This is a genomic window from uncultured Brachybacterium sp. (genome assembly GCF_947500705.1).
In the GTDB taxonomy this organism is placed as follows: domain Bacteria; phylum Actinomycetota; class Actinomycetes; order Actinomycetales; family Dermabacteraceae; genus Brachybacterium.
In genome coordinates this window covers 1-56,790 of sequence record NZ_CANMSY010000003.1, presented here as the reverse complement: position 1 = coordinate 56,790, position 56,790 = coordinate 1, and the positions used below count along the sequence as shown (strand labels likewise).

Below are 56,790 nucleotides of genomic sequence, written 5' to 3'. Positions count from 1 at the left end.
GCAGGAGTATCGCGCCGACGACGAACGTACCGAGCAGACGCAGCTCACGTCGAGTGATGGAGAAGATGAGGAAGAGCAGCATCACGAGCGCGGCGCTGGTGGCGGCGAACTCGTACATGTTCGCCCACGGCACTCGCTGAGTCGCAGCGGCGCGCAACCCCACACCAGCGATATGCGCAAGCGTCCCGGCGCCCGCAACGAGGAACGCGAACTTCTGCGATGACATCGAGCGGGGCACATCACGGGGCGGCGCAGCGGTGGTGAGCACTGATCCACCCGGCGCCCGTGGAGGGATGCCCTCTGCTGGCGCGCCTCCCACGGATGCCACCACAGGATGCTTCGCTGAGGGTGCCTCAGTGTGCTCGCTGTTCAGACGTGCGTCGCTGCGTCATTGCGTGCTCGAGGCCAGATCTGCCGCGAAGCCGATCAGTGCGAGGACATAGAGCACGATTGCGACGACGATGGCCAGGTTCGAGATCTCGGCCAGCGGGTGATCAACCATCGTCGGTCTCCCGGTGTGTCAGGCGTGGTGTTCGGCGGTCGGCGGCAGGTATCCGGTCACCACAGGACCGCAATGGCCATGTTGAGCAGGGCCAGCCCGCCGACGGCATGAGCCAGACCGACGGGAACGTCCTCGTCCCGCTTGGCCTTCCGTCGGCCGATGATCGCGGCGACCACCACGGCGATCACGACAAGGAGCTTGACGCCGATCTTCAGGTGATTGACCGGTCCGCCATCTCCCATCTCGAGAAGGCCGACGAGCAGCACTCCGGAGATCAACTGCAGCCACGCACCGATGAGCTGCCAACGGAGCACGGTGGGAGCCCGAAAAGTGGCCAACCAGCCACCGATGAGCGCCGCCGCGCCGACGAAATGTGTCAGGAGGATGAGTGAGTGCAGGAGTTCCATGCCCGAACCCTACAAGGTCCCGACATGGTGTCGGGACCATCTCGACGTATGGTCGGCTCATGCCTCGTATCAGTCAGCCGACCGTCGCCGAGCACCGCGCCGCGCGCGAACGCGCTCTGCTGGACGCCGCCCACGACCTCCTCCTGGAGACCGGCGAGGCCCCGAGCCTGTCAGCAGTGGCGGAGCGGGCGGGACTGGCGCGCACCAGCACGTACCAGTACTTCGGCTCGAAGCAAGAGCTGCTCCAGGCAATGGTCCGGGACATCTATCCCCGCTGGGTCGAACGAGTGACCGGCGCGGTGGCGGCGGCGCCGACGGTTGCCGACAGCGTGCTGGCCTACGCCGAGGCGAACGTCGAACTCGTCGCCGAGGGCGCCCATGCGGTGGGCACGGCCCTGGCCGCCCTGGAGCCGAGCGAAGCGATCGATCAGCAGGCGGCGAGCATGCATCGCGACCTCCAGGAGCCCCTGATCCAGACCCTCACCGAACTCGGTGTGGAGTCCCCGGAGGCGATCGCGGAACTGGTCAACGCCGTGGTCCACGCTGCCACCCTGCAGCTCGAGGCCGGCCTCGACCTGGACCAGGTGCGAAACCTCCTCGCAACCATGCTCGGCCCCATGGTGCGCGAGCTCGGTGGTCGAGGAAGGTAAGACGGCCGCCTGCGGCGCAGGCGCCCCTCGGCAGTCATCGCCCTGATCGCCGTCCTCATGGTCCTGCTCTCCGGACTCTCCACCGGCCTGGTCAGCGGCGGAGTCTCCGGCCTGAAGTCGATGCCTGTCTCCTCATTCGCTTTCGATGAAGGCACCAAAGCGGACAACGCCTTCTCCCGATCGATCGTCGACGATGAGCAGATCGCGGCCTGGGAGAAGCATCCCGATGTCGCCACCGCCTCTCCGATGGGCGCATCCATCATGAACGCGGAGACCGACCAGGGCCTCCAGATCGACCTGTCCCTGTTCGGGATCGAACCGGACTCCTTCCTTGCGCCTGAGCTGTCCGCCGGAAGCGCACTCGGCGCCCCCGGAGGAATCATCATCTCCGAGACCTTGCGCGGCGAGAGCCTGGAGCTCGGCTCCGTCATCACCTTGGACCAGGTGGGCACCGAGCTCGAAGTCATCGGCTTCACCGATGGGCAGGCCACCTTCGGGCACGTCGACGTCGCCTACCTGCCCCTGGGCACCTGGCAGCTGATCGCCGCGGGTGAGGCTCCCGCCGGATCCGCGCCGACTGCGGAGCAGCTCGCAGCGCTCGACTTCGAGTACGCCTCCGGGGTCGCCATCGAGGCGGTCGACGGATCCCCGCTCGCCAAGGCGGACGCCGACGCCCTGGCAGCCGGCGACAGTGCCGCCGGGACGACCTCCGTGACACTTGAGCAGTCCTTCAACGCCTCACCGGGATACCAGGCCGAGACCCTCACGCTCAGCATGATCCAGTGGTTCCTCTACGCGATCGGGGCGCTCGTCGTCGGCGCCTTCTTCACCGTCTGGACCATCCAGCGAGGCCACGAGCTCGCGGTCCTGCGCGCCATGGGCGCGTCGGAATCGCTCGTGCCTCGGTCAACGCGCCCGGAGTCCTTCTCGTGGACGAGCCAACCGCCGCCCTGGACCGCCAGAGGAGTCAGGACATCGTCGAACTGCTCGCCGAGCAGTGCCACGAGAAGCAGATCGCGGGCGTCATGGTGACCCATGACCATGAGGTCCTGGCCCACTGCGACAGGATCCTGGAGATGGTCGACGGCACGCTCACGCCTATGCGTGAGTGAAGGCGCACGATCAAGACGTCCAAACCCGACACCACACCGGGGACAGGCGTTTCTCACCGATCGGCTGCCCGTGGGCAACACTGGATCCTCGTGCGGCGCGGCCTCCGGAGAGGAACCCAAGGGCAGCGACTCAGCGAGCTGTGGCCCGTACGGGCCCGAGATCGCCCTCCCGCTTTCCCACGATGCGAGGATGGAACCGTCGGGCACTCGCAGCCCGGAATCGCAGAGCAGAAGGAGCACACCGTGGAGTACGTGAAGCTCGGCAGCACCGGTCTGGACGTCTCGCGTCTGTCCCTGGGCACAATGGGGTTCGGCGACCGGGAGCGGTGGATCCACCAGTGGGTCCTGGATGAGGAGGAGTCGCGTCCGGTCATCAAGCACGCCCTGGACTCCGGCATCAACTTCTTCGATACCGCGAACGTCTATTCCCTGGGACGCAGCGAGGAGATCGTGGGCAAGGCGCTGGCCGACTACGCCAAGCGCGACGAGATCGTGCTGGCCACCAAGGTGCACGGCCGGATGCACGAGGGCCCGAACGGCGGCGGCCTCTCCCGCAAGGCGATCCTCTCCGAGGTGGAGAACAGCCTGCGCCGGCTCGGCACGGACTACATCGACCTCTACCTCATCCACCGCTGGGACTACACGGTCCCGATCGAGGAGACGATGCGGGCGCTGGATGATGTGGTGCGCTCCGGGAAGGTCCGCTACATCGGGGCCTCGGCGATGTTCGCCTGGCAGTTCCTGCAGGCGCAGCATGTCGCCGAGGTGAACGGGTGGACGAAGTTCGTCTCCATGCAGAACCACTACAACCTCCTCTACCGCGAGGAGGAACGGGAGATGATGCCGCTGCTGCGGGAGCTCGGCGTCGCCTCCACCCCGTACAGTCCGCTCGCCGCCGGGCGCCTCACCCGGGACTGGGATGCGGACACCGAGCGTGCCCGCACCGACACCACCGCGAAGTCGAAATACGACTCGACCGAGGAGACGGACCGACAGATCGTCGAGCAGGTCGCCCGGATCGCCGAGGACCGCGGTGTGGAGCGGGTGCATGTGGCGCTGGCCTGGCTGCTCGCGAAGGACCCGGTGGTCTCCCCGATCATCGGCGCCACGAAGACCGGGCACCTCGACGCCGCGCTCGGCGCGCTCGATCTCGAGCTCACGGCCGACGAGATCGCCGCGCTCGAGGCGCCGTACGTCCCCCACCAGGTCTCGGGCGCGCTGGCGCCGAGCGAGAGCGTCCCGGGACGGACCCCGGGCTCAGCAGCATCGCCGCGGCGCGAGAGCTGATCGACTCGTCACCGACTTCGAGCGCCACCCGCGGCAACATCGAGGTGACCGTCTCCGTCTCGGACGACTGACGCACGCCCCGGCGGCCGTCATGGAACCTTCGTGGCGGCCGCTCCCCGTCCCCACAGCAGCGCGGCGACCATGGTTCCCGCCAGTCCCGCCAGGAGGTCGGTGAGGGTGTCCGCCGGCGCGATATAGACGGTGGGGTCCACCCAGTGGTGGCCGGCCAGCTCCATCAGCTCCCACACCACCGCCAGCAGCGCCCCGGTGGTGATCACGCGCGCTGCCGTCGGCCGAGAACGGTGCAGCACGCGCGCCACCAGCACCGCCAGCAGACCGGTGAGCGCTGCGTGCACGGGCAGGTCCCACCACGGAAGCTTCTCGTACAGCAGCAGGAACGAGCTGATCGCCGCGACCAGGCACACCAGCGATGTCGCGATCTCCCATCGGGCAGGCAGGCCCGACCGCCACGCCACCACCTGCGCGAGCGCGACCAGCATCGACACCGCCACCTCGACCCACAAGCCGGTGATCGCGAAGCCAGCGGCCAGTGCCAGCCCCGACCACCGCACCGGCAGCATCGCCACCGATCGGGCGACACCCGCTGCGCGGCCGCTCATCTGCCGGGCCGCGCCGCGGTGACGGTGAGGGACCCGCGGCACCGTGCCACCCAGCGCTCCCACGGCCGCTCTCGACGCCAGTTGCGACGGAGGGTGAGCGCGGCCCGGCGCCAGCGCAGCAGCTGGCCGCGGTCCCGGGCCAGTGCCCGCGAGGACATGGTGACGCCCACCTCGCGCGAGACCTGCACCCTCTGGCCCGGCCGCACCTGGAAAGAGAGGTCCATGTCGTCGTGCACCTCCGCGCTGCGCGAGGCACCCTCCCGCGCCTCCTTCCACCAGGACCGCGGCATCGACATCGTGGTGCCGAACGCCGGGAAGTGACCCAGCGCCGCCGCCGTCAGCAGCAGATATCCGCCGACGTAGACGCCAGAGACGAGCCCCGCCCACGGACGAGGAAGGCGGAACAAACCCGGTCCGGTGACGATCACGGTGCCGGGGGCTGCGACGGTGTGCTCCTGCCGGTGCGCGGCGAGCCATCCCGGCGGGGGTCGACTGTCGGCATCGCAGCGGACGATCAGGTCACCCCGAGCGGCGTCGTACCCGAGCGCCGCCGCCCCGGCGATGCCCGGGACCGGGTACGGCAGGACGGTGCAGCCTGCGGCGCGGGCCACGGCGGCGCTGTCGTCGCGGGAGCCGTTGTCCACCACGATGATCTCCAGCGGCGGTTCCGTCTGCTGGGCGAGGGCGCTCAGCAGCCCGCGCAGCTCGCGCGCGTCGTCCCGGACGGGTACGACGACGGAACAGGTCGGTGTCAAGGTCTCCACACCTGCTCACGCTACCTATATCGAGGGGTCATCGGCGCCGCGCCCGGAGCAGGTGTCGTGTGGAATGGGCGACGTAGGAGCCGTCCCGGCGGATGATCTCGCCCATCGCGAGCAGCTGCTCCCGGTAGCGGTCCACGTCGAAGTCCGGCACCCACCACACGCATTTCCGCAGGATCCACACCACGGCCCCCACATCGAAGAACTCCATCCGCAGCCGCGCGGTGCGCAGCTCGGTGACCTCGAGTCCCGCGGCCTCCGCCGCGGCGGCCTCGTCCGCGGGGTGGCGGCTGCGGCGCTGAGCCTCGGTGGTGGGCCCGACGAAATGTTCGATCAGCGCGAAGGCCGAGGCGGGGCCGACGTGCTGGGCGAGGTACTCGCCACCCGGGGCCAGTACGCGAGCGATCTCCGGCCAGTCCGGCGCGACCGGGTGGCGAGAGGTGATCAGGTCCGCGGCGCTGTCGGGAAGGGGGATCGGGGCACCTGGCACGGTCTCATGCACCTCCACCCCGCGCGGGCCGAGCAGCGCCCGGGCCTGCGCCGCATTCGGCGGCCAGGACTCGGTGGCGTGCTGCTGTGCGGCGAGGCGCGGGCACTGCCCGAGCACCTCCCCGCCGCCGGTGTCGAGATCGATCGCGACCTCGGCGTCGGCCACCGCCTGTGCGAGCAGCCTGGCGTAACCCCAGTCCGGGCGTTCCTCGGTGGCGCGGCCGTCCAGCCAGCCGAAGCCCCAGCCGTCCACGTCCGCGACGGCGGCCTCGGCGATCAACCGTTCGGCGCGTCCCGCCTCGGCTCGGCGGGCATCGGCCAGGCGCAGGGACTCGCGCAGCTCCTCGCGTTCGGAGGCCGGCCAGGGACCCGACTCAGCCAGCGGGATCTCGGTGAGATGCCGGCGCTCTTTCGCGGGGATCGTCGTGATGAAGAGGTCCGGGTCCTGCGCGGCCAGCGCATAGAGGTGCGGGCCGTCGGCGTAGTACGGGTCGATCATCACCAGGTGCCCCGCGGCCGCGCGCATGATGTTCGAAGGATTCGCGTCCAACGGGCCGCACCAGGCGAGCTCGCGCCGTGCCTCGGCGTGGACCCGCCCCACCACGTCGGCGAGGTTCGAGAGGTCGCCCTCCGGCTGCGCGAACTCCCCGAGGAAGCCGGTCGCCTCCTCCTCCGGGACCGAGAACAGACGCTCCATGACCTGCAGATCCGCCCCTCCGGCGAGCCGCCGGTGCAGATGCAGGCGCGGCACCGCGCCGGTCATCGCCGCCTGCTCGTACAGGCGTGCGGTATACGGGCCGACGGGATCGAAGGGGCTGATCCGGGCCACGATGCCTCCGTCCGGTGAGACCAGTGCGAAGGCCCAGTCCCCGGCCCCGCAGTCGCTCCAGCCCGCATCGCGCAGCAGATTCTCGACCTCGGGGTACGGGGTGGAGCGGTCGACGGTTGCGAACGGGTTGAGCGGGTGAGGGGCGGGCATGGGCGGGACGCTACCGGGAGGCAGGACGGTCGGCGAGCACATTTCCGTGAAGCGTGCGGGTTGCTGCTTTGCCGACCACTGCGCGAGTGGCGGGGCTGCGAGAGTCAGTCACGCCTCTTCGCGAGCACCGTATGGATCCGGAGCACACTCTCGGCGAGCGACGACACTGCGGTATCGAGCAGGAGATCCGCGGGGATCTGGGGCACCTGGCGGGACCATTCGGCGTGGACCCGGCGCAGGAAGTCCTTGTTCCGAGACAACCTGCGGCTGGGGCCGGCCAGTGCTCGCTCGAGCGCGGTTTCGACGTCACAGGTCACCACGACAGTGAGCAGCTGCGTTCGCGCGGGAACGCTGTCTCGCACGAGGTCGCACCGTGATCGCGATGTTCCCCGTCGTGCCGCTAGGCTCCACGAGCAGCTGCGTGATCATAGTCGGCCCTCCGTGGCAGTCCCGCGGGCGGCGTGCTCGACAGGCTGGCGCAGGATCGTGCGCAGCCGGTCCGGCCGCGCTCGACGGGGGTCTCCCAGATAGATCTCGTGGTGCAGCCCGCGCAGGGCGAGGCCCCGCTCGGGGACCTGCTGATGGTGCAGCTGCTCGAGCACCGGCCCTTCGGCGTCGTAGGGGCCGACGTGGAGGGTCTGCAGGCACAGCCCCTCCTCGAAGGCCTCCCACCGCACACCCCCGTCGGACTCGACATGCTCCTGGTCGATCCACGGCGGGGTCATCAGCATCATCCGCCACTGCCAGCGGTTCTTGTCCCTCTCTGCGGTGAACGAGATCATGTCCCCGGCCCACCACAGCCCCTCCAGCGGCGGGACCACGTAGTCCCTGCCCAGCTCGCGCTTGCTGAGGAACTTCAGCCGGTAGGCGAGGGGGTAGAGCGCCTGCAGCGCCGCATCATAGGCCGGGGCCGCATTCGGATCCCCCGCGCCGTCGATCATCAGGAAGTGACGGCGGGGGATCTTGAGGAGCTCGAAGGTGCCGCGCCGGGCGCGGTAGTCCGGAAGCTGGGTCTTCACGTCGTACTTCGCCGGTGCGCTCATGGTCGACATTCTCGCTCCCCGGGCACGGCCCGGCCCGGCGCGGCCAGAGGTCGAGGGTGGCGTGTGCCCGAGCAGGGTTCAGCGCGACGGGCCGCGAGGAGTGCCCCCGAAGCCGACCGTGGCCAGGGAACACGTATCCTTGAGGAGGACGGGATCTACGCCGGCGCGAGCTGACGTGCCCGGCCGCCGTATCGATCCGGTGCCCCGCGGCACCACCGAGGGAGGGGACCGACGATGAGATGCCTGCTGTGCGTCGCGGGGGAGGCGTCATGAGCGCGCTGACCGCCGGACTCCTCATCCTCGCCGGGGCGCTGTTCTTCGCATCGATCATCGGCATCTACATCACCAACGTCACCGCGAAGCCCGGTGCGATCCCGCGCTGGGTGCTCGGACTGGGGCTGGCCACCCTCGTGGTCGGGGTCGCCGCGCTCGTGACCGCCCTATAGTGTTCAGCCGCCCAGCTCGAGCACCCGGATCGCGAGCTGCACCCGGTTGGTGACCTGCAGCTTGTGATAGAGCCTGCCCAGGTGGGTCTTCACGGTGGCGACCGACATGAACAGGCTCTCCCCGACCTCCTGATTCGCGAGCCCGCGCGCGACCAGGCGCGCCACCTCCCACTCGCGCTCGGTGATGCCGGCAGGCGTCGGGACGGTCGCGCGGCCGTCGGCCGCCTCGAACCCCCCGGCAGCGGAGGCGTCGCCAGCCGACCCACCGGAGGCGAGCCGCACCAGGCGCGTGAGCACCTCCGGCGAGAAGCGGGGCCGATCTCCTGCGGCATCGAGCACCGCCTGCACCACCTCCTCGGGCGGGGAATCCTTGAGCAGGAACGACACCGCACCGGCGCGCAGCGCCTCCAGCAGGAAGTCGTCGGTGTCGAAGGCGGTCAGCATGACCACTCGCGCCTGATTGCCCTCCGTCTGCAGGGCCCGCAGAGACTCGAGCCCGGTCATGCGGGGCATGCGGATGTCCATCAGCACCACGTCGGGAGCCAGGGAGCGGATCTGCTCGAGGGCAGCAGCGCCGTCGGCCGCCTCCCCGATCACCTCGATGCCGTGCGCGCCGTCGATCATCAGCCGTAGGCCGGCGCGCATCAGCGCCTCATCGTCGACCAGCAGCACCCGCACTCCGTTCTCGGCGGAATGATTCCGATCCTCTGCACTGTTCACCATGGCATCCATGCTTCCACCTCGAAGATTCCAGCAGCCGCGCCGTACCGCGCCTCCCCGCCCAGCAGTCGCGCCCGCTCCTGCACCCCGAGCAGCCCGTGGCCGGTCGAGGTCGCTGAGGTCACCGGCGCGGTGGGCAGCGGATTCCGGGCCTGCAGCACCACCCGCTGGTCGCTGCGGAGGAGGGTGACCTGCAGCGGAGCGCCCGGGGCATGCTTGGCGGCGTTCACCGTGACCTCGGTGAGGATTCGGGCCAGCGCTACCACCGTGCTGCGGTCGCAGGCCAGGAGATCCTCCGCGGTCAGGCCCTCCCAACGCAGCTCGACCTCCTGCCCCTCCTTCCGGCAGCGTTCGACGACGGCCTCCAGGGTCGGCGCGGAGGCCAGCGGCTGATCGCCGTCGGTGCTGCGCAGCCCGATCAGCACCGTGCGCAGCTCCCGGTTCGCCTGCTGCGCGGCATCCCGCACCGTTCCTGCGGAGCGGCGCAGCACCTCGGGGGAGAGGTCCTCGCGATAGGTCATGGCACCGGCATGCAGGGCGATCGTGGCGAGGTGGTGGGAGACGCTGTCATGCATGTCGCGGGCCAGCGCCGCCCGCTCCTCGGCACGCACCCGGGCGGCATCGGCCTCCCGCTCCCGCACCTGGGCCAAGGCTTCGCGCTCGGCGGCGGCGCGCTCCCGCTGGGCGGTCTCCCGCTCCCGCTCCGCCGAGGCCGCGCGTTCCTGCAGCGAGGCCAGGAGCTCGTGGCGGGTGCCCACCACGTGGCCGATCAGCAGCGGGATCAGCGTGAGCACCACCATCACCCCCACCGCGGAGAGCACGACGAGCTCCGGCTCAGCACCGCGGAGACGGCCATCAATGCTCAGCGTCGCCATCGAGGTGCCCGCGACCAGCAGGACCGCACCGATATCGAGCACCGTGCGGCGTCGCAGCCCGATCCGGTACAGGGCCAGCGCCGCGGCCGGCATCGACCAGACGCTGAGCCCGACAGCGGCGGCCAGCAGCAGATGGGCCGCGCTGTGCAGTCGTCCCGGCCGTAGGAAGCGGAGCGGGCCGATCGCCATCGTGGCGATGACTCCCACCAGGGCATCGAGGGCGAACAGCGCCACCAGGCCCCCGGGGGGCTGGTCGTCGAACTCCACCAGCACCGACCCGAAGCTGATCAGGAACAGCAGCAGCCCCAGCGCCGTGCCGAGGAGGCTCTGCGCCACCGCGATCGCCCACTGGTGCGGGCTGCGCACAGAGGGTGCGGCCGAGGCGCGGGTCACGGGGAGGGTCATGGAACCAGAGTAGAGAGCAGACGGCGGCCGACGGATCGCCCGGCCGGCTGATGCCTGTGTCCGTGGGGTCGGCCGATCGGCGGGGTCCCCTCCGAGCCGTGGGGCGGATGCGCAGCGGCCGACGGGACGGGCAGGATCGAGGCATGACCCGGCCCTCTCCACGTCCCCCTTCCCCGCCTCCCGCTGCCGCCGACATGCTCCGCAGCCCCGACGTGCTGCGCAGCCCCGGCGTGCTGCGCAGCCCCGACGTGCCGATGCCGGCCACATCCCCGCATGTCCCGAGCGGCCGCGACCACATGCTCTCGCAGCCCTACCACCGTGCCGCTCGCGCGATCCCGCACCGTCGCTACTGGTGGCGTCCGCTGGTCGCACTGGTGGTCTCCGCCGCCGTGTTCCTGGTGATGAACCTGCAGCTCTTGCTGGTGCTGGTGGTCGTGAGCCTGATCTGGCCGGCATTCACTCCCAGCGCCACCCTGATGGATCCGTTGAACCCGCTGGACCAGACCTTCGGCCTCGGCATGCTCGCGCTGCTGATCCCGGCGGTGCTGGTGGGAACCCTCGCAGGGTACGGGCGGGCGGGGATCGCCCTCTCGGTGCTGGGCCGGTTCCGCTGGGGCCTGCTGGGCCGCGCCGCGCTCGTGGTGGTCCCGGTGTACGTGCTGATCAACCTGGTCCTGAACCTGGTCCTGGAGCGCGAGGCGATCGTGGTGCCCCAGTTCAGCGCGAGCGTGATCCTCGCCTGGCTGGTGGCGATCGTGCTCGCCCCGCTGCAGAGCGCCGGGGAGGAGTTCGCCTTTCGGGCACTGCCGATGCAGGTCCTCGGCACCTGGCTGCGCTGGCCGCTGATCGGGATCCTGGTTCCCGTGCCTCTGTTCATGCTGGGCCACGGCTACAACTGGCTGGGCCAGATCGACATCGCCGTCTTCGCGATCGTGATGGGGCTGCTGGCCTGGAAGACCGGGGGCCTCGAGCTCCCGATCCTGCTGCACGCCGCGAACAACTGGACCCTGTTCGCGATCGCCCCGCTGATCCCCGGCTTCACCGAGCAGGGAGAGATCCGCCTGCTCGGCTTCGTGCTCGCGATGGCGCCGATGCTGCTGCTCTCGGCCGGGATCTGGTGGTGGTACTCACGGCGCGAGGGCCTCGGGCTGTGGGAGCCGCAGCGCGGCAGCGCCCAGACCCTTGCGGCCTAGAGCGGCTCTGCGCAGAGTGTCCCCGCTCAAACCCGAGCAGTGCGGATCCGCGCCCTGCTCAGACCCGTTCGCCGAGGGCCGCCATGACCTCGCGCCCGCGCTCTGTGTCCGGGAAGCGGTTCACGATCTCCTGGAGGGTCGTGGCGTCACCGCTGCTGCCGAAGGCCTCGCTGAACGGCTGCAGGCGCACGCCCTCGGCGAGGGAGCCGATCAGCAGCGGGTCGAAGCCCAGCTCGTCCACCAGCGCGGCCACGATCTCGGCCTCAGGGGTGGGGCCGGCGATCGCGATCGCTGCCCGGGGCGCGGCACGGCCGGCGAGGTCCTCGAGATCGTGATAGCCCATGTGGTTGAAGGCCTTCACCACCGTGGCACCGGACAGCAGATCCTGCACGAGCTCGCTGGTCGAGGCACCCGGATGGGAGAACTCCTCGAGGACCCCGTCGGTCTCCCACCAGTAGTTCATCGCATCCACCACGAGCTTTCCCTGCAGGGCGTCGGCCGGGATCGAGGCGTGCTTGCCCAGGGGCAGCGCGAGGATCACCAGATCCGCCCGCTCGGCGGCCTCCCGGCTGGTCACCGCCTGCGCGCCCGGGGCGAGGATCTCGGTGATCAGCTCGATCTTGGAGGGTTCGCCGGAGCCCGAGATCAGCACCTCGTATCCGGCGGCGGTAGCGAGGCGGGCCAGCACGGTGCCGATCTTGCCGGCGCCGAGGATCCCGAGGATGCGAGGGGTGGATGTGTTCACGCCCGTGCCAACGCCGGCGGCGGGCGCGAGCTTCCCGGGAGTGACCGGTCTCGCGCCTGGCGCTCGCCGCTCACCACCCGTCGCGATGTCAGGCGGGGCCGACATCCACCTGCCACAGGACACCGAAGCGGTCCTTGACCTGGCCGTAGTGATCGCCCCACGGGGCCAGCTCGAAGGGCATCTCCACCGTGGCGCCGGTGGCGGTGAGCTTCTCGAACAGCGCCCGCGCTTCGTCGACGGAGGCGGGCATGAGCATCAGCGAGTAGGCGGAACCGTCCAGCGGCTGGGGGCTCTCTCCGATGTCGTCGCCGCCGGCGAGGGTGACCAGGCCGCCCTGCAGCTGCGCATGGGCGACGGCCCCCGGCGGAGGAGTGAACGGCATGCCCTCCATGGGCATGTCCCCATAGGTCATGACGTCGAGGGTGCCGCCGAAGACCTCCTGGTAATAGGACATGGCCTCGGCGGCATTGCCGGGGAACGAGATATAGGGCGTGGAACTGGGCATGGTTCCTCCTCAGGGGCGGGGCCGCGATGCGAACCCTCGTGGGATCATCGTGCCACCGGGGGCCGACGGAGGGAACGGCTCGAGCGGCACTCAGCTCTCGCAGCTCTCGTGGTCGCCCTCACTGCGCCCTCAGACAGGGAGTTCTAGAGTGGTGGGGCCATGTGCCGACTCTTCGCCCTTCATTCCGACCGCCCCGTCACCGCCGATCTCTGGTTGCTCGATGCGCCCTACTCCCTGCTGAACCAGTCGCGCTTCAACGCCGACGGCACCGGCCTGGGATGGATCGACGAGGACGGACGGCCACGGGTCCGCAAGCGCCCCGTCGCCGCCTACGAGTCCGAGGCGTTCACAGACTTCGCGACCACGCTCCGCACCCGCACGATGCTCGCCCACCTGCGGCTCTCCTCCGGCACCGGGCACTGCGACGAGAACACCCATCCGTTCCTGCAGGACGGGATCATCTCCGCCCACAACGGGGTCCTGGAGGTCACCGCGGAGATGCGGCAGCGGGTCGCCGAGCTCGACGCCGCCCACCACGTCCAGGGCTCCACCGACAGTGAATGGATGTCCGCCCTGATCACCGGCGAGGTGGCCGCCCACGGCGATGACCTGCGCGCCGGGGTGACCGCCGCGCTGCGCTGGATCGCCCGCCATGTCCCCGTCTACTCTGTGAACGTCCTGGTCATGAACGGGGAGGAGCTCATCGCCGTGCGTCTGCCCGCGACCAATGAGCTGTGGATCCTCGAGCGCCCCGTCTCCGTGGACGCACAGGACGAGACCCTCGAGCAGTCCTCGGACTCGCTCGCCCTGCGTGCCCGCAGCGAGGACCCGCGCGGCGCGCGCTCCGTCGTCGTCGCGAGCGAACCCCTGGATGACGACCCCGCCTGGCGCCTCCTGGACTCCGGCGAGCTCGTGCACCTCACGGCCGACGGGCAGGTCCGCAGCGAACGCCCGTTCGGTCCGCTCGCCCGCGCGCTCAGCATCGAGGACCTCGGTCTGTCGGCCGCCGCCTCCCAGGCGCACGCCGCGCAGGCCCGCGCCCACGAGGACCGCCGTCGGAACCTCGTCGAGAAGTCCGCCCACCCCGCCACCACCACCAGCGCCGACACCGCGCGCCCCGCCCACACCGCCGGCGCCCACCCCGCGCGCCCCGACGAGAGTGCAGAAAAAGCCGCATGAACCACCTCGGGACCGAGCGTCCTCGCCCCTATCACCGGCTCGCGACGCTACGACCGGAATGGTCCGCCTGGGCGCGGCCGCTGCTTGCCGTCGCCGCGGCGTTCATCGCCTATGTGGTGCTGGTCTCCGTGGTGCTCGTGCTCATGATCCTGGTGCTCGCCCTCGCGCCCGGTGTGAACGTCGCCATCGGCGTGACCAGCGGCGATCCGACCAGCCCGCTCGATGCAGTGCTCGCGCTGCTGATGGGCGCCATGTGGCTTCCCGCCGGGATCGTGGGAGTGCGCGTCGGCGGCTGGCGACCTCTGAGCACGGCCTGGTCCGTCGCTGCCCGATTCCGTCGTGACCTGCTGAGCCCGCTCGGTGTGTGGGTGGCGGCAGGGGCGCTGGCGACGGTGGCGATCGCCGCGGTGGCCGGCCATCTCGCCAGCTCCGGAGAGTCGGCGGGTGCTGCGGCCAGCGGAGTCCCGCCGCTCCAGCTGCTGCTCGTGGTCGTGATCGTGCTGGTCCTGGCCCCCCTCCAGGCCCTGGGCCTCGAACTGGCACTGCGCGGCGTGATCCTCCAGGCCGTCGGCACCTGGCTGCGCAGCCCCGTTCTCCCCGTCGTGGTCGTCGCCGGGGTCTCGCTGATCGGCCGTCAGCTCACCCCGGCTGTGGTGATCCCGGCCCTCGCCCTGGCGCTCGCCGCTGCGGTGCTCGCCTGGAAGAGCGGCGGCCTCGAGCTGCCGATCCTCCTCACCCTCACCACCACCGTGGGGTCGCTGATCGTCTCCGCGCTCGCCGCGGGCACCGGCGCAGGGGCCGGTGCCTCTGCGCTCAGCGCCGCGGTGGCCGCCCCCGGGACCTCGGCTGCGGCGCTCGCCGACCACCGGGCGGTCGCCGGCCACGACGAGCTGGCCAGCGCGGGAGCGTTCACCGGCCTCGAAAACGCAGCCCTCGCCGGGGGAGCGGCCTCCGCCGTCGCCGTTCTGCTGCTCGCGGTGCTGATCGTCGTGATGATCAGCCGACGAGAGGGACTGCGCCTGCTCGAGCCCGTCGGCCGGGCCGCAGACGCCCCGGCTCCGGGACCCGTGCTGGTCTGACCCTGTGCTGGTGTGACCCTGTGCTGTTCTGACCCGGTGCTGATCTGACCCGTGCTGAACTGGTCCGTCACACCTGCGGGCCGCGTGACGTCGAGGGAGCAGGAGCCTTCGGCGGGATGGTCGGCGGCGCACAGGGAAGGATGGGCCCATGGAGCCCACGCAGCTGGACCAGAGGACTGCCGGCGCGAGGTCCGGCGCAGCCGATGCCCTCGCCACCACGGGATCAGGTGCGGTGGATGAACTGGCGCACCGATTCGAGCAGGAGCGGTCACGCCTGATCGCTCTCGCCACCTGGGTGCTCGGCGATGCGAGCGAGGCGCAGGACATCGTCCAGCAGGCATGGCTGCGCCTGGATCGCGCAGAATCGGGCGGGGATGGGGGTGCGGGCATCGACAACCTGCCCGCCTGGCTGACCACGGTGACCACCCGGCTGTGCCTGGATCGGCTGCGGCGACGCATCCCCGTGCCCGAGGAGGAGATCCAGGGCGAGGAGACCGCCCCCGACCCCGCCGAGGACGTGGCGCTCGCCGACACCGTCGGGATCGCCCTGCAGCTGGTTCTGGACCGGCTGAGCCCCAACGAACGGGTCGCCTTCGTCATGCACGACAGCTTCGGCTTCGAGTTCACCACGATCGCCGCGGCACTGGACACCACGCCGCAGGCGGCACGCAAGCTCGCCTCGCGCGCCCGCGCCAAAGTCGCTCAGCCCCGGCCCGAGGACGCACTCGCCGACTGGGAGGTGGTCGATGCCTTCATGACCGCCGCTCGCGAAGGTGACTTCACCCGGCTCGTGCAGCTCCTGGCGCCGGATGCCGTGGTGCGCGGTGACCAGCGGGCGATCGAGACCGGTACCCCCGCCGCGATCGATGGCCGCGAGGACGTGGCGAGCTTCTTCAACGGCTCCGCTCACGCCGCGCTCCCGGCCAGCATCGACGGGCGTGCGGGTTCGGCCTGGTACCACCGCGGCCAGGCGATGGTCCTGTTCGACTTCACGATCGTCGACGGGCAGGTCGCACGCATCGACTTCCGTGCCGACCCCGCGGTCCTCGGCCGCGTGGTGCGCCGCGATGGCGCTGATCCGCGGAGTACCCGGTAGAGCACGCGATGCTCACCACCGCTGAGCACCACCGCTGAGCACCACCGCTGAGCCGCGATGATCGAGACCACGGATCTCCGCGACCGGTCACATTCCCGGCGCGACGCACGTCAACACCATGAGAGCAGTATGGGCAGTCGGATCCACCGGCTGCCGTCGCCGGAGAAGAGGAGCACCCGATGAAGACCATGACCTGCCAGCAGCTCGGCGGACCCTGCGACCTCGCCCACCGCGGCGAGAGCGCGGACGACGTCATCAACGCCCAGGACAAGCACCTCAAGGAGGTCGTCAAGGCTGGCGACGAGGCCCACCAGGCGGCCCGCAAGGAGATGAAATTCCGCTGGCTGCATCCCAAGCAGTCCCTCGGTTGGTACAACGACATGAAGGCGGCGTTCGCCGCGCTGCCCGAGGACTGACCGGGCCTGACGCAAGAACGGGACTTCTTCGACCCACCGACGCCCGCAGGGCGCTCGCCGATTGAAGAAGTCCCGTTCTCGGGCCGTGTGACCCTCAGCTGCGGATCGCGTCGATCACCTTGATCCGGGTGGCGATCAGCGCAGGGAGCGCCCCGGCGAGGACGCCCACCAGGGTGGCCGCGCCCAGGCCCACCACCACCGCCTCCACGGGGAAGGGCGGCAGCTCCACCAGGCCGATGCCGGCGAAGTAGCGGGAGACGAACGGGGCTTTCACCAGGGCGATCGCGCCGGTCACCCCCACGGCGCCAGCGAGCACGGTGGCCACCACCGACTCCATCAGCACGCCCACGAAGATCCGCCCCCCGGTCGCGCCGTAGGAGCGTCGGATCCCGATCTCCCGCACCCGGAAGCGCACGGTGACCAGGGAGATGTTCACCAGGCCCAGGGCGCCGAGCAGCAGGATCACCAGGGCCACGCCGATGACCGCATAGGCGAGCACCTGGAAGCCCAGCTCCTCGGCGGACATCGAGCTCGGCTGGACGTCGAAGGATCCCGCCGCGGTGCTGCGCAGCGAGGCGCCCAGGCGCTCGCGGATCTCGTCGGCCTGCTCCGGCGGTACCCACAGGATGTAGTCGGAGACCACCGGGGCCTCGGTCCGGCCGGGCAGCGCGCCCATGCCGCCGGCGGCCACGAACGCCTGCAGTCCCCAGTCGGTCTCCGCGCTCGCGGGGAGCACACCGACCACGATCGCCTGGTCGGAGTCGGTCGCACCGGAGGGGCCATAGATCGTGACCGGCTCGGTCCCCAGGTCCGGGCGTCCCAGCTGCTCGTACATCGGCGCATTGACCACCAGCGCGGGGGCGAGGCGGCGGGCGTCGGAGTCTGCGAGCCAGCGACCGTCGGCCACGGTGGTGCGGTAGATGTTCGCGTAGGCGGGGTCCACCCCGGTCAGCTGCGCCGCCGTCACCCCTTGCGGGGTCTGCACGCGCAGCGAGTCGTAGATGCGGCGGGTGCGCTGGTCGATGCCGAGCCGTTCGATCTGCTCGAGCACCACCGCGTCCTGCTCCTCGGGAGTGACCTCGGCGGCGGAGCCCGCCGGGTAGATCGTCAGGGTCGTATCGCGTCCCGCCCACTTCTCGGTGGTCTGGGTGAGGGCGCTGGTGAGCATGCCGCCGCCGCCCATCACCGTGGTCAGGGCGAAGACGGAGAATGCCACACCGATCAGGGACAGCAGGATGCGGCCCTTGTTGACGCGCAGCTCGCCGTAGGCCTCGACGATCGAGGCGATCAGGCCGGTCATGCCACCGCCTCCCGTCCGGTGCGCAGGCCCGCGGTGGCCGACAGCGCCTCGCGGACACCGTCCCCGTCCGTCCCGTCTGTGCCGACGTCGTGCAGGGTGCCCTCGTTCAGCAGGAACGAGCGGCGGGACATCGCGGCGACCTGCAGATCGTGGGTGATGGTGACCAGCGCGGCGTCGGAGTCGCGCGCGATCTCGTCCAGCAGCGCCATCACCGCCTCGCCGGTGGTGACGTCGAGGGCGCCGGTGGGCTCGTCCGCCAGGATGAGCCGCGGCCCCCGTACCAAGGCGCGGGCCACGGCGACACGCTGCTGCTCGCCGCCGGAGAGACGGGAGGGCTGCTGCTGGGCGCGGTCGGCCAGGCCCACCCGGTCGAGCATCTCCAGGGCGAGCTTCTCGCGCCGCCAGAACTGGCCGGCGCTGCCGTACATCAGCGGCATCATCACGTTCTCCAGAGCGGTGCGCCGGTCCAGCAGGTTGAACTGCTGGAACACGAAGCCGATCGAGGCGCCGCGCAGCCGGGCGCGCCGGCGATCCCCGAGCCGGGAGACGTCCACTCCGTCGAACAGCAGCTCGCCGCCGCTCTGGTGGTCGATCAGGCCCAGCAGGTTCAGCAGAGTGGTCTTGCCGGAACCGGAACGACCGACGATCGCCACGTGGTCCCCGGCCTCGACCGTCAGGTCGATGCCGCGCAGGATGTGCAGCTCCTCCCGGCTGGGCAGGCGCACGGAACGGCGCAGATCGCGCAGCTCGAGCAGGGGTGCGCTCACCACATCTCCCCGTTCATCGACTCGTCGATGCCGTCGATGCCGGGAGCGAACTCGAGGATCTCCTGCCCCGCCTCGAGGCCCTCGGTGACCTCGACGGAGCCCTCACCGCGCATCCCGAGGGTGACCTCGATCGGCATCGGCTCACCGGTGGTCTCGTCCAGTGCGTAGACGGTGCCGGCAGTGCCCTCGCCCTCCACTGCGGTGGTGGGGACGGTGAGCACGCCGGTGCGGGTGCCGAGGTCCACCGTGACCTCGACGCTCAGCCCCGGGACCACGCGGGCCTCGGCAGGGACCGGGCACACCAGCTGCGCCGCGGAGACCCCGGCGCCGCCGCCGGAGATCTGCTCACCGGTGAAGGGATCGATCTCGGGTGCCTGCGGCGCCTCGGGCTCCTCGACCTCGGAGTCCTCGGTGATGGCGGGCGCGGCGCAGACCACCGGATCCGGAGTGTTGGGCAGCTCGGCGGTCGCCTTCAGCTCCACGTCCAGCAGGGACAGCTGCTGCTCGGGGGTGAGGTCGGCGACGATCGAGTAGGTGCCCGGCGAGATGGTCGCGACGGTGTCGCCCTTGGCGAGAGCATCCCACTCGGTGACCTCCATCCCGCTGAGCACACCGTTGGCGGTCGCCACCAGGTTCACGTAGCGGTACTCGGCCGCGACGGGCTCCGGTGCGGGCTGCGGGGCGGGAACCATGCCCTCCTCCCCGTCCTCCACGGCCGGCGGCGCGGGGAGCTCGACCGGATCCGGCTCGATCTCGTAGCGCACCTGCAGGATGCGCTGCCCCTTCTCGACGGCATCACCGTTCTTCAGCCAGATCTTGTTGATCTCGCCGTCGTCGGTGGCCTTCAGCGCGCTGCCGGCATCGGGCTGGACCATCGCCGCGAGCACGAGCTCGGAGGAGAGGTCCGCGGGCTCGACGCTGACCACGGCGTGCTGATCGAAATCGGCGCTGGGGGCGAGCGGATCCTCGACGGCGGCATCGGCGTCGGAGGGGAAGAAGGCCATCTTGACCAGGGCCAGGGCGATCAGGCCGAGGATCAGCATCCAGATCATGGGGAAGACGTAGCGGCGCAGCGCGTCCATGGGCGCCTTTCGTTCAGGTCGACGGCGGTGCCGACGGGGAAGGGACTGCGGAGCTGCGAGCAGCCCGAGGAGGAGAGCGGTGCCTGCAGTGCGCTCATTCTTACCGCTACTCATCGCTCTGACCACCGACTTTGGTGGAGATTCGTGGAAGATCCGGGTTCCCGTCGTGCGGCGCGGGCGGTACCGTCGCCCCATGAACGCCGCCGCTGCCGTCATCTCTCCCGACTCTGACCGTCCAGCGATCACCGCCGACCCCACCGTCCCCGACCAGCTTCTGCTGCTCCCGCTGCGCCAGCGGATCCTCGAGCAGGATCTCGGCGTGCGCGCGCTGCACCTGCACCGTGCCGGCCGGGCAGAGCTCAGCCATCGCTTCGCCGGAGACACCGAGGAGAACATCTACTCGGTCTCCAAGACGGTGACCGCGCTCGCCGTGGGCATCGCCGCCGCGGAAGGGCTGTTGGACCCCGGTGATCTGCTGGTCGACCATCTCCCCGCCCCGACCGGCGGGTACGGCAGCGGCATCGAGCAGGTGCGGCTGCGGCACCTGCTAACCATGACCTCCGGCTCCCCGGTGCTCGGCTTCCTTCAGGAGCAGCGCGATCACGCCGATCTCACCTCCCTGTTCCTCGGCACGGACCTGGTCGCCGAGCCGGGGCAGCGGTGGGAGTACTCCAACGGCTCGACCCTGCTGCTCTCGCGGGTGATCAGCGAGCGCACCGGGCAGAGCCTGCGCGACTGGCTGATGCCGCGACTGTTCGAGCCGCTCGAGATCCTCAACCCCCAGTGGCACACCACCCGCGACGGCTTCAGCTGGGGCGCCTCGGGTCTGCACCTGAAGAGCGGGCAGCTGGCGCGGATCGGCAGGCTCCTCCTGCAGCGTGGGGAGCACGACGGGGCGCAGCTGGTGCCTGCGGCCTGGATCGACGCGATGCACGCCGACGAGAGCTGGGTGGCCACCGGGGATGACGAGCCCGAGAGCGTCCACTACGGCTATGGCATCTGGCGGTGCACGCCCGACGGTGCCTGGCGGGCCGACGGCGCCATGGGGCAGCTGCTCATCGTGCTGCCCGCGCAGGACGCCGTCCTGACCGTCACCTCACGGCTCGAGGGCCGAGGTGCCGCCGAGATCCTCCGCGCCGTGTGGCAGGAGCTGCTGCCGCTGCTGTGACGCGCACATGCTGTGAGATGCGCAGGATGACCCCAGTTCCCCGTTCCGCCCACAGGTAGCGTTGCCCCATGGATTGGACAGCGCTCCTGAACCTCGGCCTGGTCTTCGCCTTCGTGCTCGTCGGCGGTCTGTTCGCCGGCACCGAGATGGCGATCGTCAACCTCCGCGAATCGCAGATCAAGCAGCTCCAGGAGAGCGGCCCCGGCGGTGAGCGCACCGCTGAGATGGTGCGGGATCCCAACCTCTTCCTCTCCGCCGTGCAGATCGGCGTGACCGTCGCCGGCTTCTTCTCCTCCGCCTATGGCGCCTCCACGATCGCCCCCTCGCTGGTCCCGGTGCTGACGGAACTGGGACTGTCGGAGTCCGCGGCGGGCACCACGGCGCTGATCGGCATGACGCTGGTCATCGCCTACCTCTCGCTGGTGTTCGGCGAGCTGGTGCCCAAGCGGCTGGCGATGCAGAACGCGATGGCGATGACCAAGGTCGTCGGCCCCCCGCTGAGCATCTTCGGGAAGCTCATGCGCCCGGTGATCTGGCTGCTGTCCACCTCCACCAACCTGGTGGTGCGCCTGCTGGGCGGGGACCCGGGCGCGAACCGCGAGTCGGTCTCCGCCGAGGAGATCAAGTCCATGGTCCGCAGCTCAGAGGCGCTGGACCAGGCGGAGTCGCGGGTGCTCGCTGATGTGTTCGACGCTTCCGAGCGCACGGTGGTCGAGGTCATGCAGCCCCGCCACCAGGTGCGCTTCCTCGACGGCGAGCGGACGGTCGTGGAGGTCCGCGAGGAGATCCGGGAAACCGGCTTCTCCCGCTATCCGGTCACCGGCGAGGACGTCGACGACGTGCTCGGCTTCGTCCACGTGCGCGACATGCTGCTGGTGGAGGAGCCAGGCGAGACGTCGCTGGCAGCGCTGGTGCGTCCCATCGAGCACATCCCCGGCACCGTCCAGGTGCTCGAGGCGCTGAATCGGATGCGCGCCCACGCCGACCAGATCGCCGTGGTGGTGGATGAGTACGGCGGCACCGACGGCATCGTGACCCTCGAGGATCTGCTTGAGGAGCTGGTGGGCGAGATCTACGACGAGTTCGATCGCGAGAGCTGGCCCGTCGCCGGTGGTCTGGACCGGATCCTCGCGGCCGACGGCACCTTCGAGGGCGGGCTGATCCTGCAGGAGTTCGAGTCCGCGACCGACATCGCCCTGCCGGACACCGGCGGCTACGAGACGGTCGGCGGGTTCCTGATGGCCCAGCTGGGCCGGATCCCCGAGGCCGGGGACAGCGTGGAGATCGACGGCGGAGTGCTCGAGGTGGTCGAGGTCGACGAGCGCCGGGTGCAGACGGTGCGATTCACCGTTGCCGCGGTGCCTGCGGGCGAAGATGCCGAGAGTTCGCTCGAGGAGCCCGTCGGCGACTGAGCTCTCGGTGCCCGTGCCGGTGCGCCCTGCCGATGTCCAGCCGATGCGTCAGCTGACCGATCGGCCCGGCCCTCGTGCATAGCCGGCCGCCACGGCTAGGGTGAGAACGACGGGCGCCGCGCCTGGGGCCGGTGCCCTCCCCGGACCCACCCTTTCAGGAGGCCCCGCATGGCCCGCAGCACTTTCGCCCAGCTCCTCGTCACCCAGCTCCGGGACCTCGGCGTCCAGCGCATCTACGGGGTGGTCGGGGACTCCCTGAACCCGGTGGTGGACGCCGTGCGCACCACCGAGGGCATCGAATGGGTGCACGTGCGCAACGAGGAGGCCGGAGCCTTCGCCGCCGGGGCCGAGGCCCGCCTGACCGGGAAGCTCGCCGTGTGCGCCGGGTCCTGCGGCCCGGGCAACACCCATCTCCTCCAGGGATTGTTCGATGCCCACCGCGACGGCGCCCCGGTGCTCGCGATCGCCTCGCACATCCCCTCGGAGAAGATCGGTACCGGCTTCTTCCAGGAGACGCATCCCGAGATCCTCTTCCGCGAGTGCTCCCATTTCTGCGAGATGGTGCACTCCGGCACGCACGGCGCGACCATGCTCCATATCGCCGTCCAGACGGCGATCGCGAAGCAGGGCGTCTCCGTGCTGGTGCTGCCCGGTGACGTGGCCGACGAGGAGGTCGACGGGCCTCTGACCCGCGACCTCGCCACCGACCTCGGCCATGTCCAGCCCGCCGCCGCGCCCGTCGGCCGCCTCGCCGAGCTGATCGACGCCGCAGACACCGTCACCCTGTTCACCGGGGCCGGGGTGAGAGACGCCCGCGAGGAGGTGCTCGCGCTCGCCGACCGGGTGAAGTCTCCGATCGGGCACGCCTTCGGCGGCAAGGAGATCATGCAGTACGACAACCCCTTCGACGTGGGGATGAGCGGGCTGCTCGGCTACGGCGCCTGCTACGAGGCGATGCACGAGGCGGATCTGGTGATCCTGCTGGGCACCGACTTCCCCTACAGCGAGTTCCTGCCCGGGCCCGGAGGGAAGAACCCCCCGAAGATCGTGCAGATCGACGCCGACGCCTCACGCCTCGGACGCCGCGTGCCGCTGGACCTCGCGATCCACGGCGACGTGGCCCTCACCCTGCAGGCCGTGCTGCCGCTGGTGACCAGCGCCAAGAGCTCCCGCTTCCTGCACCGCCAGCTGAAGGCGCACCACAAGGCCCTGAACGGGGTGGTCGCCGCGTACACGAAGAACGTCGAGAGGATGACGCCCATCCACCCGGAGTTCCTCGCGGCGACCCTCGACGCGCTCGCCGCGGAGGACGCCGTGTTCACCGTCGACACCGGGATGTGCAATGTGTGGGGCGCCCGCTACATCACCCCCAACGGGAAACGTCGGCTGTTCGGCTCCTGGCACCACGGCAGCATGGCCAACGCGCTCCCGCAGGCGATCGGCGCCTCGATGGCGTTCCCCGAGCGCCAGGTGATCTCCATGAGCGGGGACGGCGGGCTCGGGATGCTGATGGGGGAGCTGCTGACCGTGAAGCTCCACGAGCTGAACACCAAGATCGTCGTCTTCAACAACTCCAGCCTCGGCATGGTCAAGCTCGAGATGCTGGTGGAGGGCCTGCCGGATCACGGCACTGACCACGAGGACGTCGACTATGCGGCGATCGCGAGGGGCGTGGGCATCGGCGCGGTGCGCATCACCGATCCGAAGACGTTGAACCAGCAGCTCGCCGAGGCGCTCGCGACCCCTGGCCCGGTGCTGATCGATGTGGTGACCGATCCGGACGCGCTCTCGATGCCCCCGAAGATCACCGCGCAGCAGATCCGTGGCTTCGCGCATGCCTCGACGAAGATCGTCCTCGGCGGCGGGGTGGGCAGGATGCTCGACATGGCGGCGACGAACCTGCGCAACATGCCGCGCTGAGCCTCACGGCATGCCACCGTTCCGGCCACCACCGGCAGCGGGGTGTGGAATGCTGGGCCCTCGGGAGCGATCGCATGTCAGAAGGGGGCGCCGACCATGGCTCTGATCCATCCGCGCAGCCTCGAGCGCTGGCAGGAATGGCGCAGTTCCCGGCGCCGGATGCGCGGCATCCACCGCGTCCAGCCCGCGTCCGCTTCCCGCGCGCCGGCCCCGCAGGGTTACGTGCTGCACACCCGCGAGGGGGACGGCTCGGCCCGCACGCTGCTCGGCATCGACACCGCCGCAGGGGCGCAGCACGGCGGACTCCCCGCAGTGCTGCCCTATGTGCAGGGATCGGCACTCGTGATCACGCCCGTCGGCCTGGCCCTGGATGAGCTGAACGGTCCTGAATGGCAGCACCAGCGCCTCGATGAGCCCGCGGCCCTGCTGGACGGTCTCGGCATCACCTCGGTGCTCACCCTCGGTTGGCACCAGGAGGTGGGGCGCAGCCTCCATGCCTGGGCGCGTGAGGCGGATGTGCCCGGCGCCGTCGTCCAGCACGACGTGCTCACCCCGTTCGCGCCCCCGCTGCCGCCCCAGACCACCCTGCTGGCCTGGAGCGACGAGGACGGCGAGTTCCACCGCGCCGGCCGCGACGACGTCGAGGTGCGGGTGGTCGGCTCCCAGCGGCTGTGGCAGGCGAGCCACGAAGCGGCGGGGAACGATCCGGTGCGCGAGGAGCGCCCGGTCTTCCTGGGCCAGCTCTCGGCGATCGAGCTGCCGCGCCGTCTCACCCTCGCGGCCGCCCACGGGTACTGCCGCTCCACCGGCGCGCTCTACCAGCCCGGCCCGCAGGAGACCGACCGGACCGCCCGCGCCGCGCATGCGCTGCTGCGCCGCCGCGGCGTCGAGCTCCAGGACTCCGCTCTCACCGTGTCCGAGCAGCAACGGCCCGTGGTCTCCGTGTTCTCCGCCGATATCCTCGAGGCCGCGGTGCGCGGGCTCCCGGCCTGGGTGCACGCTCCCCGCGCCCCCGCCTGGGTCGGTGCGCACTGGGACCGCTACGGGATGCGCCCCCTCGGGGAGGAGCAGACCCCGCCGCCGACGGTCGGAGCCGATGAGCCCGCGCGCCTGATCGCTCAGATCCTCGAGGGCAGTACGTGAGCATGTTCGACCTGACCGGCCACCTCCAGCACTACGAATGGGGGTCGCAGACGGCGCTGCCCGAGTTCCTGGGGCAGGAGGCCGACGGCGACCCCTGGGCAGAGGTCTGGTTCGGCGCGCATCCGCTGGCACCGGCGACGGTCCCCGGCGGTGCCCGGCTGGACGACGTGCTCGACGCAGAGCCCGACCGGATGCTCGGCAGCGACGTCGCCCGGGCCTTCGGCGGCCGGCTGCCGTATCTGCTCAAGGTGATCGCCGCCGAACGACCGCTCTCGCTGCAGGTCCATCCCACGCGCGAGCATGCTGCGGAGTCCTTCGCCGCGGAGAGCGCCGCCGGGATCGCGCTGGACTCCCCGCGGCGCACCTACCGGGACGCGAACCACAAGCCCGAGATGCTGATCGCGCTGACGCCGTTCACCGCGCTGTGCGGATTCCGCACCCCGCGCCGCGCCGCGGTGATCCTCGACGGTCTCGGGACCGACCTCACCGACCGGCTGCACCGCCTGCTGCTCGAGAACCCCACCGCCCATGGCATGCGCGCGGCCTTCCGCACCCTGGTCTCCACCTCGCTGCGACCCTCGACCTCCGCGGTGGACGAGGTGGTCGAGGCCTGCAGGGCTAGGGCAGAGGCCGGCACCTCTCCGTCCCCGCGCATCGACCGCTCCGTGACGCTGCTGGCGGAGCACCATCCCGGTGACCCGGGGGTGGTCGCGGCGCTGCTGCTGAACCCGGTCTCCCTGCAGCCTGGGGAGGCGATGTTCGTGCCCGCCGGCGCGCTGCACTCCTATATCAGCGGCACCGGGATCGAGATCATGGCGGCCAGCGACAATGTGCTGCGCGCGGGTCTGACCCCGAAGCGGGTCGATGCGGATGAAGTCCTCCAGTGCGTGAGCGTCACCGCCGCACCCCCGCTGCGGGTGGCCCCGGAGCGGCAGAATCCCACCTCTATCGCGTACTACGCCCCGGTCGACGACTTCGAGCTCGCCATCACCGAGCTCACCGACTCGCTCGGGGCGCCGATCGAGCCGCATCGGATCCCCGGCTCGGGGCCTCGGATCGTGCTGGGTCTCGGGGGAGCGACCACGCTGGTGACCTCGGCCGGGAGCCATCCGCTGCGGGCCGGCCAGGCGGTCTTCGTCCCGGCGGCCGACGGGCCGCTGCGTGCCTGGGGCGCCGGCAGCTTCGCGCAGGCCAGCGTGCCGTGAGCCCTCACCAGGGTGCCGTGATTCCTCACCAGGCGGGAAGGCGGAGCCGTCTCGGCGCCACGACGCCCGCGGGCTGAGGCCCTCGGGACCTCACGATGCCGATGGGCTGGTCTCGGAGTCTCCCGGGGCGGTGATCAGCTGCTCCTGGATCGCCTCCACGAACTCGATCACGGCGCTGCCGCCGTCGACCGGACCGCCGGCGAGCAGCCCGTCGGCTCCCAGCAGCACCGCGGAGGGCGCGGTCCTGCCCCCGAGGGTGCTGCGTGCGGTGAACTGCAGATCATGCATCGCATGCTCACCCACACGGACCGTGGTGCGCTCCCGCAGCTGGTCGATCGGCCGGGAGAACACGAACTTCACCTGCATGAACGGGGACAGGGACCCGATCCAGCCGTCGGCCCGGTCCAGCACCCGCTCGCAGGGCCCGCAGCCTTCGGACACGAAGACCAGCAGCGCCGCGCTCTGGGCGGTGAGCTGGGTGAGGGTGATCAGGCGGCCATTCGGCTGCTGGAGCACGCCGCCGGGGATCGCGGCACGTTCGTAGTCCAGCAGCTCCTCGTCGGTCATCGCTTCGGTCATCGCACCGGTCACCCCATCGGTCCGCTCCTCACGGGGCGCGTCGCCCGAGAGGTCGGTCCGTTCCTTGGCGGACCCGCCGAGCGTGAGGACGGTGAGCACGATGGTGAGCAGCAGCGCACTCCCGAGCCCCACCAGCGACAGCGGCACCTGCACCAGCGCGAGGGTCATCGCCCCGCTGCTCGCCGCGAGCAGCGTGATGATCGCGAGCAGCGCGAGCAGCAGGTTGCGGCCCAGGGTGGTGCGCGAGACGGTCGGTGAGGCGAGCGTGCCGAAGCAGGAGCATTCGACCGGTTCACCGAACGTGAGCGCCCTCGCGATGATCACCAGATAGGCCACCATCAGCAGCGCCACGCACATCGCCATCAGCACCTGCAGCGGCACGGAGGGGATCCACAGGCCCAGGGCCAGCACGATCTCCACCACCGGCAGGACATTGGCGACCGAGCGGTGGAAGCTGCGCAGCGGCAGGCGCAGCGACGTCATCGCGTCTTCGGTGCTCTGCCGCGCACCGAGCTTCGCCAGGCCGGAGACCAGCAGCGTCAGTGTCAGCAGGATCGGCGCGGCCAGCAGCACGGTCATCGTCAGAGCCCTCCTCGCCGGCCCGGACGTCGGACCGTCATCTCTCTCCATTGTCCGTGACGGTGACGCTCACGGTGGAGCAGATGACGATCCTGGCGGGTGACGGTCGTCCCGTCCTGCGGATGTCCAGCGCCGAGATCTACGCTGGGGCCATGTCGAATGACGCGCAGGACACCGCCACTGACTTGACCGCCCCCGATCCGACGGCTGCCGATCCGGCCGCCACCGATCCGGCCACCCCTGCCGAGGACGCCCTGCGCTCCCGGATCCGGGCAGAGGTCACCGCGCTGCGCGAGTCCTTCGACGCCGGCACCACCCGGCCGCTCGAGGCCCGCCTCGCCCAGCTCGAGGCGCTCCGCCGCGGGCTGCGCCGTGAGGAGCCGCGCCTGGCCCGGGCGCTCGCCGAGGACCTCGGCAAGTCCCGCACCGAGAGTGCGCTGACCGAGCTCGGGGTGGTCTCCCAGGAGATCACGCACACGATGAAGAACCTGCGCACCTGGCAGAAGCCGCAGCGGCTCCCCCTCGGTGCGATGCTGGCACCGGCCACGGGTGAGCTGCGGAGGGAACCGCTCGGCACCACGCTGATCATCGCCCCCTGGAACTACCCGGTGAACCTCACGCTCTCGCCGCTGGTCGCTGCGATCGCGGGCGGTAACACCGCGATCGTGAAGCCCTCCGAGGTGGCGCCGGCGACCTCTGCAGCGCTCACCCATCTGCTGCGCACCCACCTCGACCCCGCCTGGGTGCGGGTGATCGAGGGGGCGGTGGAGGAGACCACGATCCTGCTCGAGCAGCGCTTCGACCTGATCTTCTACACCGGCAATGGGACAGTGGGCCGGATCGTGGCCCGCGCCGCCGCTGAGCACCTCACGCCCACCGTGCTCGAGCTGGGCGGGAAGTCGCCGGTGTTCGTGGACGAGGGGACGGATCTCGCCATCACCGCACGCCGGATCGTCTGGGGGAAGTTCACCAACGCCGGGCAGACCTGCATCGCCCCGGACTACCTGATGGCCACCCCGCGCACCGTGCAGCGCCTGCTGCCCCACCTGCGCAAGGCCGTGCGCGCGCTGTACAGCGGCAGGCCCGAGCGCAGTCTCGACTACGGCCGGCTCGTGAGCACGAAGCACTTCGACCGGGTGCTCGCCCTGATCGACGACAACAAGACCATCTGCGGCGGCACCGCCGACGCCGACCGCGAGACCCGCTTCATCCCGCCCACGCTCATGACCGAGGTGGGCTGGGACGATGCGGTGATGGGGGAGGAGATCTTCGGCCCCGTGCTGCCGATCCTCACCGTCTCCGGTCCCGACGAGGCGATCGCCCGCATCCGAGCCGGGGAGAAGCCGCTGACCGCCTACGTCTTCTCCCCCCGGCGGGAGATCGAGGAGCGCTTCGCCGAGGAGACCTCCTCCGGCTCGCTCGCGCTGGGACTGACCCTCGCGCACGTGGGCACCACCGGCATGCCCTTCGGCGGGGTGGGGGAGTCCGGGATGGGTGCCTATCACGGCCGCACCGGGTTCGAGGCGTTCACCCATGCCAAGCCCGTGGTGAAGAAGCCGCTCGCGCCGGACACCCTCAAGCTCGTCTACCCGCCGTACACCGGACTCAAGCGCCGGCTGCTGCGGCGGCTGTTCCGCTGAACCGCTGAACCGCTGAACCGCCGGATCCGCCGGATCCGCCGGATCCTCTGGACGGAAGCCCAGGGTCAGCCGCGCGGCGGATGCACCCCCACCCCTCGGCTCGAGCTGCTCCACCCTGCGGCCATGATCAGCAGAGAAGACCCGCAGCTGTGCCTCCTGGCCGAGTTCCAGGTCTACCGTCGATGGCAGCGGCCCACCCCGGGCCGATGTACGGAAGGTCGCGACGATGTCCACTCCACCCTCAGGACTGCCACCCCAGCCCGGTGCCACCCCCCGCGGCCTCAGACCCGTCGGCCCGGACCGCCCGGGCACCCCTCACCTCCTCAACGGTGCCACCACTCACGGGCTGCGCGGACAGCGCGCGATCCGGCACCCCTGGGAGATGCCCCTGCTGATCACCGGGGTGGTGCTCGCGGTCCTCGCGTATCTGCTCTGGATCGCCCTGCTGGTCGGCACCGCCTTCCTCTATATCACCGAGGGGCAGGCGACGGTGGACGAGCTGTGGAAGTACGTCGGCCTCGTGCCGTTCATCGCGCAGCTCGTGCTGCTGCTGCCGCTCGCACCGCTGATCATCTGGTGGGTGCGCGCCACGATGTATGCGCAGCTGCGGGCGTCGGCCGTGCGCATGAGCCCCACCCAGTTCCCCGAGGGCTACCGGATGGTGGTCGAGGCCGCCCAGCAGTACGGAATGCGCCGCGTGCCCGATGCGTACGTGCAGCTCGGCAACGGCACCATCAATGCCTTCGCCTCCGGCCACGGCTTCCGACGCTTCGTGGTGATCTACTCCGACATGTTCGAGATCGGAGGGAGGGCCCGTGACCCCGAGGCGCTGCGTTTCGTGATCGGCCATGAGGTGGGGCACCTCGCCGCCGGCCACGTCTCCTACTTCCGCCTCGTGTTCAGCACGGTCATCAATCTGATCCCGATCCTGGGCCCGGCGCTCTCCCGCGCCCAGGAGTTCACGGCAGACAATTTCGGCTTCTCCTACGCACCGGCCGGCTCCCCCGGGGTGGTGGCGGTGCTCTCGGGCGGCAAGTACCTCAACGCAGAGGTCAACGTGCACGAGCTGGCCGATCGTGCCGCCACCGACCCGAGCTTCTTCGTGCACTGGGTGAACCTGCTCTCCTCCCACCCGGTGACCACCTGGCGCGCCCACGCCCTGCGCGACCGCTCCACACCCGGTTCGCTGTGGATCAGGCCCCGAGGCACCCTGTTCATCTCGCCCCTGCCCCCGGGACACGTGTGGTCCTCGAAGTACCCGACCCCGGGTGACGCCCTGGCGATGCTCGGCGCTGCCGATGCTCAACGGCCCGCCGGCGCCGGTGGCCAGTTCGGTCGCTTCCCCGGGGCCGACTACTCGGACCGACCCGCGACGCGAGCCCTGCAGACCTCCGCCCCGCTGCTCTCGGACCGCACCGCCTTCACCGTTCCGCGCGGCCCCTACCGGGACGATGCGAAGGGTGCGCTGGATGGGGACGGGACACGCCCCTTCGGGACCCCGTAACAGCCGTCGCCGCGGCCTCTCCGGTCCCGACGTCGCGCGCAGTCAGAGACGCATCACCGCGCGTGGGTGTCCCGCCGGTCACCCCACCCTCCTCAAAAGTGCACTGAGTGCATAAGGTGGACCGGTGATCCCCGACCCCAGCGCGCTGACCCCACCGGTGCGTCGCAAGCCCCTGCTCGCCGTCCTCCTCGCCCCGCTGTTCATGGCCCTGATCGCCGTGAGCGTCATCAACGTGGGCCTCACCGCGATCGGCGAGGGCCTCGGCGCGGACACCGGTGACCTGCAATGGGTGATCTCGGGCTATGCGCTCGCCTTCGGCATGCTGCTGGTGCCCGCCGGGCGGGCCGGTGACGCCACCGGGCGCCGACGGATGTTCATCATCGGCGTCGGGATCTTCACCGCCGGCTCCCTGCTGTCCGGGCTCGCGCCGACCGTCGAGATGCTCAACCTCGCTCGCATCCTGCAGGGCATCGGCTCCGGCCTGCTGAACCCGCAGACCGTCGCCCTCATCCAGCAGCACTTCCGCGGTCAGGACCGGGCCCGGGCCTTCGCGCTGCTGGCCACCACCGTCGCGGTCGCCACCGCGATCGGCCCGGTCGTCGGCGGCGCCCTGATCCAGCTGCTGGGGCCGGAATGGGGCTGGCGCTGGATGTTCCTGATGAACGCACCGATCGGCGTGATCGCGATCGTCGGGGCCTTCAAGTACATCCCGGACGACAAGGCCCGCGGGAAGGGGCGCCCGGACCTCGACCCCGTCGGTGCGCTATTGCTGTGCCTGGCGATCCTGGGGGTCATGCTGCCCTTCCTCGAGCGCGGCGGGCATGCGCTGGTGTGGATGTCCTTCCCCGGCGGGCTGCTGATGCTGGGCCTGTGGTGGGTGTGGGAGCGGCGCTACCGGCGCGCCGGCCGCAGCCCGATGGTGGACACCGCGATCTTCGCGAACAAAGCATTCCGCAACGGCATCCTCATCGTCTCGGTGTACTTCCTGGGCGCCACCAGCGTGTGGATCATCGTGCCGCTGTACCTGCAGATGCACCTCGGGCACACCGCCTTCGAGGCGTCCCTGATGGGCGTGCCCTCCTCGATCGCCGCCGCGATCAGCTCCCAGATCTCCGGCCGCTACGTGCTCACCTTCGGGCGGCGGATGGTGATCGTGGGCTTCGGCGTCGCCTTCGTGGGCCTGGCCGGCACCGCAGTGCTGACCGGCTTCGTGGAGAACGGGCTGATCGCGTTCTGGTGGCTGGCCGCACCGCTGACGCTGATGGGTCTCAGCCAGGGCATGACCATCTCCCCGAACCAGACCCTCACCCTGAATTCCGTGGATCCGCGCTTCGGCGGCGTCGCCGGTGGCATCCTGCAGCTGGGCCAGCGCACCGGCGCCGCGATCGGCACCGCGATGATCCCCGGGATCATCTTCTCCCTCACCCTGGGCGGCACTTCCTGGCTCGAGGCGTTCACCATCGCGCTGGTGATTATCATGGCGCTCACCCTGGCCGCGATGGGTGTGAGCTTCGCCGACCGCGCCCGGGAGAAGGCGGGCAAGGGCGCGCTGTAGCGGGTACTCGACGGCGTGGGGGAGAGGATCGCATGGGGGTGCGAGGTCAGGATCGCGCGAGCGGACGCGACGGCGCGAGCGGGCGCGACCGCGCGAGAGGACGCGACCGCACGGCGGGGCGCGCGCTGCCGCTGGGCTGGGGAGACGCGGCGGTGCAGGCGGACCCGTCGGCTTCGCCGGACCCCCGGGACCGGTCGGACCCGTCGGCTTCGCCGGACCCCTGGGACCGGTCGGACCCGTCGGCTTCGCCGGACCCCTGGGGCCGGTCGGGCCCCGCGAGATCCGACCCGTCAGAGAGCACCGACTCGACTGGGCTGCCCGACCCGCGCGAGGGTTCTGCCCCGCGTGGCCCCTCTTCCCGTACGCGGCGGCTCCTCGCCATCGGTTGCGTTCTCGCGCTGGTGGCCGCCCTGTTCGTCGGCCTGCCGCGGCTGCTCAGCAGCACCGCCGGGCCGGAGCGGGCGACCGGCGAGTTCCTCCACGCCGTGATCGACGGCGACGTGGAGACGGTCCTCGCACATGTCGAGGACGCGCCGGATGCCAGCGCCGCAGCCCTCACCGCGCAGGTCGTCGCCGAGGCGCACGACCAGCTCGAATCCTTCGAGATCCAACACGTCGAGGTCACCTCCGACACGGCGCGGGTCACCGTTGCGCTCAATACCGGAACCGCCCGCAGCGAAGCCATCTTCACCCTGACCGCCACCGACGCCGGTTCCTTCTCGCCTCTGGCCTGGGAGCTGGCACCGGTGGCACTTCCCGAGTTCGTGATCGACGTGCCGTTCGGCGCACAGGAGGTCGGGATCAACGGCGTCTCCTTCCCAGTCGCCGAGCTCGGCCTCACCGGCGTTCCGTACGAGTCACGGATCATGGTGCAGCTCCTGCCCGGGACCTACGAGATCTCCCTGCCCGAGTCGCGGCGCTGGCTGGAGGCAGAGCCGATCGCCCTCGAGGCCCCGCCCACCTTCCGGACCTGGCGCAAGCCCGTCCACGGCCTGCAGCACACCCTCGCCGAGGACGGGCTGCAGGAGGTGCAGCACCAGATCGACGCGGCGCTCGAGGAGTGCGCGACCGACACCTCGTCGGCGCCCGAGGGTTGTCCGTTCGCGGTGCCCGATCCCTCGAAGCCCGCTGCCCCGGAGCCCGCAGCCTCGGAGGCCGATGGTCCGGAAGGACCCTCCACGAACACCGCCTCGCAGGGCACCTGGACCCTCACGGACCCGCCCCGCGTCGAGGTGCACCCGGGGGACTCCTTCTTATGGATGGTGCACGGGGAGGGGACGGCCGAGTTCACTCCGGATGATCTGTCGGCCGAGGATCCAGCGACCGACGGGGGTGTGCAGGATGAGGCCGGGGCGGCGGCTGCGATCACGGTGCCCTTCGAGGTCGATGGCACGGTCACCATCGACGGTGACGGAGAGCTCGCCGTGGCCCTGCGCAGCACGGCCTCGTTCAGCTACGCCTACTGCGTCGACGAGGAGACCGGTCACTTCGACGGGGTCGTCGTCATCGACGATGCCGAGGTCACCTCCAGCTCCTGGGACGCCTGCGGCTGAGCCTCATCGAGCTGACCCGGCTTGGCCCGCACTGACCCGATGCGCCCGTACTGACCCGAAGTGCCCGGTGCGCTCGGGGAGCCGCTGCGGTACTCTTCCTCCACGCGAGAGATAGGCCTCGGAGCGCTATGTGATCCCGGAGCGGAAGCAGATGCCCGGCCGGATCATCCGTACGGGATGGCCCGTTGCCGGCAGCATCGATGCGGCCGCTTCAGAGACCACCCCGCCCCACCTGGGGAGCGCCGATGAGCAGCTCGGTGAGGAGATCCTGCCCCGCCACCAGGGCAGTGTGCCGCGCAACCGGAGGATCCGCACGAGGTCCCGGCTGCGCACCACGATCGCGACGATCACCGTGATCGGGCTCGTCTCCATCGCGCTGCCCTGGCTGCTGCTGCGACATGAGGGCCCCGAAGACGTCGCACGGGAGTACCTCGACGCCGTGATCTCCGGTGACATGGAGACGGTGCGCCGCCACGTGCGCCCGGTGGACGGGACCCTCGACACCGCGATCACCGCCGCGGTCCATCAGGCCACCGCAGGTGGCATCGCCAGTTATACGATCGACCGGGTCGACCTCCGCAGCACCTCCGCCGAGGTCACCGCCACCCTCCGCAACCGACACGAGGAGCACCGCACCGTGCTGCGCCTGCACGCGACCAGCGCGGGACCCTTCTCCCCGGTCACCTGGGAGCTGGACCCCATCCAGCTCCCGATCCTGACCATCAGCCCGCTGACCGGGACCGATTCCCTCCTTCTGAACGGTCAGCTGCTCGAGATCCCCGAGGTGCTGTTCAGCGAGCGAGGCGCGAACCGGATAGGCGTGGTCCTGCATGTCCTGCCCGGCAGCTACGCGATCGAGCTGCCCCCGCCGCAGCCGCCCCTGACCTCCCGTCCGCGCGTGATCTATGTGCCGCCCGTCCTCGGCCAGTGGCAGACCGGCATGATCGACGTCGACTACGGACTCAGCCCGCCCGCCGAGGCACGCGTGAGATCCGTGCTCCGCAGCGAGATCGCGCAATGCGCCGAGAGCACCTCCCCGCGACCGCCGGGCTGCCCGTTCGCGGTGGACCTGCCGGAAGGGACGGTCGGTTCCTGGAGCGTGACCCAGCAGCCCGAGATCGACTACGTGAACATGCTGGGGGACAGCTTCCAGTTCCGCGGGGAGCACCTGGTCGCGGAGTTCACCGTCAGCACGCCCGCCGACCGCTCCGCGCAACCGCCGGCCCCGGCAGCACCGGCCTCCGCACCGTCGGCACAGTCCCGAGAGTCCCCACCGTCCGCCCCGGCTCCGCTGTCCCTGGTCGTGCCAGCAGTCATCCCCGCGAGCGGCGCGGCGCCGCAGCAGGAGCCGATGCCGGGCTCGGTCCACGTCACCTCCGCGCTCTTCGGCGCGAGCATCCACCGTGTGGACGGCGGATATGAGCTCGCGGCCTGGAGCTACGCCGGGACCCGACCTCTGCCGCACTGAACGAGCCGGGTATCCTGAGACATTCTGCCGGGTCATCGAGGACCGCTCGTCGGCAGTACCCCATTCTTCTGCCGGCCGGCGCCGTCCGACAGCCTGATCCGGGAGCACCGTGAAAGCGTCGACACCTGCCCCGACCGGGCGGACCCTCCCACTGGGCTGGACCCAGCCCGAAGGGGAGCTGCCCGCGTTTCACGGCCCTGCCGCCGGCGAGGGCCCCGCCGCCGAGCCGGGCGGTGCCACCGAACTTGTCAGCACCACCGATCCGGGCTCCGACAGGCGGGCGCACCGCCGAGGACTCGCGCTCGCCGGAGCAGTCTGCGCGGTGCTCGCCCTCGTGCTGGTGCTGCCGCGGCTGCTGCTCGGCGGCGCCTCACCGGAGGATCCGGTCCGGGACTATCTCGATGCGCTGGTGGCCGGTGATGTCGTCACCGTGCGCGAGCACCTCACGGACTCCGCGGAGACGAGCGATGCCGCCCTGACCGCGGAGGTGCTGCGTGCCGCGACGCACAGGATCACCTCCTACACGATCGACACCGTCCAGATCGAGGGTGGACAGGCCATGGTCACCGCGTCGCTGAGCTCGAGGACGGGCGTCCAGCAGGCCGGCTTCACCGTCCGTTCCCAGGCACCCAGCTCCTTCGCCCCGGCGACCTGGGAGCTCCTGCCGGTGGCGGCGACGGAGTTCGTGGTCACCGTGCCGGAGGGGGTCCAGGAGCTGTTGATCAACGCGGTCCCGATCCCGCTGTCGGGACAGCCGAGCCGGGAGGGCATGTTCGGCCAGCAGCTCCTGACCCTGCGCCTGCTGCCCGGCAGCTACGAGCTGGAGCTGCCCGCGCGCAGCGAGCGGCTGATCCCCGTCGTCGAAGAAGTCTCCATCTCGATGCAGACGGACGAGCTGCGCCGTGCCGGGGCGGTGCTGGGCTACGAACTCTCCCCGCGGGGCCGCGAGGAGGTCACCGCCCAGGTCGATGCGGTCCTCGAGGAGTGCGCGGCCAGCACGACAGCGGCCCCGCCGGATTGCCCCTTCTTCGCCTTCACCGACTCCCGCCCAGGAGGTCCCGCCGAGGAGTCTGATGTCGGTGGTGCCGCGGGGCCTTCCGCAGCGCCGGGGACCTGGCAGGTCACAGCACCGTCGAACTACCGGATCGAACGCTGGATCAGCGCGTCCTGGAGCATCACGAGCGACACCGGGTACGCGGTGTTCACCGCCGCGCCGGGCGCCGACGGCAGCCCGGGGACGTCACAGATCGTCCCTTTCATCATCGACGGCATCGCCCTTCTCGATCCCTCGGGTGAGCTGCACCTCGAGCTGTCCCAGAGCTACGTCCTGAACCTCGTCACCTGCGTCGAGGTGGAGGAGGGGAGTCGAGAGACGATCACGTGGCCCCTCGAGGGGGAGTCGGTCGCGGTCTGCCAGGGCGGAGAGTGACCGGGCGGTGCCGGGCTCAGCGAGCTCAGCGGGAGTGCAGCGCCCGGCGTCCGGGCCGTCGCAGCCGCTCGAGCGGCAGGAACGCCGCCCAGCAGATCGCGGTGGGCAGGAAGTGGATCCCCAGCAGGACCAGCGTGGACAGGTGGAAGCCCAGGTAGAGTGCGACGGCGAGGTAGAGGGCCTTCTCGCGCAGGAACAGCACGACGGGGGAGAGCGCCTCGAGGGCGAGCCCGGCCCACTGCGCAGGGATGAACACCCAGGGCGTGACCTCCACCAGCCAGTGCGCCAGTGAGCTGCCGCGGCGGATCGAGGCCCAGGTGAGGATCGCGCTGTTGCCCCAGTTCGCGAGCGATCCGGAGTACAGGATCTTGGGGATGACCGAGAAGAAGTAGGTCGCGACCACCGCGATCTGGATCGCGCGCAGCGCCCAGCCGGCGGCCTCGCTGGTCGCCGGCCCGTCGGCCGTCGTTCCGTCGGCCCTCGTTCCGTCGGCAGAGGAACGGGCGCGCTCCACCCCGGCGACCGTGGGCAGCACCGCGACCGCCACCATCAACGCCATGTGGTCATGGGCGACGTAGCCGTAGGAGTTGCTGTAGAGCATCCACGGCCAGTACGCGATCGCGACCACCGTGCCGGACAGCCGTGGCCGCCAGCCCGCGATCGCCGCCGCGCATCCGGCGAGGATCACCACCAGCAAGGCGTAGGCCAGCGGGGTCGTCACCGCAGGCAGCTGCAGCAGGCGTGCCAGCGCGACCGGCGAGTAGAACCCGGCGTTGTGCGCGTGGGCGAGGACATCGCGGGAGAAGGTCAGCACGTCCAGCACCACGAAGGCGTAGAGGAGCACCCGCAGCGCCCGGAGCCGGGCCAGCGGCAGGGCCGGGAACAGGAGCGGCCGCAGCCGGGACGAGGTGCTCACCGGAAGCCCGGACCCCTCAGCGGACGTGGAGCTCATGAGGCCTCCCACCGGACCACCTCGACGAACTCCTCCTCGCCCTGGGCGGTACCGTCCTGCAGAGAGGTGATGCGCTGGCACAGCACCAGCGCGTTCAGCGGCTCCTGATCGGGATGGCGCCGGTCGTACTCGGCGGCCAGCGGGGCCAGCAGCTGGGGATCGGCCTTGATCGCCGGCAGGCTGTTCTCCACGTCGGCCCGCTCGATGCCCACGCTTCGCTGACCGAAGCGGATGTCGAAGGGAGCCCCGCCCTCCCGGATCCCCTGCAGGCAGGTGTTGACCACCTCCCCGTTCGGATCGGTGCCGGAGGAGAACTGGTCGAGCACACCGAAGGGGAACAGATCGTTCGACCGGGTCAGGCCTCCCACCAGCAGCACCCCCACACAGGCCAGGATCGCCAGCGTCCGCCAGGCCATCGAGAGGACACGAAGGCGGGCGGTGGGAGGCACCCGAGGAGCGTACCGGGATCCGGGGGAGCCCGGCGCGCAGGATGACTCTTGTACTCAGTAAATCCGTCGCTGTCATTCTAGTTCTCGGGTATTTCGGCAAAAGTTGCTTCAAGAAACGGCTCTGACTTGGTATCCACTTGACCGGAAGTGCTGGTGAGCGGGGCACCGTGGGGGGATGGGCCGACGTCCTGACGTCGGCCGTCCCATCCCCCGCGTCCCCGCGCCCCTTCCCAGGAGTACTCGATGTCCGTACCCGCCCGTGTCCCCACCCATCGTGCCGACGGCTCCGCCGTCTACTTCCGCAGTGTGCGCGTGGCACCGAAGATGGCCGCCGTCACCGGCGGTGCCGTGATGGTGGCGGGGATGAGCGTGGTCGGTGGCGGCGTCGCCACGGCCGACGGCGGCGTGTGGGACCAGGTCGCCCAGTGCGAGTCCGGTGGGAACTGGTCGATCAACACCGGCAACGGCTACTACGGCGGACTCCAGTTCTCCCCCCGCACGTGGACGGCCTTCGGTGGCCAGGAGTTCGCGAGCAATGCGAACCAGGCCACGAAGTCCGAGCAGATCGCCATCGCCCAGCGCACCCTGCAGCAGCAGGGACCCGGAGCCTGGCCCACCTGCGGCCAGCGTGCCGGCCTCACGAAGTCCAACGGCGGTGCCGACTCGAACGCCCAGCCCGGCGGCCGCGAGGATTCCGCCTCCCGCGATGAGGTGCGCACCAGCCCCGGCGCACTTGCAGTCGACGGCAAGTTCGGCGCAGCGACCACCCGCTCGCTCGAGGCCTGGATCGGCGTGAGCCAGGACGGCTCGCTCTCCTCCTCCGACATCCGCGCCCTGCAGTCGAAGGTCGGCGCCTCGGCCGATGGGAAGATCGGCGCCGAGACCACCACCAAGCTCCGCGCGGCGATGGGCCTGGGCGGGAACGGCGCCTGGGACTTCCGTTCGAACTACTCGACCGTGAAGGCGCTCCAGGGCTTCCTCAACAGCGGCGCCCCCGCCAAGAGTGCCCCTGCCGCGTCGGCGCCCGCGGCCCCGAAGGCCGCCGCGCCTGCACCTTCCGCCTCGAAGAGCGGCGATCTCGTCGTGGACGGGAAGTTCGGCCCGGCCACCACGCGTGCACTGCAGGGCTGGGTGGGCGTGAGCCAGGACGGTTCGCTCTCGACCTCCGACATTAAGGCGCTGCAGTCCAAGGTCGGCGCTGAGGCCGACGGCAAGATCGGTGCCGAGACCACCGCGAAGCTCCGCGCCGCGATCGGTCATGGCAGCAACGGCGTGTGGGACTTCCGCACCAGCTATTCCACCGTCAAGGCACTGCAGCAGCACCTCAACGGCTGAGTGACGCGGGGGAGAGCCCCGCACACGAGAACCCACGGCGACGCGTCGGCCCCTTCGGGGTCCGGCGCGTCGTCCTTTGGCATCTGCCACTACGCGCGACCCGCTCTCGGGCGATCGAGCAGAGCACCAGAAGTGTGGTCACGCACGAAGCACGACCCTGACCACGCGCCCATCACAAGACCTACACATATCGTGCAAAACGGACCTAACGCGTGTAGGGTGACGCAAGGGAAGGCGGGCAAAACGGGCATTTCACATACGTGGTGATCCGTGGCGACTCCGCACGGTGTTCTGGAAGGGGAGCCATGTCGATCATCACTCTGCGTGACGGAGTCCGTCTCATGCACGGGACGAAGAAGCGCAGTCCCGGGATCCGTGAGCTTCAGCCGGCAACGATCTCCCTCGCCATGGTGGATGCGGCGCTATGGTTCGCCGGACTCTGGATCGCCGCCGGCTTGCGCCTGGAGACGCCTGCTCTCTCAGCAGGCTTCGCTCTGGACGGCCGCACCACGCCGTTCTTCGGACTGCTGATCGGTGCGGCGATCGCGGTCGCCGTCTACATGCTCCTCTCCCGCGTCCTGCACCTCCACCAGGGACGCCATCTCGTGGGCAGCTTCGACGAGCTCATGCCGCTCAGCCTCGTGGTCGCAGCGGCGGGTCTCGTGGTGACAGTTCTGAACCTGCTGCTGCCTGCACGGGTCCTCCCGGTGACAGCTCCTCTGATCGCCGTTCCCGTGGTGCTGGTCCTCGCCGGTGCGGTGCGATACATGGTGCGCCGTGCGGCGTTCCGCGAGACGCACCACCTGCAGTCGGAGACGACGCGCCGAGCCCTGATCGTCGGGGCCGGCGAGGTGGGCCGGACCCTGGCCCATTCCATGCGCCGGGATCCGTCCTCCGTGTGGGAACCCGTCGCCTTCCTCGACGACGACCCCAAGAAGCGTCATCTGCGAAGCGCAGGCGCGTCTGTTCTCGGAACCTCGGCGGACATGGCCGCAGTCGCCGAGCGGATCCAGGCCGATGTGCTCGTGATCGGCACGCCGATCATCAGCGCGGAGACGCTCGGGACGCTCACCGCGGAGGCTGCCGAGATCGGCCTCCCGGTCAAGATCGTGCCGGCCCTCGACGAGATGATCGGCGGGGTGCATCATGCGGATCTCCGCGAGATCGAGCCCAAGGACCTGTTGGGACGTCGCCCCGTGGTGACCGATATGACCACCATCTCCAGCATGCTCGCGGGGAAGACGGTGCTGGTCACCGGGGCAGGTGGGTCGATCGGCTCAGAGCTCTGCCGTCAGATCGCTCAGTTCGATCCGAGCGAGCTCGTGATGCTCGATCGCGATGAATCCGCGCTGCATTCGCTGCTGCTGATGATGGACGGCACCGCCGACCTCGGCAACGAGAACATGGTGCTCGCCGATATACGGGATGCGGAGCGGATGGACGCGGTGTTCGCCGCTCACCGGCCGGACGTGGTCTTCCATGCTGCCGCGCTCAAACATGTGAACATGCTCGAGAACGCGCCCGACGAGGCGTACAAGACCAACGTCCTGGGTACGCACAATGTGCTCGAGGCCGCGCACCGGCACGGCGTCGAGCGATTCGTGAACATCTCCACCGACAAGGCGGCCGACCCCCACAACGTGCTGGGCTACAGCAAACGCCTCGCCGAGGGACTGACCGCGCAGAAGGCCGTGATCGCCCCCGAGGGATCCTGGGTCAGCGTCCGTTTCGGAAACGTGCTGGGCACCCGCGGCTCGGTGCTCCATACCTTCATCGCCCAGATCGAACGGGGCGGGCCGGTCACGGTCACGGACCCCGGGGTGACGCGCTTCTTCATGACGGTCGGCGAGGCGGTCCAGCTGGTGCTGCAGGCGGCCGTGGTCGGTGACAGTGGGAAGGCCCTGGTGCTCGATATGGGAGTGCCGGTCGAGATCGCTCACCTGGCGCGCCAGCTCATCGACGCCTCGGGAAAGGACGTCGAGATCGTGTACTCGGGCCTGCGACCCGGAGAGAAGATGCACGAAGTGCTCTTCGCTCCCGGCGAGGGAGCGTCGCCGACGGCGCATCCGCTCATCACCGGGGTGCCGGTGGTGCCTGTGGGCCTCCAGGACGTTCCGGACCCGCGCACAATGCACGAGCCCGAGCAGTTCCTGGACACGATGTCTCGCGTATGCAGCTCGATGAGCTCCCCGATCCTTGTGCCAAATGGTGACTCTGCCACTGCCGAGCAGGCCATCCCGGTGGCAGCTCCGGCTGCCGTCGCGGTAGCGGCGGGGTTCTGAGCCATGACTATCTTTCTCTCCAGTCCAGATATGTCCGCAGCCGAGCGCGCCGCAGTCATCGATGCCTTCGACTCCGGCTGGATCGCACCCCTCGGCCCCGCCGTGGATGCCTTCGAGCAGGCAATGGCGGATCGCCTCGGCCGACGCTTCGCCGTCGCCCTCTCCTCGGGCACCGCAGCGCTCCACCTGGGCCTGCTGGCCTGGGGCATCGGCCCGGGGGACGTGGTCCCCACCTCGACGATGACCTTCGCTGCGACTGCCAATGCGATCACCTACACCGGCGCGACGCCATACTTCATCGATGCCGATCCGTGTACGGGTCAGATGGACCCCGACCTGCTCGAAGACGTGATGGCGGAGCTGCAGCGGGAAGGCCGCAGCGTGCCCGCGATCGTCCCCGTCGACCTGCTCGGGAACTGTGTGGACTACACCCGGATCTCACAGATCGCCGCGAAGTATGGAGCCCGCGTGCTCGCCGACTCGGCCGAGTCCCTCGGGGCCTCGCACGCAGGGGTCCCCGCCGGGAAGCACGGGGACGCAGCGATCCTGTCCTTCAACGGCAACAAGGTCATGACCACGTCCGGCGGAGGCATGTACCTCACCGATGACGAGGAGGCCGCCGGTCGCGTGCGCCACCTGGCCACGCAGGCCCGTGAGCCCGTCGCTCACTACGAGCACCGCGAGATCGGGTACAACTACCGGCTCTCGAACCTCCTGGCAGGAGTGGGCATCGCACAGCTGAGCCGGCTCGACGGCATGCTTGAACGGCGCCGTGCCCGCCGGGAGGCCTACGCGGGACTGGTCGCCGACGTCCCCGGCGTCGAGGTCTTCCAGCGCCAGGGTGATGTGGACGACAACTGCTGGCTCACGGCGGTTGTCGTCGACCCGCAGCTCGCCGGCTTCAGCGCTGCCGACCTCGCGACGGTGCTCGTCGCGGCGGGGATCGAGAGCCGGCCGCTGTGGAAGCCGATGCATCTGCAGCCGGTGTTCGCCGGGGCCCCGGCCCTGGCCAACGGAGTGTCGGAGATGCTCTTCCGCACGGGCATCACGCTGCCGAGCGGCTCGGTGCTCACGGAGGCGGAGTGTGCCGTGGTGGATGCGGCGCTGGGCGAGTTCTTCTCCGCGCACTTGCGCGGAGCGGAGGCCGGCGAGCTCGGGATCGAGCCTGCCGCCATCTCCCTCGTCTGAGCCGTGATCTGATGGGGCGGGGCGCAGGCAGGGCGCCCTCGGCCGGGGGTGGGACAGAAGGAGCAGAGGGATGATGCAGGTACGTGAGCTCGAGACCGCTGATTCTGACTGGGCGACCTCGCTTGCTCGCTCGCGCGCGACACGACATCTTCCAGTCGCCCGAGAATCTGCGGGTAGAGAACGGCTTCCGTGGCACCTGCACTCGCCTGCTGATCGTCGAGGACGGAGACCCCGCCCTCCTGATGTTGATCCTTCTCGCCGCTGTCCGTAGGCCGGTGAGATGCCTCGTCCCCGTTCAAGTACGCCGGGTCCACGCTTACCGAGGGGCCGTCGCCGCGGCATGAGGCGATCATCACGCTCCTCGAGCATCTGAAAGGGCGTGGCGTCCTCTCGCTATTCCTGTGCGCCCAAACGTTGCTGGGACTCGAGGAGTTCGGGGACTTAGGCGCCGTGGTGGACCATGGGCCGACCTACCTGATCCCGCTGGACCGCCCCTGGGCGAGATCACCGTGAGCATGCGCTCGAACCACCGCTGGAACACGCGCGAGGCCCGCCAGGCGGATCTCGTCGCGGTGCAGGACGCCGCCCCAGCGTACAAAAGCCCGGGGTACTCAAAGCGCTCCGAAGCTGGTTCGCCGCGGAGCGGCCCGATCTCTTCATCTCGCTGAGTGACTACGAGCTTCAAGTGCTCTCCGGCGGCGTCGCGGACGAGCTGCGTGGGCTCGAAGGATCGTTGCGGTGCTTGGGCGCGACGCTAGATCCGTCGTGCTTGACAAGCATCGGATGGCGCTGTCGCCGGCGGAGCACGGGGTGCCTACGCCGAGGACCTGGCTCGGGAGCGAGGCGATGGACCTCGTGGTCAAGCGTCGCTACGGCAACGGCTCCATCGGTCTCTGGTTCACCGCCGCGGCAGAGCTTGCGCGGGGTGTCGTGGACTCCGCCGAGATGGCGCTCGGCGAGGCCGGCCGGCCTGCGGCGGACGGTCCTGCGGCCGTGGAGGTGCAGGAGGAGCTGCCTGGCCACGAGCACGGCGCCGACGACGCTTCCTCCCTCGACGGCAGCTTACAACTGCTGGGAGTGCTCGCCCCGTGCAAGGAGCAGATGCGCGGCGGCGACACCGTTGCCGCGACCACCGTCTCTCCCGAGTCGTATCGGGAGTCACTGCGTCTGATCGGGAAGCTGCTCCACCCGTCGGGCGCGATCAACGTCGACCTCCGCGAGTCCGTGACCTGGGAGCCCCGGGCGATCGACATCATCCGTCCCCGCTGGACTACGCGGTCGGGGTCACCACGGCGCGTTTAGAGGAGTTCAAGGTCCTCGGCAGCTCAGCCCTTGGCTGAGCCTCTGCGGGCCGATCGTCCCAGGTGCTTCCTGCCAGGTACTCAGCGACCTGCGAGGGGCGGCGCACCTGGGTCATCGGCTCGCCGCACCTCTCGCGCACGTACACGGCCGGTGGGAACTCGATGAACGTGGACTGGTAGGACATCGTGTAGGCGCCCACGCGCGAGAACACGACTCGGTCACCGATCGCGAGCTCGGGGGCGTCCTTAAGGTGGGTGAGGCGGTCGTCCTCCATGCAGGTGAAGCCGCTGACGATCTGCTCGGGGACCGAGTGCGTGGACTTGGTGCCGAGCGTGACGTCGAAGGGGCGCACCCGTCGAAAGAGTGGATCGATGTCCACCCGGCTTGCGTCGGTGACGACGACCCGGCGGGAGCCTACGTCTTTGACGTCCAGCACCTCGGCGTGGAACTCCACCGGGACGGCGATCAGGGATCCGCCGGGCTCGACCACGAGGCAGGTCTCCTCCGGATCGACCACGCCCTCGAGGGCCTCACGAATCACGCGCACGTAGTCGTCGAAGGTGGGGCTGCCGTCGACGCTGCCGAAGAAACCGCCACCGATGTCGATCCAGTCGAGCTCGAGCTCGCGGGAGCGGACTATCTCCGCGGCGACTGTGGCGGAAGCTCGATAGACGTTCAGGCTCTGGGTCAGGGAATTCCGGTGCATGTGGAGCCCCGCGATCCGTATCCCAGCGGAGGTGAGCTCTTCGATCACGCGGTCGAGCTCGCCGTTGGCGACGTCGAAGCCGAAGCGGCTGCCCTCCTCCCTCGTGGTGCTCTCCCCGGGGCATCGTGCCTCGAGGTCCCAGTTGATGCGCAGACCGACGGTGAACTCGCGGTCGGGGTGCTCACGGGCGAACTCCGCGACCCAGGTGACCTCGCGCTTGGCGTCGAGGTTAATGAGGGAGCCCTCCTCGAGCGCGGAGCGCAGACGCTCGCGCCCTTTGATGGGGCCGTTGTAGACGATGCAGTCCGGCGCGTAGCCGAGGGCGAGCGCGAGCTCGTACTCCATGTCGGAGACAACCTCGGCCCAGGCGCCGCGGCGCCGCATGAAGGAGATCAGCCACGGCAACGAATTGGTCTTGAAGGAATAGGACAGGATCGACCGAGGCCAGTGGGCATCCAGGGCGCGCTGGAAGCGGCCGACGAATTCGTCGAGTAGAGGAGCGTCGATCACGAATGATGGGGTTGTCGGCGAATTGCTGGGAGTATGTTTCGAAAGGGACAACTGTCTGCTCCTTGCTCGAGGTCTGGTAAACGCGCGTGCATCCATAAGCGGGACTCGAAGCGGTCACAGCCGCAGGGGCGCAGACACGCAACCGAAGTGGTCGTTCAAGGGGCTCCAATGTATCCTATAGGCAAAAGGTCCGTTTTTAGCGTTTTGAAGGTCGTGTGTGGATGGGTGGAACTGCGGGGGCGTAGGGCATGGGCGGTCCGCCGGAACTGCAGGCAGAGGCTTGAAAAACAGCTCCGTGCGACGTATGATATATGCGATATGTCCGCTTCATCTTAGCGGGTTCTTCCACGGGCAACGCGATCCCCGATACGAAGGACAGTTCCCCCAATGGAGGGTCAGGGAGACATGGCACCCATGCTGCGCTCTGCGCAGACTCAGAGGTTCATCCCCTATGACCGTGTGAAGCGGTTCGGGGACATCGTGCTCGCCGGAGGCGCTCTGATTGCGCTCTCCCCGTTGATCCTCGGCACCGGACTCGTCGTCAGAGCGACGCTCGGCCCGGATGTGCTCTTCCGCCAGCCGCGACCGGGTCGTGACGGCCGAGTCTTCGAGATGTTCAAGTTCCGTACCATGCACATGACTGACGAGAAGCGCGGCCGAGTGTCCGACGAGGAACGCATGACCACCGTGGGAAAGTTCCTGCGGGCGGCGAGTCTCGACGAGCTTCCCAGCCTGCTCAATGTGCTGCGCGGGGACATGAGTCTGGTCGGTCCTCGTCCGCTGATGGTCGAGTACCTCGACCGCTACACCAAGGAGCAGGCGCGGCGCCACCAGGTCCTGCCAGGCCTCACTGGCCTCGCCCAGGTCTCCGGTCGTAACTCCCTCACCTGGGACGCGAAGTTCGCTCTCGATGTAGAGTACGTCGAGACCCGCAGTCTGAAGACCGACCTGCAGATCCTGCTCGCGACCGTGCCTAAGGTGCTCCGCCGCGAGGGGATCCAGGAAGATGGTCACGTGACGATGACCGACTTCTACGGCCCCCGTCGGATCGGCGACCATGACGTGCGCCGGTCCAGCAGCTTGCACGGCGAGGGGTGGGAGATCCTGGATCGCCGAAGCGGTGAAGTCGTCGCCCACTGCGAGCTGGTGCGCGGCGCCGATGGCGAATGGGAGAGCCGGCTTCAGGTGGTGCCGGGCAGCAGGGAGCCAGAGCTCGTGCGTTCCAGGGGGGAGAGGATCTTGGCAGGGCTGGCGTGCGAGCTCCGAGAGGAAGGGGCCGTGAGCATACAGGAGGTCGCTCTGCGATGACTCGCGAGATCACCGTGGTGATCGGCTCCGCGGGCCGGCGCCTCTACCTCATCGACTGGTTCCGTGAGGCCTTCGCCTCGCTCGGCCTCCGTGGACGCGTCGTGGTCACAGAGAATGATCCGACGAGCTCGGCGGCTTCCTACGGGGACGTCGCCCGACGTCTGCCCCGCTACGCCGACCCGACGTACGGAGAGGCGCTGCTGGCGCTCGTCGACGAGCTGGAGCCCAGCGTCTTCGTGTCCATCAACGACTACGAGCTCATGCACCTGCACGTGAACACCGACCTCGCCGAGCAGATCCGGCAGCGCGGCGTGCTCGTGCCCGGCGTATCCAGGGCCTGGCAGAACAGCTGCGCCGATAAGCTCCTCATGGCCGGGCTGCTGGAAGGGATCGGCGTGCCGACCCCCACCACCGTGACGGGCGATGACCACGAGGGGATCGCCGCTCTCGCTGCGCTCTCCGACGAGCTGGTTGTGAAGCACCGGCTAGGCAGCGGCTCCTCCGGCCTCGCCGTGGTGCCGGTCTCCGAGGTCTCTGAGGCGGTCTCCACCGCGATCCGCAGCGCGCCGCAGACGGCGGGCCGGGCGGCGAGCGGGGCGGATGTGGTGGTGCAGGGCAAGCTCGCCGGTGTCGAGCACGGTGTCGACATCGTCGGCGATCTGAGCGCGCCGGGCGACCTGGTCGCCGTCCTCGCGCGCCGCAAGGACCGAATGCGCGCCGGCGAGACCGACAAGGCCGTCACCGTCGCCCCGGAGCCGTTCCGGCGCAACGCCGAGCTCATCGCGCACGCGAGCGAGCTCACCGGGCTTATCGACGTGGACATGTTCCTCGACGACACCGGCAGCGCCTCGGTCATCGACATCAACCCGCGCTTCGGCGGCGGCTACCCCTTCGTGCACCTCGCCGGTGCGGACGTGCCCCGCTACTACGTGGCGCGCGCCCTCGGCCTGGAGGCGGGGGAGGACTGGCGCGAGTACGAGCAGGGCGTCGTCTCCGCGAAGTACGAGAGCGTCCGCGTCACCGCGCGCAGCTGATCGCACGCACGGGCGCTGATGGCCTGGAGGATCTCCTCCGGGCCATCAGCGTCCGGGAACTGACGCGCGAGTAGGTTTCGGCTTGACCTATCAGTGCGGCAGTCCCTTCCGCAGAAATACCACACCTTTAGTGGCTCTCCGCATTTGAAGGTGTAGCAGGAGCCTGAATGTGACGTCACGGGTGAACATCGTTGACGGTTCTACTTCACGCCACCGTGGATAGTCGATCTCATGACATTGTGGGCACTTCGGCGCCGCATTTGTTGGCTCACGCCGAGGCTGCGACGTGCGTAGGTGGCGTCCACGAGCCGATGGGGGGACTCTGCGGCGGCCTGTCCGTAGGGCAGCATGCCGAGCTCGTCGATCTATGCGGATGTTGGCATAGATCGACGAGCTCGGCTACCTCCCGCTGCCCGCCGAAGCAGCCTCAGCCCCGTCCCAGGTCATCAACCAGCGCTACTTGAAGAACTCGATCGTGACCACCACGAACAGGCCCGTCGGCGCCTGGGGCGAGATCCTCAGCGACACCACCGTCGCCGCCGCCATCCTCGACAGGCTCCTCCACCGCTCCGGTCGTGGACACCCTCGACGGCACCTCCTGCAGACTCCACCACCATCACCTCACAACTGACAAGATCTGCCGCGCCGCTACCGGCACCAACCTCCGCTAACCTAGCCCGCAACCATCGGGAACTTCACCGAGCATCTCTGGGGAAAATCGATGAGGGCCATCACCGGTTCGAACTGTGCAGAATTATTCACTCTACATGGGAATTAAGAAGCTTCTCTGCTACTTGTCTCGCGCTCAACCACTGAGAGCTACCAACACGATCATTCCGAGAAGTTCTAGTGTCGGAGAGCTGGGTCGCGATCTTTTTTTTCATCTCTTCAAACTCATCGCCTGTCTCCGAAAAGTAAACCCCAGAACGATAGTCCGTTACGAGATGGGAAACTATAGGATTATGCGGAAGTACTACTGGTAAGCCGGTCCCCATCCCCTGCTGAATTGTAACCGCGGGCATCCTGGGCCAAACCCCGACGTCCGCAGCATTGAATAGCCTTCTCAGCGAACGAGGGTCGCCGAACGGGAGCAGGGTTATTCTGTCCCGGAAAGAGCTTTTCGCTACACGTTCACGAAGCTCCGCACTCGCTCCACTGTTCGATAATCCCAAAATTCCGAGGTAGATAGTAGAGTCCTCTTGTGCAAGTTCTTCAAAAGCACTAACCAGTAGGTCGAACCGCTTCTGGCGATTGATCTTGCCAATTCCGATCACGAGTTTATCCTGATCGGAGAGCCCGAGCTCTCTACGCATCTCGGTGCGCTCATCAGTACTGGTATAGAATACCTCGGCATCGTACACAAGCGGCATGACGTCCATCTTTTTATTAAGCGAGAACGACTTAAGTCTATCGATGGTCTCGGGCGTGTATCCGTACAGGGCTTCTGCGCGAGAGTTTACAAAACGGTACAGGAGGCCCTTGGTTGCAGCGAAGACTCCAAACTTCGCTCGCGCGAGTGTCGGTGAAAGATTTGCATACATTGCGGAATTGTCGCCATATAGCACAACTCGCGGGCAGCCTAAACTCACAGTCGAAGCGACTGCCGGAAGAAGGAAACCTGGCATGACCTGGACCACAAGGTCAAACCGTCCCCGACGAAGCTCTCTGGCCACTCCTTTGGCGACAACCATTGACCTTAGTTCCCGGCCACGAAAGCGCCTTACCCTAACCCCATATCGCTCTGTATCGAGTTCGCCGTACCGCCTGCCAACTCCAATGTGCTCGAGATGGGAGTCGGAGAAAATTGGATTGACGATGTCGGAGGCAAATGCAGTGACCTCTGCGAACTCCGCGAGTGCACGCGCTAGCGCGACTTCTTGATAGCCACTAAACCAGTCAAAGTACCCGCAAACTATTGCCACTTTTGGTTGCACGCTGTAAACTCCGCTCTCGGGTGATCTTTCGAGTGAGAGACCGGCCCAGGCTATTGAGATGCACGATTGCGAACCGCATTCCAGATGGGCTGACATGCACGATCGCATGGACGCTACTCGGCTAAACGGCGCAGGTTAACTGCGAGGTCTCTCGTCGACAGGGCGGCACCCGGCACTCATAAGCGACCTACTTCGCGGCCGAACTTTTGCAGCTTCGCTACAATCTCACTTCTTTCACGGGAAATACTTTAACTCGGGCCGGCTACTTACCGTCGTAATTCACCGATCCCAGAAGCTTCCAAAGGCGAAGCGTTCATACGTACGCCGGTTCGAAGGTGGTGCGTCGCCGCAGTAGAACGGATCAGGTTGAGTACGCGACGCGAGGAGTCCGCAATGCGGTACTCCTCAGGGATCGTGGCCGGTCCGGAGGACACGTGCTGCGCGAGTGTGATGGCGACAGCATCCACCACGTCTTCCGGACCGGTGCCAGTGGTGATGATCGCCCCGGTGTCGATCGCTTCCGGCCGCTCGATGGCGTCCCGGATGGTGACGGCAGGGAAGCCGAGCAGCGAGGACTCCTCCGAGATCGTCCCGGAGTCGGAGATGACGCAACGTGCCGTCTCCTGCAGTCGGATGTAGTCGAGGAAACCGAGCGGAGGGTGAAACCGGACGTTTACGCCGGCATCGAGCTCGTACTGCTCCAGGCGCTTTGCCGTCCGTGGGTGGGTCGAGACGATGACTGGCACGCCTTGCTTTTCGGCGACCGCGGCAAGGGAACGCAGCAGACCTTCCAGCCTGTCCGGACGGTCAACATTCTCTTCGCGGTGTGCGCTTGCGAGGATGAATTCTCCCTCTTCCAGCTCGAGACGGCTGAGTACGTCGCTTTGGCCGATCCTGGACGCGCTGTGCTCGAGCACCTCCTTCATGGGAGACCCCATGAGCACCACTCGCGAAGGGTGGATTCCCTCGCTAAGAAGATTGCGCCGCGAGTGTTCCGTGTACACGAGGTTGTAATCCGCGACGTGATCGACGAGGTGTCGGTTGATCTCCTCGGGCACGTTCGGATCGAACGACCTGTTCCCAGCTTCGAGGTGGTAGACGGGAATTTTCATGCGGCGGGCCATCAGGGCAGAGATACAGCTGTTCGTGTCGCCCAGGACGACCATCGCGTCTGGCCGAACAAGGTTCAGCACCCGTTCCGTGCCCTTCAGGACGTCGCCAAGCACCGCGCCCAAGGACGACGTGTCCGCTTGCAGGAAGTGGTCGGGCCGACGGAGCTCGAGATCGTCGAAGAAGATCTCGTTGAGCAAGTAGTCGTAGTTCTGGCCGGTGTGTACAAGAATGTGATCGGTATGTTCTTCCAGGGCAGCGATGATCCGAGACAGACGAATAATCTCCGGACGTGTGCCCACTACCGTCATGACTTTGAGACGAGTTCTCATCATACGTCCTCTGGGTAGGTGTCTGGGTTGTTCGGGTCGAATAGCTCATTTGTCCAGAAGGCGGTGAGCAGATCCTGCTCTCCCGTGTTGGTGATGTTGTGAGCCCACCCGGTGGGCATATCAATGGCGACAGGGTGGTCACCGTCGACATCGAAATCCATGACGGCGTCGGAGAGCACGCGGCGGAGCGATATCCGCGCCCGGCCCTTCAGCACCACGAAGCGCTCGAACTTGCGGAGGTGGAAGTGCTGGCCTCGGGTGACCCCCGGTCTCGTGGTCGAAAAGAAGGTCTGGCCTTCGGACATGTGCGCCCGGACCGCTTCCACCAGGGCGCCGCGCTGATCGGCGTGCAGGGTGAGAGGAATCGGGGTGTGCCCGCCCACGTCGACCGACCGGAGGGTGTTGAAGAGGTCGCTCTGGAGACGGTCATGCAATGGGGGTAGCTCTCCCGTCCGGTACAGCGCCCACTGCTCGCGCAGCACGTCCAGCACGTGGGCCACACTCGTCATGGTGCCGTGCGGCCTGATGCGGACCTCTCCACCGTCGAGCCCGTCGATGAGGGTCTGCGCCGCCGACTGCACGTGCAGGAGCTCCACCTCCCGGTCCTGCACCGACAATTCCTCGCCGAAGACCACTCCGTGCGCGAACGACGCCACGAAGGAATTGTAGTTCGGGCGGCCGTGCTCACCGAACAGATTGGGCAGGACGACATCGATCAGCCCGACGCCTTCCGCCTCCTCGAGGATCTCCGCCGCGCGCTGCTTGCCGTTCCCGTACGGGCTGCCGTTCCCTTGCTGAGTGGTGCCTGCATAAACGACGCGGATCTCGCGACCGGCAGTTCGGATCGCATCTGCGAGGTCCTGTGCGAGTCGAACATTGCCGGCTTGGACCTCCTCCGGACTGCCCCGGTTCACGCCGGCGACGTGGATGATCGCATCCGCGGAGCCAAGGATCTCCGGCAAGTGGGGCCAGTCGTCGCGGCTCACGGCGACGACCTCGTGCTCGGTCGTGGCATGAAGGCGGAGCCTCAGGTGCCGGCCGAGGAAGCCCTCAGCACCGGTGACGACGATTCTCATCACAGACCTCGACCTTCGACTTCTCGGCGGATCTCGGGCACCGCCATCAACAGCCGCTTCGCCCCGTCGACGTCCAGGCGTTCGGTGTTCTCCGACGTGTAATCCTCCGCGAGGGCGGTACTTCGATTCCCTTCCTCCACGTACCGCTCGTACTGGAGGGAGCGCGTGTCTAGAGGGACCCGATAGTAGTCACCACGGTCCTCGACCGTCGCCATCTCCTCACGGCTGAGGAGAGTCTCATGGAGCTTCTCCGCATGGCGGGTGCCGAGCACTTCGATCTGGGGTGCGTCTACTCCGAGCAGGGACGCCACTGCACGTGCCAGCACCTCGATGGTCGTAGCAGGTGCCTTGCGGACGAAGAGATCTCCCGGCTGCGCGTTCTCGAACGCGTAGTAGACGAGGTCGACGGACTCGTCCAGAGACATGAGGAATCGTGTCATCATCGGTTCGGTGACCGTCATCGGGTTGCCCGACTGTATCTGCTTGATGAAGAGCGGTATCACCGATCCGCGCGAATACATGACGTTGCCGTAACGCGTTATCGACACCTTGGTGTCTGAAGTCGGGTTGTTGCGAGCGAAGGCTTGGGCCGTCTTCTCCATGAGGGCCTTCGACATCCCCATCGCGTTCACCGGGTACACAGCCTTGTCCGTGCTCAAGCACACCACTGAACGGACTCCGAGTTGGTGCGCTGAATTTATGACGTTGTGACTTCCGTTCACATTCGTGCGCACAGCCTGGTCAGGGAAGAATTCGCACGAAGGAACCTGTTTGAGTGCTGCCGCATGGAAAACGTAATCCACTCCCGATAGCGCGTTGTTTACGCTGTGCTGATCGCGCACATCCCCCAGGAAGAAGCGCATTCTTTCGTCGTTAATAGTTCGACGCATCGCGTCTTGTTTCGCCTCGTCTCGGCTGAGGATATGGACACTTTCCACCCCTCGTGCTAGGAGATCTTTCGCCATCGTGGAACCGAACGAGCCGGTCCCGCCGGTGATTGCGACCTTTACGCCTTCGAATGACTGCATGATATGCCTTTCTAGTTGTCTTCTCTAGTGCCCACCCCGAACCTGTCAATCGCGATTGATACTCCCGGTGGCGAGCCCGCCTCCGGTGTGCGAAAGCCAACCAGGCTCGCCGAGCCGTCGCCGAGTGCGATGTGCAGCTTTGTGTTCCGCGTGTTCGAGGAGCACACCTGCAATGACGTTGAGACCCACGCGCTTGCTCATCAGGTCCTCGTACAGCCGCTTCGCGTTCCGGCTCATGCGGCGCCGCTCTGCGGCAGTCGTCGCAGCGGCCCGCGCTAGCGCGTCGGCGAGGGAGTTCGCGTCCTCGGGATCGGCGACCAGCCCGGCCTCGTACTCCTGGACTACCCGAGCAACATCTCCCTGCACCGTCGTGATGACGGGAACCCCAGAGGCCAGACTCGCCTGAAGCTTCGAGGGGATCGTGACCCGAAAGATCGGCATGTCCAGTAGAGTCACCAGCTGAAAATCAGACTCGCGGTAGAGCTCGTGGATCTCGAGAGGGTCGATCAAGCCCAGGAACTTGATATTGGGTGAATCGCTCGCCAGGCGCCTGAGGGATTCTTCCTCGACCCCATCGCCAGCAATACGAAGTTCAATCTCCAGGCTTTCGGAAGCGGATCGCACTGCCTCGACCACGGTGCCCAGATCCTGCATGCGTCCCAAGTTGCCCGCATAGGCGAGCACCAGATTTCCCTCGGTGCTTTCACGCCCTGTGGTAGTAATGATATTGCTTTCGCGGGCCCAATTGTAGACGACCGTCGTCGTCTCTTCGCTAGCCCCCCTTGAAGCCAGTAGAGGCTTCATTCCTGGCGATATTGCAAGTACGTGGGCCGCGTTCTTGTACGCGCTCGTCAGCCAAGGAGTGAGTGCTTTGGTGATAAAGCTATTCAAACTGCGGGGCAGCATGCCGGATCCCGTAACCGATTCGGGCCAGACGTCTTGAACATGAAGTACATAGGGTGTTCCGAAGAGGAACTTCCAGACCTGCGCCGGCAATGCTGCAGTCATCGGCGTGGCATAGACATATACAACATCCGCACCTTTGGCGAGGCGCAATGACGTCATCGCCGACAGGGCGAACGAAGCGAAGTTTGCGAATCGCTCCAAAGGGTTCGCGGAATGATTTATCACCAGTGGTACGCGATTTATTCCGATGCCTCGCCAGTACTCTTTGGACCGGAAGGTCTGATGGTAACTTGAGTAGATTCGCCCTCCCGGTCGATTCGGGTACCCGGTGACAACCTGGACGTGTGCGCCGGCGGCAGTGGACAGGTGGTCGGCGATATCACGTTCATACATTGCCTCCTCCGGCCAGTAGAATTGGGAGAGAATCAGTACGCGCGGCGTAGCCGAAGTGGTGGCGACTTTCGTGACAGTTGACATCGGGTCTCCTTGGGCGCCCAAGAGTGTGGCGTGCTCGGCTCGGGGATGGTCAGTTCACAAGTGATGGGCTGTCTAACCCAGGGCTACAAAAAGAATGTTGATCTCGGCGCCCGCGGACGCGCAATCGAGCATTCTTTGATGGGCGTCTCGCTTCGAAATGAGAGAGCGCAGTCCACGGCGGTTCCGCCCTATCGCTGGGAGCGCCGAGTGGGAATCATTCACGGCGCTGCGAAGCCTTGGCACGAGTCGCGGCACCCGCCAGCATTCCTCTGGCGTCTGCGCCGAGCATCCAGCGGGCAGCGCTCGATAGCGTGGCGGAGTGCGTCGTAGCTCGTGCATGGATTGCTCAGCGAGGTCTGCAGCTCTTCGGCCCGGCGCAGAGAGCACTGTTGTGCGGCCGCACGGCCGCGACTCGTCGAGAATCATTGCGAGATGCTCCCGCGGGCGCGGCGTTGATCGCTGCACGTTGGTCTCTCTCGCTACGGCCGTCGCTCGCGTCTCATTGGGCACCTCTGCCGCGGGGCCCTTGGTACTTGCCCCGATGGATCGGTACGGGGGTCGGCTTTCGGCAGTGTGCTCAGGACGTGCGACGTCGCGCAAGTAGTAGGGGGGGCATGATTCTCCTTCCGGGGCTCGATGCTGGGCGCCGCTACCGCGGCAGGCTCAGTATGTCTGACTTGTCAGTTACATGTGGTTTATACCTTACGCACCGGCGGCTTCCTTTGCACGCTTTCTCGGCAACTCTGAGACGCCGAGAAGCTCCACCCGGTTCGCAGAGTCGACAGATGATCCGGCACTGTCGAGCCCGGGCCCGCTCTCCCCGTGGCACCCGCAGGGCCACCTCCCCCGGAGGCCGTACAGGTGCGAGGTCATTGGCTTCGGCGCGGCCCTCCGGATCGACGATTCGGCACCCCGAGGTCGAGGGTCTGGACGGCCAGCGGACCGCTGGCGACCTGGGTCATCGTCGGGCCGCGGGAGCAGCAGCTCACGAAGCTGCCCGAGCTCGTCGTCGCTAAGCGGGGGACGGTGACCCATTGCGTGGAGCCGTTCCAGAGGCATCTTGGCTATCGGAAAGACGTCTGAGTCGTCACTGCGAAGGAGCAATCGGAAATGGTACGGAAGATCAGAACGAAGCTGGTGCTCCAGCTGCGCGCCGAGGGTCTGTCGGGGCGATCGATCGCTGCCTCGCAGGGCATGTCCCGGAAGTCGGTCAGGGCGGTGTTCGAGGCCGCTGACGGGGTGGGGATCGGCTGGGTCGACGTGGCCGAGCTCGACGACGAGCAGGTGTATTCGCGGTTGTTCCCGGGCCGGGGTGAGTGCGAGAGCGTGTTCGCTCAGCCGGACTGGGAGCAGGTCCATCGGGAGATGGCCCGGGTCCGGGTGACGCTGAAGGGACTGCCGCACGAACAGGTGACAGTTGGGGTGTCAGGCCGCGAGGCTCACGGCCGGGTTCATGATGGTCTCGTATTCGATGGGGGTCAATCGGCCCAGACGGGCCTGACGCCGGCGGCGGTGGTAGGTCCGTTCGATCCAGGTGATGATCGCGATCCGCAGCTCCTCTCGGGTTCGCCACCGTTTGCGGTCCAGGACGTTCTTCTGGAGCAGCGAGAAGAACGATTCCATCGCGGCGTTATCACCGGCAGCACCGACTTGGCCCATGGATCCGATGAGGTGGTGACGGTTCAGGGCGTGCACGAATTTCCGTGACCTGAACTGCGATCCTCTATCCGAATGCACGATGCAGCCGGCTGCGTCACGGCGCCTGGATATCGCGTTGTCCAGGGCCTTCACCGCGAGGCGAGCCTTCATCCGGTCGCTGATCGAGTAGCCCACGATCCGGCCGGAGAACACATCTTTGATGGCGCAGAGATAGAGCTTGCCCTCGTCGGTCCAGTGCTCGGTGATGTCGGTCAGCCACAGTTCGTTGACGTCATCGGCGGAAAAGTCCCGCTTCACGAGGTCGTCATGGACCGAGGGTGTTTCATTAGCTGTGTAAGGGTCCGGTCTCGAACCGAGGTGTGACCTGCTGGCTCGCCTCTGAATAGGAC

At 68.5% G+C, this 56,790-nt stretch carries 51 protein-coding genes (1 of these 51 only partly in view); 27 read left to right on the top strand and 24 right to left on the bottom strand.

Features of this window, described 5'->3' with window-relative positions:
* A protein-coding gene (gene ccsB / locus Q0937_RS06425) for a c-type cytochrome biogenesis protein CcsB (RefSeq protein WP_299301145.1) crosses the window boundary here: on the bottom strand, window positions 1–226 show its beginning. 566 nt of this gene lie to the left of the window's left edge; only the first 226 of its 792 coding nucleotides appear in the window; the start codon lies at window positions 224–226; its stop codon lies off the left edge, out of view.
* Window positions 227–558: 332 nt separating this feature from the next.
* The gene (locus Q0937_RS06420) at window positions 559–909 is read right to left on the bottom strand and encodes a hypothetical protein (RefSeq protein ID WP_299301142.1); all 351 of its coding nucleotides are present in this window, start codon (window positions 907–909) and stop codon (window positions 559–561) included.
* A 59-nt stretch (window positions 910–968) separates the two neighbouring features.
* On the opposite strand from Q0937_RS06420, the gene Q0937_RS06415 reads away from it, so the two are divergent.
* The 3 genes from Q0937_RS06415 to Q0937_RS06405 all read left to right on the top strand — a co-directional run bounded on the left by Q0937_RS06415 (window position 969) and on the right by Q0937_RS06405 (window position 3,958).
* Window positions 969–1,559, top strand: a complete 591-nt coding sequence (locus Q0937_RS06415; protein WP_299301140.1) for a TetR/AcrR family transcriptional regulator — start codon at window positions 969–971, stop codon at window positions 1,557–1,559.
* 57 nt (window positions 1,560–1,616) lie between these two features.
* Complete coding sequence (locus Q0937_RS06410) at window positions 1,617–2,591, top strand: ABC transporter permease (protein WP_299301137.1); 975 nt, start codon at window positions 1,617–1,619, stop codon at window positions 2,589–2,591.
* Window positions 2,592–2,914: 323 nt separating this feature from the next.
* Window positions 2,915–3,958 carry an aldo/keto reductase gene (locus Q0937_RS06405; RefSeq protein WP_299301134.1) on the top strand — a complete coding sequence of 348 codons (1,044 nt, stop codon included), beginning with the start codon at window positions 2,915–2,917 and terminating at the stop codon, window positions 3,956–3,958.
* An 89-nt stretch (window positions 3,959–4,047) separates the two neighbouring features.
* Here the strand turns inward: Q0937_RS06405 and Q0937_RS06400 are convergent, their stop codons facing one another.
* From Q0937_RS06400 to Q0937_RS06380, 5 genes are all read right to left on the bottom strand, one after another.
* Complete coding sequence (locus Q0937_RS06400; protein WP_299301131.1) at window positions 4,048–4,578, bottom strand: hypothetical protein; 531 nt, start codon at window positions 4,576–4,578, stop codon at window positions 4,048–4,050.
* A complete protein-coding gene (locus tag Q0937_RS06395; RefSeq protein WP_299301129.1) occupies window positions 4,575–5,333 on the bottom strand; it encodes a glycosyltransferase family 2 protein in 759 nt (252 codons plus the stop codon). Before Q0937_RS06395 ends, Q0937_RS06400 begins: the two co-directional genes overlap by 4 nt.
* Before the next feature lie 37 nt (window positions 5,334–5,370).
* A complete protein-coding gene (locus Q0937_RS17990) occupies window positions 5,371–6,807 on the bottom strand; it encodes a hypothetical protein (RefSeq protein WP_363323209.1) in 1,437 nt (478 codons plus the stop codon).
* A gap of 104 nt (window positions 6,808–6,911) precedes the next feature.
* Complete coding sequence (locus Q0937_RS06385; RefSeq protein ID WP_299301126.1) at window positions 6,912–7,124, bottom strand: hypothetical protein; 213 nt, start codon at window positions 7,122–7,124, stop codon at window positions 6,912–6,914.
* A gap of 108 nt (window positions 7,125–7,232) precedes the next feature.
* Entirely contained in the window at window positions 7,233–7,850 is a 618-nt protein-coding gene (locus Q0937_RS06380; RefSeq protein ID WP_299301123.1) for a GyrI-like domain-containing protein, read from the bottom strand.
* A 269-nt stretch (window positions 7,851–8,119) separates the two neighbouring features.
* Between Q0937_RS06380 and Q0937_RS06375 the strand changes: the two genes are divergently transcribed.
* A complete protein-coding gene (locus Q0937_RS06375) occupies window positions 8,120–8,296 on the top strand; it encodes a hypothetical protein (protein WP_299301120.1) in 177 nt (58 codons plus the stop codon).
* 3 nt (window positions 8,297–8,299) lie between these two features.
* Here Q0937_RS06375 and Q0937_RS06370 read toward each other — a convergent pair whose 3' ends face one another.
* Window positions 8,300–9,028: a response regulator transcription factor gene (locus Q0937_RS06370; protein ID WP_299301117.1), complete on the bottom strand. Its 729-nt coding sequence runs from the start codon at window positions 9,026–9,028 to the stop codon at window positions 8,300–8,302.
* Window positions 9,013–10,296, bottom strand: coding sequence for a sensor histidine kinase (locus Q0937_RS06365; RefSeq protein WP_299301114.1), 1,284 nt, complete (start codon window positions 10,294–10,296; stop codon window positions 9,013–9,015). The genes Q0937_RS06370 and Q0937_RS06365 overlap by 16 nt, the downstream gene beginning before the upstream one ends.
* Before the next feature lie 143 nt (window positions 10,297–10,439).
* On the opposite strand from Q0937_RS06365, the gene Q0937_RS06360 reads away from it, so the two are divergent.
* On the top strand, window positions 10,440–11,489 hold the full coding sequence (locus Q0937_RS06360) for a CPBP family intramembrane glutamic endopeptidase (protein ID WP_299301111.1): 1,050 nt from the start codon (window positions 10,440–10,442) through the stop codon (window positions 11,487–11,489).
* Window positions 11,490–11,547: 58 nt separating this feature from the next.
* Here the strand turns inward: Q0937_RS06360 and Q0937_RS06355 are convergent, their stop codons facing one another.
* Together Q0937_RS06355 and Q0937_RS06350 are read right to left on the bottom strand one after the other, a co-directional pair.
* The gene (locus Q0937_RS06355) at window positions 11,548–12,234 is read right to left on the bottom strand and encodes an NADPH-dependent F420 reductase (RefSeq protein ID WP_299301108.1); all 687 of its coding nucleotides are present in this window, start codon (window positions 12,232–12,234) and stop codon (window positions 11,548–11,550) included.
* An 88-nt stretch (window positions 12,235–12,322) separates the two neighbouring features.
* The gene (locus Q0937_RS06350) at window positions 12,323–12,739 is read right to left on the bottom strand and encodes a VOC family protein (protein WP_299301105.1); all 417 of its coding nucleotides are present in this window, start codon (window positions 12,737–12,739) and stop codon (window positions 12,323–12,325) included.
* A 159-nt stretch (window positions 12,740–12,898) separates the two neighbouring features.
* Between Q0937_RS06350 and Q0937_RS06345 the strand changes: the two genes are divergently transcribed.
* The 4 genes from Q0937_RS06345 to Q0937_RS06330 all read left to right on the top strand — a co-directional run bounded on the left by Q0937_RS06345 (window position 12,899) and on the right by Q0937_RS06330 (window position 16,509).
* Window positions 12,899–13,918 carry a class II glutamine amidotransferase gene (locus Q0937_RS06345; RefSeq protein WP_299301102.1) on the top strand — a complete coding sequence of 340 codons (1,020 nt, stop codon included), beginning with the start codon at window positions 12,899–12,901 and terminating at the stop codon, window positions 13,916–13,918.
* On the top strand, window positions 13,915–14,997 hold the full coding sequence (locus Q0937_RS06340) for a CAAX protease (protein ID WP_299301099.1): 1,083 nt from the start codon (window positions 13,915–13,917) through the stop codon (window positions 14,995–14,997). Before Q0937_RS06345 ends, Q0937_RS06340 begins: the two co-directional genes overlap by 4 nt.
* Before the next feature lie 148 nt (window positions 14,998–15,145).
* On the top strand, window positions 15,146–16,093 hold the full coding sequence (locus Q0937_RS06335; protein ID WP_299301096.1) for a sigma-70 family RNA polymerase sigma factor: 948 nt from the start codon (window positions 15,146–15,148) through the stop codon (window positions 16,091–16,093).
* Window positions 16,094–16,272: 179 nt separating this feature from the next.
* Window positions 16,273–16,509, top strand: coding sequence for a hypothetical protein (locus Q0937_RS06330; protein ID WP_299301094.1), 237 nt, complete (start codon window positions 16,273–16,275; stop codon window positions 16,507–16,509).
* A gap of 94 nt (window positions 16,510–16,603) precedes the next feature.
* Here Q0937_RS06330 and Q0937_RS06325 read toward each other — a convergent pair whose 3' ends face one another.
* The 3 genes from Q0937_RS06325 to Q0937_RS06315 are packed head-to-tail and all read right to left on the bottom strand — an operon-like array spanning window position 16,604 to window position 19,658.
* A complete protein-coding gene (locus Q0937_RS06325; RefSeq protein ID WP_299301090.1) occupies window positions 16,604–17,809 on the bottom strand; it encodes an ABC transporter permease in 1,206 nt (401 codons plus the stop codon).
* Entirely contained in the window at window positions 17,806–18,579 is a 774-nt protein-coding gene (locus tag Q0937_RS06320; RefSeq protein WP_299301087.1) for an ABC transporter ATP-binding protein, read from the bottom strand. Before Q0937_RS06320 ends, Q0937_RS06325 begins: the two co-directional genes overlap by 4 nt.
* Complete coding sequence (locus Q0937_RS06315) at window positions 18,573–19,658, bottom strand: hypothetical protein (RefSeq protein WP_299301084.1); 1,086 nt, start codon at window positions 19,656–19,658, stop codon at window positions 18,573–18,575. The genes Q0937_RS06320 and Q0937_RS06315 overlap by 7 nt, the downstream gene beginning before the upstream one ends.
* A gap of 193 nt (window positions 19,659–19,851) precedes the next feature.
* Between Q0937_RS06315 and Q0937_RS06310 the strand changes: the two genes are divergently transcribed.
* The 5 genes from Q0937_RS06310 to manA all read left to right on the top strand — a co-directional run bounded on the left by Q0937_RS06310 (window position 19,852) and on the right by manA (window position 26,506).
* Window positions 19,852–20,826, top strand: coding sequence for a serine hydrolase (locus tag Q0937_RS06310; RefSeq protein ID WP_299301081.1), 975 nt, complete (start codon window positions 19,852–19,854; stop codon window positions 20,824–20,826).
* A gap of 68 nt (window positions 20,827–20,894) precedes the next feature.
* Entirely contained in the window at window positions 20,895–22,238 is a 1,344-nt protein-coding gene (locus tag Q0937_RS06305; RefSeq protein ID WP_299301079.1) for a hemolysin family protein, read from the top strand.
* Between the two features lie 168 nt (window positions 22,239–22,406).
* The gene (locus Q0937_RS06300) at window positions 22,407–24,158 is read left to right on the top strand and encodes a pyruvate dehydrogenase (protein WP_299301076.1); all 1,752 of its coding nucleotides are present in this window, start codon (window positions 22,407–22,409) and stop codon (window positions 24,156–24,158) included.
* 96 nt (window positions 24,159–24,254) lie between these two features.
* Entirely contained in the window at window positions 24,255–25,301 is a 1,047-nt protein-coding gene (locus tag Q0937_RS06295; RefSeq protein WP_299301073.1) for a hypothetical protein, read from the top strand.
* A 2-nt stretch (window positions 25,302–25,303) separates the two neighbouring features.
* Window positions 25,304–26,506 (top strand): mannose-6-phosphate isomerase, class I, encoded by a 1,203-nt coding sequence (gene manA, locus Q0937_RS06290; RefSeq protein ID WP_299302459.1) that lies wholly within the window; start codon window positions 25,304–25,306, stop codon window positions 26,504–26,506.
* Window positions 26,507–26,596: 90 nt separating this feature from the next.
* Here manA and Q0937_RS06285 read toward each other — a convergent pair whose 3' ends face one another.
* Window positions 26,597–27,664: a MauE/DoxX family redox-associated membrane protein gene (locus tag Q0937_RS06285; protein ID WP_299301071.1), complete on the bottom strand. Its 1,068-nt coding sequence runs from the start codon at window positions 27,662–27,664 to the stop codon at window positions 26,597–26,599.
* A 152-nt stretch (window positions 27,665–27,816) separates the two neighbouring features.
* Between Q0937_RS06285 and Q0937_RS06280 the strand changes: the two genes are divergently transcribed.
* From Q0937_RS06280 to Q0937_RS06255, 6 genes are all read left to right on the top strand, one after another.
* Window positions 27,817–29,304 (top strand): aldehyde dehydrogenase family protein, encoded by a 1,488-nt coding sequence (locus Q0937_RS06280; protein ID WP_299301068.1) that lies wholly within the window; start codon window positions 27,817–27,819, stop codon window positions 29,302–29,304.
* Between the two features lie 226 nt (window positions 29,305–29,530).
* Window positions 29,531–30,808 carry a M48 family metallopeptidase gene (locus Q0937_RS06275; protein ID WP_299301065.1) on the top strand — a complete coding sequence of 426 codons (1,278 nt, stop codon included), beginning with the start codon at window positions 29,531–29,533 and terminating at the stop codon, window positions 30,806–30,808.
* Between the two features lie 124 nt (window positions 30,809–30,932).
* Window positions 30,933–32,363 (top strand): MFS transporter, encoded by a 1,431-nt coding sequence (locus tag Q0937_RS06270; protein WP_299301062.1) that lies wholly within the window; start codon window positions 30,933–30,935, stop codon window positions 32,361–32,363.
* A gap of 401 nt (window positions 32,364–32,764) precedes the next feature.
* Window positions 32,765–33,916 (top strand): hypothetical protein, encoded by a 1,152-nt coding sequence (locus Q0937_RS06265; RefSeq protein ID WP_299301060.1) that lies wholly within the window; start codon window positions 32,765–32,767, stop codon window positions 33,914–33,916.
* A 130-nt stretch (window positions 33,917–34,046) separates the two neighbouring features.
* Window positions 34,047–35,384: a hypothetical protein gene (locus Q0937_RS06260; protein ID WP_299301057.1), complete on the top strand. Its 1,338-nt coding sequence runs from the start codon at window positions 34,047–34,049 to the stop codon at window positions 35,382–35,384.
* A gap of 109 nt (window positions 35,385–35,493) precedes the next feature.
* The gene (locus Q0937_RS06255) at window positions 35,494–36,813 is read left to right on the top strand and encodes a hypothetical protein (protein ID WP_299301055.1); all 1,320 of its coding nucleotides are present in this window, start codon (window positions 35,494–35,496) and stop codon (window positions 36,811–36,813) included.
* A 25-nt stretch (window positions 36,814–36,838) separates the two neighbouring features.
* Here the strand turns inward: Q0937_RS06255 and Q0937_RS06250 are convergent, their stop codons facing one another.
* Together Q0937_RS06250 and Q0937_RS06245 are read right to left on the bottom strand one after the other, a co-directional pair.
* Window positions 36,839–37,765: an HTTM domain-containing protein gene (locus Q0937_RS06250; RefSeq protein ID WP_299301052.1), complete on the bottom strand. Its 927-nt coding sequence runs from the start codon at window positions 37,763–37,765 to the stop codon at window positions 36,839–36,841.
* Window positions 37,762–38,214 (bottom strand): hypothetical protein, encoded by a 453-nt coding sequence (locus Q0937_RS06245; RefSeq protein ID WP_299301049.1) that lies wholly within the window; start codon window positions 38,212–38,214, stop codon window positions 37,762–37,764. The genes Q0937_RS06250 and Q0937_RS06245 overlap by 4 nt, the downstream gene beginning before the upstream one ends.
* Window positions 38,215–38,457: 243 nt before the next feature.
* On the opposite strand from Q0937_RS06245, the gene Q0937_RS06240 reads away from it, so the two are divergent.
* The 4 genes from Q0937_RS06240 (at window position 38,458) to Q0937_RS06225 (ending at window position 44,321) form a co-directional block, all read left to right on the top strand.
* Window positions 38,458–39,549, top strand: a complete 1,092-nt coding sequence (locus Q0937_RS06240) for a transglycosylase family protein (RefSeq protein ID WP_299301046.1) — start codon at window positions 38,458–38,460, stop codon at window positions 39,547–39,549.
* Between the two features lie 305 nt (window positions 39,550–39,854).
* Complete coding sequence (locus Q0937_RS06235; protein WP_299301043.1) at window positions 39,855–41,831, top strand: nucleoside-diphosphate sugar epimerase/dehydratase; 1,977 nt, start codon at window positions 39,855–39,857, stop codon at window positions 41,829–41,831.
* 30 nt (window positions 41,832–41,861) lie between these two features.
* The gene (locus Q0937_RS06230) at window positions 41,862–43,019 is read left to right on the top strand and encodes an aminotransferase class I/II-fold pyridoxal phosphate-dependent enzyme (protein ID WP_363323208.1); all 1,158 of its coding nucleotides are present in this window, start codon (window positions 41,862–41,864) and stop codon (window positions 43,017–43,019) included.
* Between the two features lie 810 nt (window positions 43,020–43,829).
* Window positions 43,830–44,321 (top strand): hypothetical protein, encoded by a 492-nt coding sequence (locus Q0937_RS06225; RefSeq protein WP_299301037.1) that lies wholly within the window; start codon window positions 43,830–43,832, stop codon window positions 44,319–44,321.
* Here Q0937_RS06225 and Q0937_RS06220 read toward each other — a convergent pair.
* Window positions 44,290–45,537 (bottom strand): hypothetical protein, encoded by a 1,248-nt coding sequence (locus Q0937_RS06220; RefSeq protein WP_299301034.1) that lies wholly within the window; start codon window positions 45,535–45,537, stop codon window positions 44,290–44,292. The genes Q0937_RS06225 and Q0937_RS06220 overlap by 32 nt on opposite strands.
* A 405-nt stretch (window positions 45,538–45,942) precedes the next feature.
* Here Q0937_RS06220 and Q0937_RS06215 point away from each other — a divergent pair, with 405 nt between their 5' ends.
* The 3 genes from Q0937_RS06215 to Q0937_RS06205 all read left to right on the top strand — a co-directional run bounded on the left by Q0937_RS06215 (window position 45,943) and on the right by Q0937_RS06205 (window position 48,510).
* On the top strand, window positions 45,943–46,845 hold the full coding sequence (locus tag Q0937_RS06215; RefSeq protein WP_299301031.1) for a sugar transferase: 903 nt from the start codon (window positions 45,943–45,945) through the stop codon (window positions 46,843–46,845).
* Window positions 46,842–47,879: an ATP-grasp domain-containing protein gene (locus Q0937_RS06210; protein WP_299301028.1), complete on the top strand. Its 1,038-nt coding sequence runs from the start codon at window positions 46,842–46,844 to the stop codon at window positions 47,877–47,879. Before Q0937_RS06215 ends, Q0937_RS06210 begins: the two co-directional genes overlap by 4 nt.
* 385 nt (window positions 47,880–48,264) lie before the next feature.
* Window positions 48,265–48,510 (top strand): ATP-binding protein, encoded by a 246-nt coding sequence (locus Q0937_RS06205; RefSeq protein WP_363323216.1) that lies wholly within the window; start codon window positions 48,265–48,267, stop codon window positions 48,508–48,510.
* Between the two features lie 127 nt (window positions 48,511–48,637).
* Here the strand turns inward: Q0937_RS06205 and Q0937_RS06200 are convergent, their stop codons facing one another.
* The 6 genes from Q0937_RS06200 to Q0937_RS06175 all read right to left on the bottom strand — a co-directional run.
* The gene (locus Q0937_RS06200; protein ID WP_299301025.1) at window positions 48,638–49,909 is read right to left on the bottom strand and encodes a glycosyltransferase; all 1,272 of its coding nucleotides are present in this window, start codon (window positions 49,907–49,909) and stop codon (window positions 48,638–48,640) included.
* 170 nt (window positions 49,910–50,079) lie between these two features.
* Window positions 50,080–51,258, bottom strand: coding sequence for a non-hydrolyzing UDP-N-acetylglucosamine 2-epimerase (wecB, locus tag Q0937_RS06195; RefSeq protein WP_299301021.1), 1,179 nt, complete (start codon window positions 51,256–51,258; stop codon window positions 50,080–50,082).
* Window positions 51,255–52,331, bottom strand: coding sequence for an NAD-dependent epimerase/dehydratase family protein (locus Q0937_RS06190; protein ID WP_299301019.1), 1,077 nt, complete (start codon window positions 52,329–52,331; stop codon window positions 51,255–51,257). The genes wecB and Q0937_RS06190 overlap by 4 nt, the downstream gene beginning before the upstream one ends.
* A complete protein-coding gene (locus Q0937_RS06185) occupies window positions 52,331–53,359 on the bottom strand; it encodes an SDR family NAD(P)-dependent oxidoreductase (protein WP_299301016.1) in 1,029 nt (342 codons plus the stop codon). Before Q0937_RS06185 ends, Q0937_RS06190 begins: the two co-directional genes overlap by 1 nt.
* A 45-nt stretch (window positions 53,360–53,404) precedes the next feature.
* The gene (locus Q0937_RS06180; RefSeq protein ID WP_299301013.1) at window positions 53,405–54,742 is read right to left on the bottom strand and encodes a glycosyltransferase family 4 protein; all 1,338 of its coding nucleotides are present in this window, start codon (window positions 54,740–54,742) and stop codon (window positions 53,405–53,407) included.
* Window positions 54,743–56,167: 1,425 nt separating this feature from the next.
* A partial coding sequence (locus Q0937_RS06175; RefSeq protein WP_299301010.1) for an IS3 family transposase occupies window positions 56,168–56,790 on the bottom strand: 623 nt, incomplete at its 5' end.

What these genes read in the sequence shown, in the direction of transcription:
- Q0937_RS06375 (WP_299301120.1), top strand. Translation starts at nt 8,120, where the DNA reads ATGAGCGCGCTGACCGCCGGACTCCTCATCCTCGCCGGGGCGCTGTTC.
- Q0937_RS06360 (WP_299301111.1), top strand. Translation starts at nt 10,440, where the DNA reads ATGACCCGGCCCTCTCCACGTCCCCCTTCCCCGCCTCCCGCTGCCGCC.
- Q0937_RS06190 (WP_299301019.1), bottom strand. Translation starts at nt 52,331, where the DNA reads ATGAGAATCGTCGTCACCGGTGCTGAGGGCTTCCTCGGCCGGCACCTG.
- Q0937_RS06200 (WP_299301025.1), bottom strand. Translation starts at nt 49,909, where the DNA reads ATGTCAGCCCATCTGGAATGCGGTTCGCAATCGTGCATCTCAATAGCC.
- wecB (WP_299301021.1), bottom strand. Translation starts at nt 51,258, where the DNA reads ATGATGAGAACTCGTCTCAAAGTCATGACGGTAGTGGGCACACGTCCG.
- Q0937_RS06235 (WP_299301043.1), top strand. Translation starts at nt 39,855, where the DNA reads ATGTCGATCATCACTCTGCGTGACGGAGTCCGTCTCATGCACGGGACG.
- Q0937_RS06330 (WP_299301094.1), top strand. Translation starts at nt 16,273, where the DNA reads ATGAAGACCATGACCTGCCAGCAGCTCGGCGGACCCTGCGACCTCGCC.
- Q0937_RS06370 (WP_299301117.1), bottom strand. Translation starts at nt 9,028, where the DNA reads ATGGATGCCATGGTGAACAGTGCAGAGGATCGGAATCATTCCGCCGAG.
- Q0937_RS06300 (WP_299301076.1), top strand. Translation starts at nt 22,407, where the DNA reads ATGGCCCGCAGCACTTTCGCCCAGCTCCTCGTCACCCAGCTCCGGGAC.
- Q0937_RS17990 (WP_363323209.1), bottom strand. Translation starts at nt 6,807, where the DNA reads ATGCCCGCCCCTCACCCGCTCAACCCGTTCGCAACCGTCGACCGCTCC.
- Q0937_RS06325 (WP_299301090.1), bottom strand. Translation starts at nt 17,809, where the DNA reads ATGACCGGCCTGATCGCCTCGATCGTCGAGGCCTACGGCGAGCTGCGC.
- Q0937_RS06180 (WP_299301013.1), bottom strand. Translation starts at nt 54,742, where the DNA reads ATGTCAACTGTCACGAAAGTCGCCACCACTTCGGCTACGCCGCGCGTA.
- Q0937_RS06285 (WP_299301071.1), bottom strand. Translation starts at nt 27,664, where the DNA reads ATGACCGTGCTGCTGGCCGCGCCGATCCTGCTGACACTGACGCTGCTG.
- Q0937_RS06315 (WP_299301084.1), bottom strand. Translation starts at nt 19,658, where the DNA reads ATGGACGCGCTGCGCCGCTACGTCTTCCCCATGATCTGGATGCTGATC.
- Q0937_RS06215 (WP_299301031.1), top strand. Translation starts at nt 45,943, where the DNA reads ATGGCACCCATGCTGCGCTCTGCGCAGACTCAGAGGTTCATCCCCTAT.
- Q0937_RS06210 (WP_299301028.1), top strand. Translation starts at nt 46,842, where the DNA reads ATGACTCGCGAGATCACCGTGGTGATCGGCTCCGCGGGCCGGCGCCTC.
- Q0937_RS06420 (WP_299301142.1), bottom strand. Translation starts at nt 909, where the DNA reads ATGGAACTCCTGCACTCACTCATCCTCCTGACACATTTCGTCGGCGCG.
- Q0937_RS06295 (WP_299301073.1), top strand. Translation starts at nt 24,255, where the DNA reads ATGGCTCTGATCCATCCGCGCAGCCTCGAGCGCTGGCAGGAATGGCGC.
- Q0937_RS06310 (WP_299301081.1), top strand. Translation starts at nt 19,852, where the DNA reads ATGAACGCCGCCGCTGCCGTCATCTCTCCCGACTCTGACCGTCCAGCG.
- Q0937_RS06415 (WP_299301140.1), top strand. Translation starts at nt 969, where the DNA reads ATGCCTCGTATCAGTCAGCCGACCGTCGCCGAGCACCGCGCCGCGCGC.
- manA (WP_299302459.1), top strand. Translation starts at nt 25,304, where the DNA reads ATGTTCGACCTGACCGGCCACCTCCAGCACTACGAATGGGGGTCGCAG.
- Q0937_RS06410 (WP_299301137.1), top strand. Translation starts at nt 1,617, where the DNA reads ATGGTCCTGCTCTCCGGACTCTCCACCGGCCTGGTCAGCGGCGGAGTC.
- Q0937_RS06335 (WP_299301096.1), top strand. Translation starts at nt 15,146, where the DNA reads ATGGAGCCCACGCAGCTGGACCAGAGGACTGCCGGCGCGAGGTCCGGC.
- Q0937_RS06365 (WP_299301114.1), bottom strand. Translation starts at nt 10,296, where the DNA reads ATGACCCTCCCCGTGACCCGCGCCTCGGCCGCACCCTCTGTGCGCAGC.
- Q0937_RS06185 (WP_299301016.1), bottom strand. Translation starts at nt 53,359, where the DNA reads ATGCAGTCATTCGAAGGCGTAAAGGTCGCAATCACCGGCGGGACCGGC.
- Q0937_RS06280 (WP_299301068.1), top strand. Translation starts at nt 27,817, where the DNA reads ATGTCGAATGACGCGCAGGACACCGCCACTGACTTGACCGCCCCCGAT.
- Q0937_RS06240 (WP_299301046.1), top strand. Translation starts at nt 38,458, where the DNA reads ATGTCCGTACCCGCCCGTGTCCCCACCCATCGTGCCGACGGCTCCGCC.
- Q0937_RS06305 (WP_299301079.1), top strand. Translation starts at nt 20,895, where the DNA reads ATGGATTGGACAGCGCTCCTGAACCTCGGCCTGGTCTTCGCCTTCGTG.
- Q0937_RS06250 (WP_299301052.1), bottom strand. Translation starts at nt 37,765, where the DNA reads ATGAGCTCCACGTCCGCTGAGGGGTCCGGGCTTCCGGTGAGCACCTCG.
- Q0937_RS06345 (WP_299301102.1), top strand. Translation starts at nt 12,899, where the DNA reads ATGTGCCGACTCTTCGCCCTTCATTCCGACCGCCCCGTCACCGCCGAT.
- Q0937_RS06230 (WP_363323208.1), top strand. Translation starts at nt 41,862, where the DNA reads ATGTCCGCAGCCGAGCGCGCCGCAGTCATCGATGCCTTCGACTCCGGC.
- Q0937_RS06275 (WP_299301065.1), top strand. Translation starts at nt 29,531, where the DNA reads ATGTCCACTCCACCCTCAGGACTGCCACCCCAGCCCGGTGCCACCCCC.
- Q0937_RS06350 (WP_299301105.1), bottom strand. Translation starts at nt 12,739, where the DNA reads ATGCCCAGTTCCACGCCCTATATCTCGTTCCCCGGCAATGCCGCCGAG.
- Q0937_RS06380 (WP_299301123.1), bottom strand. Translation starts at nt 7,850, where the DNA reads ATGAGCGCACCGGCGAAGTACGACGTGAAGACCCAGCTTCCGGACTAC.
- Q0937_RS06400 (WP_299301131.1), bottom strand. Translation starts at nt 4,578, where the DNA reads ATGAGCGGCCGCGCAGCGGGTGTCGCCCGATCGGTGGCGATGCTGCCG.
- Q0937_RS06340 (WP_299301099.1), top strand. Translation starts at nt 13,915, where the DNA reads ATGAACCACCTCGGGACCGAGCGTCCTCGCCCCTATCACCGGCTCGCG.